The sequence below is a fragment of the Cryobacterium sp. PH31-AA6 genome (assembly GCF_030063195.1).
Lineage (GTDB): Bacteria > Actinomycetota > Actinomycetes > Actinomycetales > Microbacteriaceae > Cryobacterium.
The window spans coordinates 1-56,749 of sequence record NZ_JASISS010000017.1; the positions used below are offsets into that span (position 1 = coordinate 1).

Annotated in this window: 50 protein-coding genes and 3 tRNA genes (1 of these 53 cut by a window edge); 23 read left to right on the forward strand and 30 right to left on the reverse strand. The window is 68.2% G+C overall.

What is annotated here, in order from left to right:
• Positions 1–220: 220 nt before the first annotated feature.
• From valS to QMG61_RS11890, 4 genes are all read left to right on the forward strand, one after another.
• A complete protein-coding gene (gene valS / locus QMG61_RS11875) occupies positions 221–2,803 on the forward strand; it encodes a valine--tRNA ligase (protein ID WP_283494539.1) in 2,583 nt (860 codons plus the stop codon).
• 9 nt (positions 2,804–2,812) lie between these two features.
• Positions 2,813–3,259, forward strand: a complete 447-nt coding sequence (locus QMG61_RS11880) for a GNAT family N-acetyltransferase (RefSeq protein WP_283494540.1) — start codon at positions 2,813–2,815, stop codon at positions 3,257–3,259.
• Positions 3,260–3,266: 7 nt separating this feature from the next.
• Positions 3,267–3,527 (forward strand): hypothetical protein, encoded by a 261-nt coding sequence (locus QMG61_RS11885; RefSeq protein WP_283494541.1) that lies wholly within the window; start codon positions 3,267–3,269, stop codon positions 3,525–3,527.
• Positions 3,528–3,623: 96 nt separating this feature from the next.
• Entirely contained in the window at positions 3,624–5,051 is a 1,428-nt protein-coding gene (locus tag QMG61_RS11890; protein ID WP_283494542.1) for a protein kinase domain-containing protein, read from the forward strand.
• Positions 5,052–5,071: 20 nt separating this feature from the next.
• On the opposite strand, the gene QMG61_RS11895 is transcribed toward QMG61_RS11890, so the two are convergent.
• Genes QMG61_RS11895 through QMG61_RS11905 form a run of 3 tightly spaced genes read right to left on the reverse strand, consistent with a single transcriptional unit; the run spans position 5,072 to position 8,568 of the window.
• Positions 5,072–6,292 carry a thiolase family protein gene (locus QMG61_RS11895; protein WP_283494543.1) on the reverse strand — a complete coding sequence of 407 codons (1,221 nt, stop codon included), beginning with the start codon at positions 6,290–6,292 and terminating at the stop codon, positions 5,072–5,074.
• A complete protein-coding gene (locus QMG61_RS11900) occupies positions 6,273–7,697 on the reverse strand; it encodes a class I adenylate-forming enzyme family protein (protein ID WP_283494544.1) in 1,425 nt (474 codons plus the stop codon). Before QMG61_RS11900 ends, QMG61_RS11895 begins: the two co-directional genes overlap by 20 nt.
• Positions 7,698–7,734: 37 nt before the next feature.
• Positions 7,735–8,568, reverse strand: coding sequence for a class I SAM-dependent methyltransferase (locus QMG61_RS11905; RefSeq protein WP_283494545.1), 834 nt, complete (start codon positions 8,566–8,568; stop codon positions 7,735–7,737).
• Between the two features lie 65 nt (positions 8,569–8,633).
• Here QMG61_RS11905 and QMG61_RS11910 point away from each other — a divergent pair, with 65 nt between their 5' ends.
• Positions 8,634–10,667 carry a M3 family metallopeptidase gene (locus tag QMG61_RS11910; RefSeq protein WP_283494546.1) on the forward strand — a complete coding sequence of 678 codons (2,034 nt, stop codon included), beginning with the start codon at positions 8,634–8,636 and terminating at the stop codon, positions 10,665–10,667.
• Here the strand turns inward: QMG61_RS11910 and QMG61_RS11915 are convergent.
• The 6 genes from QMG61_RS11915 to QMG61_RS11940 form a co-directional block, all read right to left on the reverse strand.
• Positions 10,664–11,860 carry a benzoate/H(+) symporter BenE family transporter gene (locus QMG61_RS11915; protein WP_349358411.1) on the reverse strand — a complete coding sequence of 399 codons (1,197 nt, stop codon included), beginning with the start codon at positions 11,858–11,860 and terminating at the stop codon, positions 10,664–10,666. The genes QMG61_RS11910 and QMG61_RS11915 overlap by 4 nt on opposite strands.
• 26 nt (positions 11,861–11,886) lie before the next feature.
• Positions 11,887–13,167 (reverse strand): ATP-dependent Clp protease ATP-binding subunit ClpX, encoded by a 1,281-nt coding sequence (gene clpX / locus QMG61_RS11920; protein WP_283494547.1) that lies wholly within the window; start codon positions 13,165–13,167, stop codon positions 11,887–11,889.
• A 207-nt stretch (positions 13,168–13,374) separates the two neighbouring features.
• Positions 13,375–14,046: an ATP-dependent Clp protease proteolytic subunit gene (locus QMG61_RS11925; protein ID WP_283494548.1), complete on the reverse strand. Its 672-nt coding sequence runs from the start codon at positions 14,044–14,046 to the stop codon at positions 13,375–13,377.
• A gap of 16 nt (positions 14,047–14,062) precedes the next feature.
• Positions 14,063–14,662: an ATP-dependent Clp protease proteolytic subunit gene (locus QMG61_RS11930; protein WP_134507475.1), complete on the reverse strand. Its 600-nt coding sequence runs from the start codon at positions 14,660–14,662 to the stop codon at positions 14,063–14,065.
• Between the two features lie 197 nt (positions 14,663–14,859).
• Complete coding sequence (tig, locus tag QMG61_RS11935; protein ID WP_283494549.1) at positions 14,860–16,242, reverse strand: trigger factor; 1,383 nt, start codon at positions 16,240–16,242, stop codon at positions 14,860–14,862.
• 44 nt (positions 16,243–16,286) lie between these two features.
• Positions 16,287–16,360: transfer RNA gene (locus QMG61_RS11940), tRNA-Pro, on the reverse strand.
• Between the two features lie 167 nt (positions 16,361–16,527).
• Between QMG61_RS11940 and QMG61_RS11945 the strand changes: the two genes are divergently transcribed.
• From QMG61_RS11945 to QMG61_RS11955, 3 genes are all read left to right on the forward strand, one after another.
• Positions 16,528–16,598 (forward strand) — tRNA-Gly (locus QMG61_RS11945).
• A 124-nt stretch (positions 16,599–16,722) separates the two neighbouring features.
• A complete protein-coding gene (locus QMG61_RS11950; protein ID WP_283494550.1) occupies positions 16,723–17,022 on the forward strand; it encodes a helix-turn-helix domain-containing protein in 300 nt (99 codons plus the stop codon).
• A gap of 51 nt (positions 17,023–17,073) precedes the next feature.
• Positions 17,074–18,045, forward strand: a complete 972-nt coding sequence (locus tag QMG61_RS11955; RefSeq protein ID WP_283494551.1) for a calcium/sodium antiporter — start codon at positions 17,074–17,076, stop codon at positions 18,043–18,045.
• A gap of 21 nt (positions 18,046–18,066) precedes the next feature.
• Here the strand turns inward: QMG61_RS11955 and QMG61_RS11960 are convergent, their stop codons facing one another.
• The 8 genes from QMG61_RS11960 to QMG61_RS11995 all read right to left on the reverse strand — a co-directional run bounded on the left by QMG61_RS11960 (position 18,067) and on the right by QMG61_RS11995 (position 25,784).
• Entirely contained in the window at positions 18,067–19,044 is a 978-nt protein-coding gene (locus QMG61_RS11960; protein WP_283494552.1) for an L-lactate dehydrogenase, read from the reverse strand.
• A 207-nt stretch (positions 19,045–19,251) separates the two neighbouring features.
• Positions 19,252–19,938 carry a response regulator gene (locus QMG61_RS11965; RefSeq protein WP_283494553.1) on the reverse strand — a complete coding sequence of 229 codons (687 nt, stop codon included), beginning with the start codon at positions 19,936–19,938 and terminating at the stop codon, positions 19,252–19,254.
• Between the two features lie 4 nt (positions 19,939–19,942).
• Positions 19,943–21,364 carry a sensor histidine kinase gene (locus tag QMG61_RS11970; protein ID WP_283494554.1) on the reverse strand — a complete coding sequence of 474 codons (1,422 nt, stop codon included), beginning with the start codon at positions 21,362–21,364 and terminating at the stop codon, positions 19,943–19,945.
• 123 nt (positions 21,365–21,487) lie between these two features.
• The gene (locus QMG61_RS11975; protein WP_283494555.1) at positions 21,488–22,966 is read right to left on the reverse strand and encodes an amidohydrolase; all 1,479 of its coding nucleotides are present in this window, start codon (positions 22,964–22,966) and stop codon (positions 21,488–21,490) included.
• Positions 22,963–23,610 (reverse strand): FMN-binding negative transcriptional regulator, encoded by a 648-nt coding sequence (locus QMG61_RS11980; RefSeq protein WP_283494556.1) that lies wholly within the window; start codon positions 23,608–23,610, stop codon positions 22,963–22,965. Before QMG61_RS11980 ends, QMG61_RS11975 begins: the two co-directional genes overlap by 4 nt.
• A gap of 42 nt (positions 23,611–23,652) precedes the next feature.
• Positions 23,653–24,642 (reverse strand): Fpg/Nei family DNA glycosylase, encoded by a 990-nt coding sequence (locus QMG61_RS11985; RefSeq protein WP_283494557.1) that lies wholly within the window; start codon positions 24,640–24,642, stop codon positions 23,653–23,655.
• Between the two features lies 1 nt (position 24,643).
• Complete coding sequence (locus QMG61_RS11990) at positions 24,644–25,132, reverse strand: ribose-5-phosphate isomerase (RefSeq protein ID WP_283494558.1); 489 nt, start codon at positions 25,130–25,132, stop codon at positions 24,644–24,646.
• Between the two features lie 49 nt (positions 25,133–25,181).
• Positions 25,182–25,784 (reverse strand): mycothiol-dependent nitroreductase Rv2466c family protein, encoded by a 603-nt coding sequence (locus tag QMG61_RS11995; protein ID WP_283494559.1) that lies wholly within the window; start codon positions 25,782–25,784, stop codon positions 25,182–25,184.
• A gap of 240 nt (positions 25,785–26,024) precedes the next feature.
• Here QMG61_RS11995 and QMG61_RS12000 point away from each other — a divergent pair, with 240 nt between their 5' ends.
• Positions 26,025–27,569 (forward strand): MFS transporter, encoded by a 1,545-nt coding sequence (locus QMG61_RS12000; protein WP_283494608.1) that lies wholly within the window; start codon positions 26,025–26,027, stop codon positions 27,567–27,569.
• Positions 27,570–27,995: 426 nt separating this feature from the next.
• Here the strand turns inward: QMG61_RS12000 and QMG61_RS12005 are convergent, their stop codons facing one another.
• Positions 27,996–29,537 (reverse strand): DUF222 domain-containing protein, encoded by a 1,542-nt coding sequence (locus tag QMG61_RS12005; protein ID WP_283494560.1) that lies wholly within the window; start codon positions 29,535–29,537, stop codon positions 27,996–27,998.
• A 200-nt stretch (positions 29,538–29,737) separates the two neighbouring features.
• Here QMG61_RS12005 and QMG61_RS12010 point away from each other — a divergent pair, with 200 nt between their 5' ends.
• The 6 genes from QMG61_RS12010 (at position 29,738) to QMG61_RS12035 (ending at position 38,776) form a co-directional block, all read left to right on the forward strand.
• Positions 29,738–31,246 (forward strand): SDR family NAD(P)-dependent oxidoreductase, encoded by a 1,509-nt coding sequence (locus QMG61_RS12010; protein ID WP_283494561.1) that lies wholly within the window; start codon positions 29,738–29,740, stop codon positions 31,244–31,246.
• Between the two features lie 132 nt (positions 31,247–31,378).
• Positions 31,379–32,620, forward strand: a complete 1,242-nt coding sequence (locus QMG61_RS12015; protein ID WP_283494562.1) for an MFS transporter — start codon at positions 31,379–31,381, stop codon at positions 32,618–32,620.
• Positions 32,621–32,711: 91 nt separating this feature from the next.
• Positions 32,712–35,255, forward strand: coding sequence for an aminopeptidase N (gene pepN, locus QMG61_RS12020; RefSeq protein WP_283494563.1), 2,544 nt, complete (start codon positions 32,712–32,714; stop codon positions 35,253–35,255).
• Between the two features lie 134 nt (positions 35,256–35,389).
• The gene (locus QMG61_RS12025; protein ID WP_283494564.1) at positions 35,390–36,613 is read left to right on the forward strand and encodes a mechanosensitive ion channel family protein; all 1,224 of its coding nucleotides are present in this window, start codon (positions 35,390–35,392) and stop codon (positions 36,611–36,613) included.
• Complete coding sequence (locus tag QMG61_RS12030) at positions 36,603–37,067, forward strand: globin (RefSeq protein WP_283494565.1); 465 nt, start codon at positions 36,603–36,605, stop codon at positions 37,065–37,067. Before QMG61_RS12025 ends, QMG61_RS12030 begins: the two co-directional genes overlap by 11 nt.
• Positions 37,068–37,099: 32 nt before the next feature.
• On the forward strand, positions 37,100–38,776 hold the full coding sequence (locus QMG61_RS12035) for an FAD-binding dehydrogenase (protein ID WP_283494566.1): 1,677 nt from the start codon (positions 37,100–37,102) through the stop codon (positions 38,774–38,776).
• A gap of 146 nt (positions 38,777–38,922) precedes the next feature.
• On the opposite strand, the gene QMG61_RS12040 is transcribed toward QMG61_RS12035, so the two are convergent.
• Genes QMG61_RS12040 through gabT form a run of 4 tightly spaced genes read right to left on the reverse strand, consistent with a single transcriptional unit; the run spans position 38,923 to position 44,515 of the window.
• Complete coding sequence (locus QMG61_RS12040) at positions 38,923–40,284, reverse strand: flavin monoamine oxidase family protein (protein WP_283494567.1); 1,362 nt, start codon at positions 40,282–40,284, stop codon at positions 38,923–38,925.
• A gap of 48 nt (positions 40,285–40,332) precedes the next feature.
• Entirely contained in the window at positions 40,333–41,823 is a 1,491-nt protein-coding gene (locus QMG61_RS12045) for an NAD-dependent succinate-semialdehyde dehydrogenase (protein ID WP_283494568.1), read from the reverse strand.
• A 41-nt stretch (positions 41,824–41,864) separates the two neighbouring features.
• Positions 41,865–43,151 carry a Glu/Leu/Phe/Val family dehydrogenase gene (locus QMG61_RS12050; protein ID WP_283494569.1) on the reverse strand — a complete coding sequence of 429 codons (1,287 nt, stop codon included), beginning with the start codon at positions 43,149–43,151 and terminating at the stop codon, positions 41,865–41,867.
• Positions 43,148–44,515, reverse strand: coding sequence for a 4-aminobutyrate--2-oxoglutarate transaminase (gabT, locus tag QMG61_RS12055; protein WP_283494570.1), 1,368 nt, complete (start codon positions 44,513–44,515; stop codon positions 43,148–43,150). Before gabT ends, QMG61_RS12050 begins: the two co-directional genes overlap by 4 nt.
• A gap of 146 nt (positions 44,516–44,661) precedes the next feature.
• Between gabT and QMG61_RS12060 the strand changes: the two genes are divergently transcribed.
• Positions 44,662–46,236: a PucR family transcriptional regulator gene (locus tag QMG61_RS12060; protein WP_283494571.1), complete on the forward strand. Its 1,575-nt coding sequence runs from the start codon at positions 44,662–44,664 to the stop codon at positions 46,234–46,236.
• A 67-nt stretch (positions 46,237–46,303) separates the two neighbouring features.
• Here the strand turns inward: QMG61_RS12060 and QMG61_RS12065 are convergent, their stop codons facing one another.
• On the reverse strand, positions 46,304–46,981 hold the full coding sequence (locus QMG61_RS12065; protein WP_283494572.1) for a DUF8185 domain-containing protein: 678 nt from the start codon (positions 46,979–46,981) through the stop codon (positions 46,304–46,306).
• A gap of 69 nt (positions 46,982–47,050) precedes the next feature.
• Here QMG61_RS12065 and QMG61_RS12070 point away from each other — a divergent pair, with 69 nt between their 5' ends.
• Together QMG61_RS12070 and QMG61_RS12075 are read left to right on the forward strand one after the other, a co-directional pair.
• Positions 47,051–47,926 (forward strand): acyl-CoA thioesterase, encoded by an 876-nt coding sequence (locus tag QMG61_RS12070; RefSeq protein WP_283494573.1) that lies wholly within the window; start codon positions 47,051–47,053, stop codon positions 47,924–47,926.
• Between the two features lie 82 nt (positions 47,927–48,008).
• Positions 48,009–48,452, forward strand: coding sequence for a QcrA and Rieske domain-containing protein (locus tag QMG61_RS12075; protein WP_283494574.1), 444 nt, complete (start codon positions 48,009–48,011; stop codon positions 48,450–48,452).
• Positions 48,453–48,475: 23 nt separating this feature from the next.
• Here QMG61_RS12075 and QMG61_RS12080 read toward each other — a convergent pair whose 3' ends face one another.
• The 4 genes from QMG61_RS12080 to msrA form a co-directional block, all read right to left on the reverse strand.
• On the reverse strand, positions 48,476–48,970 hold the full coding sequence (locus QMG61_RS12080; protein WP_283494575.1) for an acyl-CoA thioesterase: 495 nt from the start codon (positions 48,968–48,970) through the stop codon (positions 48,476–48,478).
• A gap of 7 nt (positions 48,971–48,977) precedes the next feature.
• Positions 48,978–50,660, reverse strand: coding sequence for an energy-dependent translational throttle protein EttA (gene ettA, locus QMG61_RS12085; RefSeq protein WP_283494576.1), 1,683 nt, complete (start codon positions 50,658–50,660; stop codon positions 48,978–48,980).
• Positions 50,661–50,752: 92 nt separating this feature from the next.
• Complete coding sequence (locus QMG61_RS12090) at positions 50,753–51,199, reverse strand: single-stranded DNA-binding protein (protein WP_283494577.1); 447 nt, start codon at positions 51,197–51,199, stop codon at positions 50,753–50,755.
• A gap of 183 nt (positions 51,200–51,382) precedes the next feature.
• Positions 51,383–51,907 (reverse strand): peptide-methionine (S)-S-oxide reductase MsrA, encoded by a 525-nt coding sequence (msrA, locus tag QMG61_RS12095; protein WP_283494578.1) that lies wholly within the window; start codon positions 51,905–51,907, stop codon positions 51,383–51,385.
• A gap of 17 nt (positions 51,908–51,924) precedes the next feature.
• Between msrA and mgrA the strand changes: the two genes are divergently transcribed.
• The 4 genes from mgrA to QMG61_RS12115 all read left to right on the forward strand — a co-directional run bounded on the left by mgrA (position 51,925) and on the right by QMG61_RS12115 (position 55,138).
• Entirely contained in the window at positions 51,925–52,932 is a 1,008-nt protein-coding gene (gene mgrA / locus QMG61_RS12100) for an L-glyceraldehyde 3-phosphate reductase (protein WP_283494579.1), read from the forward strand.
• 2 nt (positions 52,933–52,934) lie between these two features.
• Positions 52,935–53,897, forward strand: coding sequence for an EamA family transporter (locus QMG61_RS12105; protein WP_283494580.1), 963 nt, complete (start codon positions 52,935–52,937; stop codon positions 53,895–53,897).
• 65 nt (positions 53,898–53,962) lie between these two features.
• Positions 53,963–54,340: a hypothetical protein gene (locus tag QMG61_RS12110; protein WP_283494581.1), complete on the forward strand. Its 378-nt coding sequence runs from the start codon at positions 53,963–53,965 to the stop codon at positions 54,338–54,340.
• Between the two features lie 99 nt (positions 54,341–54,439).
• Positions 54,440–55,138, forward strand: coding sequence for a hypothetical protein (locus QMG61_RS12115; RefSeq protein ID WP_283494582.1), 699 nt, complete (start codon positions 54,440–54,442; stop codon positions 55,136–55,138).
• A 118-nt stretch (positions 55,139–55,256) separates the two neighbouring features.
• On the opposite strand, the gene nadE is transcribed toward QMG61_RS12115, so the two are convergent.
• From nadE to QMG61_RS12130, 3 genes are all read right to left on the reverse strand, one after another.
• Positions 55,257–56,078, reverse strand: coding sequence for an NAD(+) synthase (nadE, locus tag QMG61_RS12120; protein ID WP_283494583.1), 822 nt, complete (start codon positions 56,076–56,078; stop codon positions 55,257–55,259).
• Positions 56,079–56,157: 79 nt separating this feature from the next.
• Positions 56,158–56,233 (reverse strand) — tRNA-Arg (locus tag QMG61_RS12125).
• Between the two features lie 94 nt (positions 56,234–56,327).
• Positions 56,328–56,588 (reverse strand): thioredoxin domain-containing protein, encoded by a 261-nt coding sequence (locus tag QMG61_RS12130; protein WP_283494584.1) that lies wholly within the window; start codon positions 56,586–56,588, stop codon positions 56,328–56,330.
• Between the two features lie 118 nt (positions 56,589–56,706).
• On the opposite strand from QMG61_RS12130, the gene orn reads away from it, so the two are divergent.
• Positions 56,707–56,749, forward strand: the beginning of a protein-coding gene (gene orn / locus QMG61_RS12135; RefSeq protein ID WP_283494585.1) for an oligoribonuclease. The gene runs 578 nt beyond the window's last position; 43 of the gene's 621 nt are visible here — the first part of the coding sequence; its start codon is at positions 56,707–56,709; its stop codon lies off the right edge, out of view.

Genomic DNA, 56,749 nt, shown 5'->3' on the forward strand with positions numbered 1-56,749 from the left:
GGATATCGTTGCTGTGTTCGAGGTCGTGTCGCGGGGTCTCGACGGGCTCGACCACCGGAGGCGGGGTCTCGACGGGCTCGACCACCGGTGGCGGGGTCTCGACGGGCTCGACCACCGGCGCGGAATCGGCGCGGAACAGGGCATCCGGTAGATTGGGTCAGTCCCAAATATTCAGGCACCTCACCAAAGACACGGTGCCGCACATAACAAACGGAGAAACATGACCGCCGCCAGCGTTCCGGACAAACCGGCCCTTGAGGGTCTCGAAGCCAAGTGGGGCGGCAGCTGGGAAGACTCCGGCACGTACCGCTTCGACCGGGGCTCCGCCACCCGCGCGAACATCTTCTCCATTGACACCCCGCCGCCGACCGCATCCGGTTCTCTGCACATCGGGCATGTGTTCTCGTACACCCACACTGACGTGATCGCCCGGTTCCAGCGCATGCGCGGCAAGGACGTCTTCTACCCGATGGGCTGGGACGACAACGGCCTGCCCACCGAGCGCAGGGTGCAGAACTACTACGGCGTGCGCTGCGATCCGTCGCTGCCCTACACCGACGACTTCACCGCGCCCTTCGAGGGCGGCGACGGCAAGAGCAGCAAGGCAGCCGACCAGCTTCCGATCAGCCGCCGCAACTTCATCGAACTGTGCGAACGTCTGACCATCGAGGATGAGAAGCAGTTCGAGGCCCTCTGGCGCAGCCTCGGCCTCAGCGTCGACTGGACCCAGACCTACCGCACGATCGGGCACGACTCGCTGGTCACCTCGCAGCTCGCGTTTCTCGGCAACGTCGAGCGCGGCGAGGCCTACCAGGCCATGGCACCCACCCTGTGGGACGTCACCTTCCGCACCGCGGTCGCCCAGGCCGAGCTTGAGGACAAGGAGATGCCCGCCGCGTACCACCGGGTATCGTTCCGCAAGCCCGACGACAGCACGATCGAGATCGAGACCACCCGCCCCGAACTGCTCCCCGCCTGCGTGGCCCTCGTCGCGCACCCCGACGACGAACGCTACAAGGCGCTCTTCGGCACCACCGTGCGCACTCCCCTGTTCGACGTGGAAGTGCCGATCCTCGCGCACCACCTCGCCCAGAAGGACAAGGGCAGTGGAATCGCGATGATCTGCACGTTCGGCGACGTGACCGACGTGGTCTGGTGGCGCGAACTCGACCTGCCCAACCGCGCGATCATGGGCTTCGACGGCCGGATCATCGCCGAGGCACCCGAGGTCATCGAGAGCGAGGCCGGCCTCGCCGCCTACGCCCAGCTGGCCGGAAAGACCGTCTTCTCCGCCAAGCAGGCCGTCGTGGAGCTGCTCCGCGCGAGCGGCGACATGATCGGCGAGCCCAAGCCGATCGTGCACCCGGTCAAGTTCTTCGAAAAGGGCGACAAGCCGCTCGAGATCGTGTCGACCCGGCAGTGGTACATCCGCAACGGCGCTCGCGACGAGGCCCTGCGCGCGCGACTGATTTCGCACGGCACCGATCTGCAGTGGCACCCGGAGTTCATGCGGGTGCGCTATGAGAACTGGGTGAACGGCCTCACCGGTGACTGGCTCGTCTCGCGCCAGCGCTTCTTCGGTGTGCCGCTGCCCGTCTGGTACCCGCTGGATGCCGACGCCAACCCGGTCTTCGACCAGCCCATCGTGGCCACCCGCGACCTGCTCCCGGTCGACCCCTCCTCCGACACCGCCCCCGGCTACAGCGCCGACCAGCGCGGAACGGCGAACGGTTTCGTCGGCGAGGTCGACGTGATGGACACCTGGGCGACCTCCTCGCTCACCCCGCAGCTCGCCGGAGGCTGGGAGCGCGACCCCGAACTCTTCGACCTCGTCTACCCGTACTCGCTCCGCCCGCAGGGGCAGGACATCATCCGCACCTGGCTGTTCTCCACCCTGCTCCGCGCCGAACTCGAACACGGCGTCTCGCCGTGGCAGCACGCGGCCCTGTCGGGCTTCATCGTCGACCCGGACCGCAAGAAGATGTCCAAGTCCAAGGGCAACGTCGTCACCCCGGCCGACATGCTGGAGCTGCACGGTTCCGACGCGGTGCGCTACTGGGCAGCGTCGTCCCGGCTCGGCACGGACGCCGCGTTCGACCCGAAGAACCCGACCCAGATCAAGATCGGTCGTCGCCTCGCGATCAAGATCCTGAACGCGTCCAAGTTCATCCTCAGCTTCGACGGGGCCGCGGACGCTCCGGTCAGCGAACCGATCGACCAGAGTATGCTCGCCCGCCTCACCGTCGTCGTCGGTCAGGCCACGTCCGCATTCGAGAGCTACGACCACGCCAGGGCACTCGAACTCACCGAGAGCTTCTTCTGGACCTTCTGTGACGACTACCTCGAGCTGGTCAAGGAACGCGCATACGGAGTGAGCGGCGGCGGCCAGGCCTCGGCCGTTGCCGCGCTCCGCACCGCGCTTTCCACCCTGCTGCGCCTGTTCGCTCCGTTCGTACCGTTCGCCACCGAGGAGGCCTGGTCCTGGTCGAACGACGAGTCGGTTCACCTGGCGCCGTGGCCCGGCCAGCCGGAGCTCGCGGCCGGCTCCGCCGGCAACGTCGCACTGCTCGATCTGGCCAGCCGCGCGCTCACCGGCATCCGCCGCGCCAAGACCGATGCGAAGGCTTCCCAGAAATCTGCCGTCGCATCTGCTGTAATTAGCGGAACGGCCGCTGAGGTTGCCCTGCTCGCGCAGGCATCCGCGGATCTGCGGGCCGTCGGTCGAATCTCGGAATTGGTTTTCGTTGAGGGTAGCGAATTGACTGTGACTGACATCGTGCTCGAAGCAGTACCAGAAGGTTAGGAGAACCGGATGACTACACAGGTACGAACACTGGGCGACAAGGACTTCTTCTCGTGGTTGGGCCTCTTCGAGGGCTACAGCGAGTTTTACAAGAGCGAGCTCACCGACGAGAAGGCGTTGCAGGTCTGGAGCTGGATCATCGACCGGAACCACGTGCTGACCGGAGCCGTCGCCGTCAACGACGAGGGTGACTTCATCGGCTTCGCGCACTACCGCGAGGTGCCCAACACGCTCGGCGCCAGTCGAGGTCTCTACCTCGACGACCTGTTCGTGGTTCCCGACTCCCGGCGGAGCGGGGTGGGACGCGCCCTGATCGAGTTCGCCAAGGACTACGCCAAGGAGAATCGACTCAGCACGATGGCGTGGATCACGGCCTCCGACAACGAGGAAGCCCAGCACCTCTACGACGACGTCGCCACCCGCACTGACTGGGTGACTTACGAGATCGAGCTCTAGAATGCAGATGGGAAGCCGATTCGCGCTCGGAGCCCCGGTTCCCGCCGGACTGCCGCATGTGGTCGAAATCGCGATCCAGGCGGTCGAGGAGGAACTCACGGCGCTCGGTGAGGACAACAGCGGTTGGCGCTGGACGCTGACCTGGCTCGAGGGACGGCCGGTGCTCGAACTCGACGACGGCACCATCATCCGTTACAACCCGGGCGAAGACAGCGCCACCATCACCCAGCCCGCCGTGGCGGTCGAGGACGACGAGGACTGGATCTAAGAATCACCGGCGTGACATATCGACATCGAGCTGCGTCTAATAAGTGGACTCGCCGGACCGCCTGTGGTGGCGGCGGCACGACACGAAGGCTCTCTTATGGATGTCATCACCACGGCCGGGCGCTCGCCTGAGGTCGCCGAGGCGGGAGCACCGCGCCTGCGCGGACGATACCGGTTGCAGGAACTGATCGGCCGGGGCGGCAAAGGCTCGGTCTTTCGCGCCACGGACGAATCGCTGGGTCGCGACGTCGCTGTCAAGGTCTTCGACGCGTCGGCAACGAGCGAGAAGGACATCCGTGTGCAGGAAGACGAGGTGAACCTCCTCGCGAGCCTCAATCACCACAGCCTCGTCACCCTGCTCGACGCGGGTGTCGACCGCACGGATGCTGCCCGGCCACGCGTCTACTTCGTCATGGAGCTCGTAGCGGGCGCCGATCTCAAGGTCAAGCTCGAGCGCGGTCCGCTCACTCCTCGCCAGATAGCGCACATCGGCTTCGACCTTGCCGAGGGCCTGCAGTACATTCATCATCGGGGCGTCGTGCATCGAGACGTGAAGCCGGCGAATATCCTGCTGGTGGACTACAACCAGGGCAGCGCACGGTACCGTGCGAAGCTGACCGACTTCGGCATCGCCCTGGTCGGCGCCCCGGGCGGTGACACGGACACCGTCACGACGGGCACGGCCGCCTACCTCAGCCCCGAACAGGCGCGGGGTCAGAACCTGGGGTCTGCCAGCGACATCTACTCGCTGGGTCTCGTGCTCCTCGAGTGCTTCACCAGCACCGTCGCCTTTCCCGGCGACCCGATCCAGTCAGCGCTGGCCCGGCTGCGAAACGATCCGCCCATTCCGCACGGCCTCGCCCCGGAATGGCGGGCCCTCCTGGCGGCCATGACCGCCTGCAACCCGAAAGACCGCCCGTCCATTCACGATCTGGTCCCGGCGTTGCGCCAGCTGGTGGCGTCCGAGACCGGCCGGCACAGGGGCGTCGGCACCGCTCCCGAGCCGTCGACCGAGGAGGCCCGGATGCTCGCGGTAGCGCGCTACCGGCTGCCTGAGGCACCGGCCGACGGGGCCTTCGACCGGATCACGGCGATTGCCGCCCGGGTATTCTCGGTTCCAGTCGCTCTCGTCACCATCGTCGATCACGATCGGATCTGGTTCACGTCCCACCACGGACTCGAGATAGACAATATCGACAGGCACCCCGGGCTCTGTGCCTCGGCCATCATGCATGACCTGCCCTGGGTCGTGGAAGATGCCCGGTTCGACCCACGGACACTCGCGAACCCCCTTGTTGCCGACGATTTCGGCCTGCAGTTCTACGCCGGAGTGCCCCTGCGCACTCGCGATGGACATAGCCTCGGCACGCTGTGCGTGCTCGACTTCGAACCGCGGGTGGCCACGGAACTAGAGCTCGCCACCCTCGGGGACCTCGCGGCCATCGTCATGAGCGAGATGGAACTGCGCTTGGAGACCCGACGATCGATGAAGGCCGGAGCGACCGCAATTCCGACCCCAGGCTGAACCGCGGCTCGTCTCGCCGGCTACCGGTCTCGCCGCGCGGCGCCACCCGTGCCGTCCCAGCGCCAGAGCGCGGCGGCGCCGAGTCCCCCGGCGATGCTCACGGCGGTGAGGCCGAGGGCCCCCGGCGCTGCAGCTTCCCGGCACTGTTGCAACAGACTGAGCACCAGCAGCGCCCCGCTCGCACCGAACGGATGGCCGACCGCCAGCGCCCCGCCCTGCAGATTGGCGCGTTCCTCGGCGATGCCGAGGAGGTCGAGCGACGCGAGCACCTGGGCAGCGAAGGCCTCGTTGTACTCGATCAGGGACAGGTCGGCGCCGGCCAGCCCGTGCCGCTCAAGCAGGAGGCTCGCCGCTTCGCCGCCGGCGACGCCGAGAAGGTTCGGGTTTGTGCCGGTCACCGCGGCATCCACGAACGCCAGACCACGAAGCCCGAGCGCGTCCGCGGTCCGGCGGCTCGTCACCAGCACGACCACGGCCCCGTCCGCGTCCGCGCAGGAGTTGCCGGCGGTGACGGTGCCGCCGTCCCGGAACGCCCCGGTGAACCGGCCGAGCAGGCCGGCCGTGAGGCTCCTGCGGGGCCCCTCGTCGGCGACGACCGGGCCGGCCCCCATGTCTAACGGAACGATATCCGCGGCCAGCCGGCCGGACTCGATGGCGTGGATGGCCAACCGGTGGCTCCGGAGCGCGAACGCGTCCTGCCGTTCCCGATTGATGCCGAACCGGTCGGCGACGTTCTCTGCGGCCTCGCCCATCTCCGGGTCGCCCACCTCGTCTGGGGAGAACCGCACCCGATCGTAGAAGTCCGGGTGCCCCGGCGTCGACGACAGCCGGTGGGCCCGCAACGGCGCGGTGCTGCAGCTCTCCACGCCCCCGGCGAGGTAGAGATCGCCTGCACCGGCGGCGACGAGCCGGCAGGCCAGGACGATGGCCTCAAGCCCGGAACCGCACTGGCGGTCGACGGTCAGGCCGGGCACCGAGACGGGCAGTCCGGCGCGGAGCAGGGCCAGGCGGGCAACATTGCCGCCGCCGCCGACTGCGTTGCCGATGATCACGTCGTCAACCGCCGACGGGTCGACGCCGGCATCGGTCAGGGCGGCGGCCAGCACGGGCGCCAGCAACCGGTCCGCGGTCAGCTGCGCGAGTCCCCCGTTCAGGCGCCCGAAGGCGGTGCGGCGGCCGAGGACGATCACGGGCTCCCGGTCGGCGGCAGCCGGGCCGGCGCTAGTCGAGTGCGGTGACACGGGCGTCTCCCTCTGTGATCCAGGCGGCCAGCAGGCGCCGACTGATTTTACCCGTCGGGGCGAGCGGCAGCGCGGTCAGCCGGTAGTAGGCCCGCGGTCGCTTCGCCTCGCTGAGCGCCGCGGCAGCGGCGCGGCGGAACAGGCCGGCGTCCGCGCCGGACGAAGCCGGGTCGCCGAGGACCGCGACCACCACTCGGCTGCCACGCCTGGCATCCGGCACTCCGACGGCGATCACGGATGCGACGCCCGGCAGGGACCGCAGGGCCGCCTCCACCTCCTGCGGGTAGACGTTCTGCCCTGCCGTGACGATCATGTCCGCCCGCCGGTTGAGGAAGTGCAGCACGTCGTCCCCATCGAGGAAGCCGACGTCGCCGACGGTGCACCAGTCGCCGTCCCGGCGGAACGCCTCCCCGTCGTCGCCCCAGGCGTAGCCGTTGCTGACCAGGCGGCTGCGCACGAAGATGAGGCCGGGCTCGCCGGCGGGCAGGTCATGCCCTGCCTCGTCGCGGATGGCCAGGGAGACACCGGGGAATGCGCGGCCGACGGCCGTCGGGTCAGCGCTGGTCGGGTCAGCGCTCGTCACCTCCCCCGGGCGCAGCGAAGACGCGGCGACGAAACTCAGCTCGGCCGCCCCGTAGTATTCGTGGATCGTTGCGTTGGGCGCGAACCGGCGCGCGGCTGAGCGCGTCTCCGGGTCGAGCCGTGCCCCCGCGGTGACGATTCTCGTGAGCGAGAGCCCGTTCACCCCGCCGGCCAGGCCACGTTCGGAGAGCATCCGGAGCACCGTCGGCACGACGACGAGTCGGGTGATCCCCCGGTCGGCCACGCAGGCGAGCGCGGCGGCCAGGTCGAACTCGGGCAGGGTGACGAAGGCCGCCCCGGTGTGCAGGGATTCGGCGAGGGCGTAGAGGGTGAGGCTGGACGACAACGGGCCCGGCGCGAGCGTGCGGTCGTGGCGGTCGAGCCCGAAGTAGTCCACGCCGACCTCGAAGGAGCGTTGCCACGATCGCCGGGTGCGGGTGAAAGCCTTGGGCAGGGCGGTGGTCCCGGAGGTGAAGCCGTAGAGGAAGACCGAGTCGGGGTCTCCGTCGACAAGAGCCGCGACGCCCGGCCGCCCTGCAGGGCCCGCGGCGGCCAGCCGTTCCCTGACCAGGTCCTGCTTGGCCGCCGGCCAGCCCGGATCGAGCACGGCGACGGCGCGATCCCCGGCGATACCGGCGGCGAAAGCGACCACGAACTCGATGCTGTTGGGGAGGCTGAGGATGCCGATACCGTCTCCGTCGGACAGCGCGTCGCCCGCCCGGGCCGCGAGCCCGGCGTAGCTGAGCCGCTCCGCGCCGACCTCGATGGCCGGGGCGCCCGGCTGCTGCCGAGCCCAGTGATTCAGCTGATCCAGGAAGGGCATCCTTGATGTTACGCCGGTGCTGCGACTTCGGACGTCGTCACTTGCGAGCGATGATCTCGCCGTGCGGCATTCCGAACCAGCCGTCCGGGTCGGCCACCCACTGCCGCCAGGCGGCCGCGATCTGCTGCAGATCAGCAAGGTCGGCCGCACCCACCTCGATCGCGTGCGCCGCGAAGGCCGACTCGGTGGCGCGCACGGCCCACGATTCTCCCCACCACTCCCTTTCGGCATCCGAGGCGAAGCACCAGATCGACGCGCTGCCGGCGACGTCTCCGAACCCTGCCTGCCGCGCCCAGGCCTTCAACGCCCGCCCGGCGTCAGGGTCGCCGCCGTTCCAGTAGTGCACGTCGCGGTAGGCGGTCATCCAGAGCAGAAGACCGGGCAGCTTGGGATGCACCATCACCCCGCCGTAGTCGACGTCCCTCGCTGCGAAAACACCGCCGGGTTTGAGCACCCGCCGGATCTCCTTCATCGCCGCCACCGGGTTGGCGACGTGCTGCAGCACCTGGTGGGCGTGCACGATGTCGAAGCTCTCGTCGGGGAAATCGAGGGCGTAGACGTCGCCGACCTGAAAGGCCACATTGCGCACCCCCTCGTCGAAGGCCAGCCCGGCCGCGCGCTCGATGATCTCCGCCGCGGCATCGATCCCGGTGACCCGGCCCGGCGCCAGCCGTCTCGCCAGGTCGACCGTGATGGTGCCCGGCCCGCAACCCACGTCGAGCAGGTTCAGTCCGGGGGCGAGGTGCGGCAGGAGGTAGGCCGCGGAGTTCGCCACGGTACGCCAGGTGTGCGAACGCAGCACGCTCTCATGATGACCGTGCGTGTACCGGTCGCGGGGCGCGGTCTCTGGTCGTTCCGGCTGGTCCGTCATGCCTCGAGCCTAAGCCGGAAGCCCGATCGGTGGCGGGAGAACTAGGTTGGTTTCATGGTGAATCGATGAATCCCTTCGCGCGTCAGAGCACGCTGCCGTTTCAGCTTCCCCCGTTTGCGGAGATCACCGAGGAACACTTCCGTCCGGCATTCGTCGCCGGAATGACGGAGCAGCTCGCCGAGGTGGCCGCGATCGGGTCCGATCCGGAGGCGCCTTCCGTCGAGAACACCCTCCTGCCGCTCGAACGCAGCGGGCAGGCCTTCGACCGGGTGGCCGCGGTGTTCTTCACCCTGAGTTCGTCCGATTCGAGTGGGTTCACGAACGCGCTCGAGGAAGAGCTTGCGCCCCTGCTCGCCGCGCACGCGGACGCAATCCGCCTCGACCCGACCCTGTTCACCCGGATCGCGGCCGTGCACGATCAGCGGGATGCCCTGGGCCTCGACCCGGAGTCTCGGTACCTGGTCGAACGGTATTTCACTGAGTTCAGCCTGGCCGGGGCCGGGCTCTCCGACGCGGACAAGACCGTCCTGCGCGAGTTGAACGCGCGTCTCGGAGTCGCCACCACCCGGTTCGAGAAGAACCTGCTCGCCGACACCAACGACCTCGCCCTCGTGCTCGACGACGTCGCCGAGCTCGACGGTCTCACGGACGGGCAGATCTCGGCCGCGGCCGAGGCCGCCGCATCCCGAGGCCTGCCCGGGCAATATGTGATCACGCTCGTGCTCCCCACCAGTCACCCGTACCTGGCGCAGCTCACCGACCGGGGCGTGCGGGAGCGGCTGCTGGCCGCCTCACGCGCGCGCGGCATCCGCGGCGGGGCACACGACAACCGCGCCCTGGTGATCGAGATCACCGCCCTCCAGGCCGCCAGGGCCCGGCTCCTCGGCTTCGACAACCACGCGGCGGCGGTCACCGCCGACCAGACTGCGAAAACGCCGGGCGCGGTCGCCGACCTGCTCGGCCGGCTCGCGCCGGCGGCGGCCCGCAACGCACTCGCCGAGCAGGCCGAACTGCAACGGGTCATCGACGCCGAGAGCGGCGGGTTCGCCCTCGCCGCGTGGGACTGGGCTTTTTACACCGAGAAGGTGCGCCGGGCCAGGTACAACGTGGACAGTCAGGCCATGCGGCCATACTTCGAGCTCGAACGGGTGCTCCACGACGGCGTCTTCTACGCCGCGACGAGGCTCTACGGGGTGACGTTCACCGAACGATCCGACCTGGTCGCCTGGCACCCGGAGGCCCGTATCTTCGAGGTGGCCGAAGCCGACGGCTCCCCCGTCGGCCTGTATATCCTCGACATCTACACCCGCGATTCCAAGCGTGGCGGCGCCTGGATGAATTCCCTGGTCTCCCAGTCCGCACTGTTGGGCACCCCCACGGTGGTCTGCAACAACCTCAACGTGCCCAGGCCGGCAGCCGGTGAGCCCACCCTGCTCAGCTACGACGAGGCCACCACCCTGTTCCACGAGTTCGGGCATGCCCTGCACGGGCTGTTCGCCCGGGTCACCTACCCGAAGTTCGCCGGAACCAACGTGTACCGCGACTTCGTCGAGTTCCCGAGCCAGGTCAACGAGATGTGGTTGCTGTGGCCGGAGGTGCTGGCGAACTTCGCGAAGCACACGGAGACCGGGGCGCTCATGCCCCAGGACCTCGTCGACCGAATCCGGGAATCCTCGGCCTTCAACGAGGGCTTCCTCACCAGCGAGTACCTGGCCGCGGCCCTGCTGGACCAGGCCTGGCACCTGATCGACGCGGACACCGTGGTGACGGATGTGGCGCAGTTCGAGGCAGCCGCCCTTGCCGCGGCCGGACTGTCCAATCCGGTGGTGCCCACCCGCTACGCGAGCACGTATTTCGCGCATGCCTTCGCCGGCGGCTACGACGCGGGCTACTACTCGTACATCTGGAGCGAGGTGCTCGACGCCGACACCGTCGAATGGTTCACCGAGAACGGCGGGCTCAACCGGGAAAACGGCGACCGGTTCCGCCGGCTCCTGCTCGGAGTCGGCGGCAGCACCGACCAGCTCGCAGCCTACCGGGACTTCCGCGGCCGGGACGCCCGGATCCAGCCGCTGCTCGATCGGCGCGGATTGAACTAGACCCGGCCCGCACCCGTGCTCGCCCGGCCGAGCCAAAGCATGACCGCGCCACCGACCAGCAGCCCCCAGAATGCCGAACCGATCCCGAGCACCGAGATACCGGAGGCAGTCACGAGGAAGGTCGCGACGGCGGTGATGCGGTGCCGCGCGTCGTCCAGGGCCGTCGTGAGGCTCGTCACGAGCGCGCCAAGGAGGGCGAGGCCGGCCACCACGGTGATCAGGATCGGCGGGGAGGCCGAGACCAGGGCCGCCGCGTATCCGGCGCCGAGCCCGAGCACCAGGTAGGCGGCGCCCGACGTGGCCGTGGCGACCCAGCGCTTGGACCGGTCCGGGTGGGCGTCGGGCCCGGCCATCAGCGCGGCCGTGATGGCGGCCAGGTTGATCCCATGCCCGCCGAACAGGGAAGCCGCCAGGCTTGCCAGCCCGGAGCCCGCGAGGATGGCGCGCGGCGGGGGCCGGTAGCCGAAGGTCGACAGCACGACGAAGCCGGGCACGCTCTGGCCGGCCATGGTCACGATGAACAGGGGAATGCCCAGGCTCACGATCACGACCGGGTCGAGCACCGGCGACACGAAGACGAGGGCGGGCGCGGAGGAGGAGGCGGTCATCCATCCGGTTCCCGCGGTGAGGGCGATGCCGATCGCTGCGACGAGCATGGCCGCCGGCACGGCCAAGGAGCGAGCGAGCCGGTAGAGCACTAGCCAGACCACGACGACGGGAACGAAGAGCAGCGGCTGCTGCACCGACGCGGTCACGGGGGCCAGGCAGATCGGGAAAAGGATCCCGGCGAGCATGGCACCGGCGATCGGTTTTGGAATGCTCGTGATCGTGCGCCCGAGCCACGGCCAGAGTCCACTCAACACGATCAGGATTCCGCAGACAAGGAACGCGCCGATCGCGGCGGCGAAGTCAGTGGTGGTCTGCCCGGCGGCCACGAGTAGGGCTGCCCCCGGCGTGGACCAGGCGAACGAGATCGGCATCCGGAAGTACCAGGGCACGGCGATACAGGTGACGCCGACGGCAAGGCACAACGCGAATAGTCCGGATGCGGCCTGGGCATCGGAAGCACCCACGGCCTGCAGCCCGGCGACCACGAGCACGAAGGAACTGGCGAAGCCAGTGAGCGCCGCCACGATCCCCGCAAAGACCGGCTGGTACAGGAGACGGCTCCTCTGGAGTCGAATGGGCTCAATCGGTCAGGGGCGGATCGCCCCCAGGGTCAGGCGGACTTCTCCACCCGCCGGGCCTTGTGCAGCACGATGGTCGGCTCGGCGTTCTCGAGCACGGCGGCCCGGGTCACGACGACCCTGGCTACCTCGGAACTCGACGGCACCTCGAACATGATCGGTCCGAGCACCTCCTCCATGATGGCGCGGAGGCCTCGAGCACCGGTCTTGCGAAGGACGGCCAGGTCGGCGATGGCCTCGAGCGCCGGCTGCTCGAATTCGAGTTCGACCCCGTCGAGTTCGAACATGCGCTGGTACTGGCGCACGAGGGCATTTCGCGGCACGGTGAGGATCTGCATCAGGGCCACCTGGTCGAGCTGGGTGACCGTGGTCACCACGGGGAGGCGCCCGATGAACTCGGGGATCAACCCGAACTTGTGCAGGTCCTCGGGGAGGACCTCGCTGAACAGGTTGACGTCGTCGCCCTTGCTGTGCAGGGGGGCGCCGAAGCCGATGCCCTTCTTCCCTGCGCGGGTGGAGATGATGTCGTCCAGGCCGGCGAACGCCCCGGCCACGATGAACAGCACGTTCGTCGTGTCGATCTGGATGAATTCCTGGTGCGGATGCTTGCGGCCGCCCTGCGGCGGGACCGACGCGACCGTGCCCTCGAGGATCTTCAGCAGTGCCTGCTGGACACCCTCGCCGGAGACGTCGCGGGTGATCGACGGGTTCTCGGCCTTGCGGGCGATCTTGTCGATCTCGTCGATGTAGATGATGCCGGTCTCGGCGCGTTTGACGTCGTAGTCGGCCGCCTGGATCAGCTTGAGCAGAATGTTCTCGACGTCTTCGCCGACGTAGCCGGCCTCGGTGAGCGCCGTCGCATCCGCCACAGCGAAGGGCACGTTCAGGCGCTTCGCGAGGGTCTGGGCGAGGTAGGTCTTGCCGCAACCGGTCGGGCCGATCAGGAGGATGTTGGACTTGGCGATTTCCACGTCATCGTGGATCGCGTCGGCCGCGGTGAGGGTGGCACGGGCACGCACACGCTTGTAGTGGTTGTAGACGGCAACGGCGAGGGCGCGCTTGGCGGCTTCCTGCCCGATGACGTATTCCTCGAGGAATCCGAAGATCTCCTTGGGCTTGGGCAGATCGAACTCGCCGCTGCCTTCCTCGGCGCCGGCCTCGGCCAGGCGTTCCTCGATGATCTCGTTGCACAGTTCGACGCATTCGTCGCAGATGTACACGCCGGGACCCGCAATGAGCTGTTGGACCTGCTTCTGACTCTTCCCACAGAAGGAACACTTCAGCAGGTCGGCACTCTCGCCTATTCGGGCCATCCGTCAGCCTCCTCCATCGGTATTGCTGGTAACGCTGAACTGAGCCTAGCCTGTGCCTGTGACTGTGGTGTGCAAGCCGTGCGGGCCGGTCGAAATGCGGTAACGGCGTCGACCTGGGAAACCGCTGTTGGCCATGAAAAACGGCGGATGCCCGGCTGCTCTGCAGTCGGGCATCCGCCGTTTTTGTGCTGCGATTGTTGCGAAGCGCTACTTGACGAGCGTGGGCACATTCTTGCGGCTGGTCAGGATCTGATCGATCAGGCCGTATTCGAGGGCCTCGGGGGCGCCGAGGATCTTGTCACGGTCGATGTCCTTGTGAACCTGCTCCGCCGTGCGGTTGGAGTGGTGGGCGATGGTGAATTCCAGCCACTCACGCATCCGTTGGATCTCGGCGGCCTGGATTTCGATGTCGGACGCCTGCCCGCCACCCTGGCCGCCGGCCGACGGCTGGTGGATCAGGATGCGCGCGTTCGGAAGCGCGAGACGCTTTCCGGGCGTTCCACCGGCGAGCAGCACGGCAGCGGCGGAGGCCGCCTGGCCGAGGCAGACCGTCTGAATGTGCGGTCGGATGTACTGCATCGTGTCGTAGATCGCCGTCATCGCGGTGAAGGAACCACCGGGTGAGTTGATGTACATCACGATGTCGCGATCGGGGTCCTGGCTCTCCAGAACGAGGAGCTGCGCCATGACATCGTCTGCCGACGCGTCGTCGACCTGAACGCCGAGGAAGATGATGCGATCCTCGAAGAGCTTCGCGTACGGGTCCTGACGCTTGTACCCGTAGGCGGTGCGTTCTTCAAAGGTGGGGAGGATGTAACGGGCCTCGGGCGACTGCGGGGCGCGGCCCCCGGCCTGGTGACCAAAATTCGTGAATTCCATGTCGTTTCTGCCCGTCCTACTTCTTGTTCACTGAGTCGTCGGTGCCGCCGCCGCCGACCACATCCGACGCGAATTCGCGCAGGTGGTCGACGAAGCCGTATGCCACGGCCTCCTGGGCGGTGAACCAGTTGTCACGGTCGTTGTCGATGAGGACCTGCTCGACCGACTTGCCGGTCTGCTCTGCAGTCAGTTCCGCCATCCGCTTCTTCATGTCCAGGATCACCTTGGCCTGGGTCTGGATGTCGGCGGCTGTGCCGCCGAATCCGCCGGACGGCTGGTGCAGCAGGACGCGTGCGTTCGGGGTGATGTAGCGCTTGCCCTTGGTGCCCGAGGACAGCAGGAACTGGCCCATCGACGCGGCAAGTCCGATACCGACGGTGACGATGTCGTTCGGCACGAACTTCATCGTGTCGTAGATCGCCATGCCGGCCGTGATCGAGCCGCCGGGCGAGTTGATGTACAGGAAGATATCCCGCTCAGAGTCCTCCGCCGCCAGCAGCAGGATCTTGGCACAGATCTCGTTGGCGTTCTCGTCCCGAACCTCTGAACCGAGCCAGATGATGCGGTCTTTGAGCAGTCGGTCAAAAACGCCGGGTGTAGGTGCCATATCGGCCATGTCGCGCTCCGTTTCGCTTGTCGCTTCAGAATGAATCTATAGGGTGAAATGCGCCGGGACGGCCGTGTTCGCCCTCGGCAGATTGCCCACCGCATCGCGCGGCCCTCCCCCGGGGATGCACGCGGGAGACGACCGGGCCGCCGAATGCAAAAACGGGGCCGGATGTCTGTGACATCCGGCCCCGTTCTCGTGGCGTGCTACTTCTTTGCTGCGGCCTTCTTCTTCGGCGCGGCCGGAGCCGCGTCGGCCTCGGGTGCCTCGTCGGCATCCTCGGCTTCGTCGTTCTCGGCGACCTCGTCGCTCGCGGCGACGGCGGCGAACTCGGACAGGTCGACCGGCGCCCCGTTGGAGTCGACGACCTCGGCCTTGCCGAGTGCGATCGCGAGGGCCTTGTTACGGGCAACCTCGGCGACCATCGACGGGATCTGGCCGTTGCCGCTCAGGGCCTGGACGAACTCGCTCGGGTCCATGCCGTACTGGCTGGCGCCCTGGATCAGGTACTGGGTGAGCTCGTCCTGGCTGACCTGGACCTTCTCGATCTCGGCGATGGTGTCCAGCACGATCTGCTGACGGAAGGTCTTCTCGCTGGACTCGGTGACCTCGGCGCGGTGCTCGTCGTCTTCGAGGCGGTTCTCGCCCTCGAGGTGGCGACGAACCTCGTCCTCGATGATCGACGTCGGGATCGGGACCTCGACGGAGGCGAGGAGCTGCTCGATGAGCTTCTCCCTGGCCTGGCTGCCCTGGCCGAAGGCCTTGGAGCGCGTGACCTGCGCCTTGAGGCTTTCGGTGAGTTCGGCCATGGTGTCGAACTCGCTGGCGATCTGCGCGAAGTCGTCGTCGGCGGTCGGGAGTTCGCGCTCCTTGACGGCGATGACCTTGACGATGATCTCGGCGGTCTCACCCTCGTGGTCGCCGCCCATCAGGGCGGAGTTGAAGGTGGTGGTCTCGCCGGCGGTCAGAGAGTCGAGCGCCTCGTCGATGCCGTCGATGAGGTCGCCGGAGCCGACCTCGTAGGAGATTCCGGTCGCGTTGTCGACCTCGACGCCGTTGATGCTGGCAATCAGGTCGATCTGGGCGAAGTCGCCGGTGGTGGCGGGGCGGTCGACCGTGACGAGGGTGCCGAACCGGCTGCGCAGCTGGTCGAGCTCCTCGGCGACGTCCTCATCGGACACCTCGACGGCGTCAACGGTGAGCTTGAGGCCCGCATAGGCGGGAAGGTCGATCTCGGGGCGCACGTCAACCTCGATGGCCAGGAGCAGGTCTCCGGAGAAGTCCTTGTCGCTGGGCCATTCGACGATGTCGGCCTCGGGCCGGCCGAGGGGGCGCAGCTTGTGCTCTTCGACGGCCGAGCGGTAGAAGCCGTCGAGGCTCTCATTGACCGCGTGCTCCAGCACGGCGGACTTGCCGACGCGCTGGTCGATGATGGGCGGCGGAACCTTGCCCTTGCGGAAGCCGGGGATGTTGATGTCCTCGGCAATGTGCCCGTAGGCGTGGGTGATGCTGGGCTTCAGCTCCTCGGGGGTCACCGAAATGGTGACCTTGGCGCGCGTGGGACTCAGCTTTTCGACCGTGGACTTCACGTGGGTATCTCCTGTGTTCGAACGATGTTCTGGGGGGATGATTGTCGGGGCGACAGGATTCGAACCTGCGACCTCTCGGCCCCAAACCGAGCGCTCTACCAAGCTGAGCTACGCCCCGGATATTTTCTCAACCCGTTGGAGTCATCCTCCGGAACGCAAAGCTCACGCGCCAGCGGAATGACCTCGGTAAGTCTACTGCACGGTCAGGACGGGAAAGCGACCCGTCGTGCAACCGACACCCTGGAACGTGTACTAAAGTAATCGAGTGCGTGGGAGACCACGCTTGGGGATGTAGCTCAATGGTAGAGCCTCAGTTTTCCAAACTGATGGCGCGGGTTCGATTCCCGTCATCCCCTCCGAATAGGTCAACGGCACCCGCTGAGGCGCACTGATTGACGTCCAGGCCTCGGCGCCGTCCCGCTGATCGGCCACCTGATCGTGCCCTTGTGCAGGTTGCGCATGCGCACCTACACTCGGCGCATGACCACAACCCGATGGTGGAAATACGTTCTCGTCGTATCCGACGGGGCACCAGGCGCCGAAGTCGCGCGCAGGGCAGAGTTCGACCCGTCGGCAATCAGCAGGTGGAGACGCGGCGATCGACCGGATGTGGCATCCGCCCTCAAATTCGCACGCGCATACGGCCGGAACGTCCTTGAGGCCCTCGTGGAAGCCGAAGTGATCACCGAAACGGAAGCGGCACTTCACGACGTACAAGTGGGGGTCGACGACCTCACCATTATCGAGCTGCTCGAAGCAGCCCTCAACCGGGTGCGTTAGAGCAGAGTCGCCCGCCGAATCGACGCACGCGTTCGTGAGTAGGCTCGGAAGATGGAGTTCGGCGAGTTGCTCATCGGCTTACTCGCCGTGATCGGCGGCGCCGAGCTGGTCGTGCGTGGCGGCAGCCGCGTCGCCGCACGGTTCGGGATCTCTCCGATGGTCATCGGCGTCACGATCGTCGCCATCGGGACGAGCGCGCCGGAACTGGCCATCGGCATCGACGCCGCCGCTCGCGGCAGCGGTTCGCTCGCCATCGGCAACATCGCCGGAACGAACGCACTCAACGTGCTCTTCATCCTCGGGCTTGTCGCGCTCCTGCGTCCGGTTCGGCTGCACTCACAAACGCTGAAGCTCGACCTGCCGGTGATCGTCGTGGCGTCCATCCTGATGCTTCTCCTGACCATGGATGGGACGCTCTCCCGGCCCGACGGGGCAATCCTGCTCAGCCTCGGCGCGGCGTACACCGTGCTCATCGTGCGTGCCGCCCGCCGGGAGGCCGCCGGCGTCCGCCGCGAGTTCGCCCGTGAGTACGGCGCCACGAAACGTGAGGTCGCGTCCACTGCAGACCTGGTGCGCAACGTGGTCTGGCTCGTCGCCGGCCTTGCGGTCATCGTGGTCGGCGCGGACTGGCTCGTGGACGGCGCGGTCAAGATCGCACGTGGCTTCGGGGTCTCCGAGACCGTCATCGGGCTCACCATCGTGGCAATCGGCACCTCGGCCCCGGAGCTCGTCACCGCGATCGTGGCCACGCTCCGCAAGGAGCGCGACATCGCCATTGGAAATCTGCTCGGCAGCACCATCTACAACATCGTGTTCGTCCTCGGCACTACGGCGTTGATTCCCTCGGGCGGCATCCCGGTCGATGCTCCCCTGATCGCGATCGACATCCCGTTCATGGTCGCCGCGTCGATCGCCTGCGTTCCCGTGTTCCTCTCCGGCCACCGCATTCGCCGGCTCGAAGGGGCGGCCTTCGTCACGGCGTATCTGATTTACCTCACCTATCTTCTCGTCGCGCGGACCTGACGGGCCAGGTGTCGGGTCGGCTCAGGCCAGGCCGAGTTTGTTCAGGGTCGCCCGCAGTGTGTCTGCCGAGTGTTCGAACAGGGCCTGCTCTGAGTCGGAGAATGGCACCTCGATCACCCGGGACACGCCATCGGCGTTGACCACGGTCGGCACCGACAGCGCCACGTTGCTCACGCCTCGGTACCCGGTGAGGACCGAACTGACCGGAAGCACGGCACCCTCGTCACGCAGCACGGCCTCCACGATCCGCGCCCCGGACAGCCCGATCGCATAGTTGGTGGCGCCCTTGCCGGCGATGACTCGGTATGCCGCGGTCTTCACATCCTCGGTTATGGCCTCGAATTCGGACTCGGAGAACTTCGCGCGGCCATTGGTGACGGGAGAGATGTCATCCGCGACCCACTGGTCGAGCGAGACCGGGCCGACCCTGGCCTGCGACCAGAGCGGGAACTCGGAGTCGCCGTGCTCTCCGACGATCACGGCGTGTACGTTCGCGATCGCGACGTCGACCCGGTGGGCGAGCAACCAGCGCAAACGGGAGGAGTCGAGCACGGTCCCGGAGCCGAAGACGCGCGCCGACGGGAGCCCGCTGTAGTGCAGGGCCGCGTAGGTGAGGATGTCGCACGGGTTGGTGACGATCATGTAGACGGCGTCGGGGGCGCGCTCGACGAGCTTCGGCATCAGGTCGCGGAGTATTCCCACGTTGACCCCCGCCATGTCGAGGCGAGACTGGCCGGGATGCTGCCGGGCGCCGGCGGTGATCACGACCATGTTCGCTCCGGAGATCAGGTCGAGGTCCGCGCCGCCCGACACACAGGACGCCCCGGTGAACTGGGTGCCGTGCGCAAGGTCGAGCACCTCGGCCTCGACCTTGGGCTCGTTGATGTCGTAGAGCACAACCTCTCGGGCGGACTGGCGAATCAGGGAGGCGTAGGCGAGGGAGGTGCCGACGGCGCCCGCGCCGATGATGGCCAGCTTGGAATTCTCGATTGCGCTCATGATCCCAGTGTCCTCCCTCCGCGGGGTGTCTGCGTGCCGGGCGGGGGTCTTGCGGGGGTCGTTCGCCTCGAGGGGCTCGATGGTCTCGACGAGCTCGACCACCGGCGTTCGGCTCGACCACCGGCGTTCGGCTCGACCACCGGCGTTCGGCTCGACCACCGGCGTTCGGCTCGACCACCGGCGTTCGGCTCGACCGCCGCGGGACGGCTAGTGCCGCAGGAAGGCGAGCACCGCCAGCACGCGACGGTGATCCGAACCCGAGTCGTCCAGGCCCAGCTTCTGGAAGATGGCGGTGACGTTCTTCTCGACCGCGCCGACCCCGATCACGAGCGCGGAGGCGATCCCCGCATTGGTGCGCCCCTCGGCCATCAGGCCAAGCACGTCCCTTTCGCGCGGGGTGAGTGCCGCGAGCGGGTCGGTGCGCCGGTTGATCAGTTCGCGCACCACCTGTGGGTCGAGCACCGTGCCGCCGGCGCTGATCCGGGTGACCGCGTCGGTGAGATCGTCCAGCGACGCCACCCTGTCCTTGAGCAGGTAGCCCATCCCGCCCTCGCCCGCGGCGAGGAGCTCGTGCGCGTAGGTCCCCTCGACGTACTGGCTGAGCAGCAGGATGCCCACCGACGGCAGCCTGCGGCGCAGTTCCAGGGCGGCTCGCACACCCTCGTCCCGGAAGGTCGGCGGCATCCGCACATCGAGCACGGCGATGTCCGGTCTCAGCCGGTCGGCCTCGGCAAGCAGGGACTCGCCGTCACCGTAGGAGGCGACGGTCACGAAGCCGGCCTCGTCGAACAACCGGATCAGTCCCTCGCGCAGCAGAAGCGAGTCTTCGGCCAGCACCAGACGCAACGGTCGGTGTGCGGGGGCGGCATCCGTCACGAGCTCTGGCTGGGTCACCTGTTCAGGATAGAACGATCGAGCCGGGCACCGTTTGAGTCAGCGGGATGTGCGCCCCAACGGCGGTCGGCCCGCCGGCGGGGCTGGTGATCGACAGCACCCCGCGCAGGCCGCGCAGACGCTCGTCCAGGCCGCGCAGGCCGTGCGAGTCGGTCGGAACGGCGCCGCCGACGCCGTTGTCGATCACCCAGAGGTCCAGCCAGGTGGTGTCTGAGTCCGGCACCCGCCGAAGCGCCAGGTGCAACCGGATGCCGCTGGCCCCGGAGTGCTTGGCGGCGTTGGTGAGCAGCTCGGACGCAGCGAAGTAGGCGCTGCGTTCGATCTCCGACGGGAAACGCATCGCGGGGTCGACGGTCAGTTCCAGCCGCACGGGGATGGTGCTGCGGGCGGCGAGCGACTCGAGACCGGCGATCAGGCCGCGATCCTGGAGGATCGGCGGCACCAGGCCACGGGACAACGCCCGCAACTCCTCGAGGGTGTCGTGGGCCTGCGCCCGGGCCTCGACGAGCAGTCCGCGGGCGGCCGCGGGGTCGGTGTCGAGCTTGCGTTCGGCGCTCGCGAGATCCATCTGCAGGCGCACGAGCCGCTGCTGCGGTCCGTCGTGGATGTCACGTTCGAGCCGGCGCAGGGACTGGTCCTCCGCGGAGACGGCCGCGCCCCGGGACGCACTCAGGTCGGCGACCTCACGCTGGAGGGCCTCGGAACGCCAGGCTCCGAGCATGCCCCAGGCGATGAACCGGTGCAGGGCAGTGAAACCCCGGGTGATCAGGGGCAGGGTGGCGAGGAAGACCACGCCGAGCATGAGCTGCAGCAGGCTCTCGCCGAGGAACGGCTCGATGGCGAGGGTGCTGCCCGGCAGCATCCAGTCGGTCAGGGTTTGGTAGAGCCAGACGGTGCCGGTGTCGTCGGTGGGCAGGAACCGGCCCCAGAACCAGTAGCTGATGCCGCCGAGGCCGATCGACAACCAGACCACGGTGACAGTCCAGCTGATCACGCCGACAATGAAGTTGACGATCATTCCGTGCAGCAGGTAGAGCCAGTAGTGCCCGTTGACGAGCGGGCCGAGCACCGTGCGGAGCGGCGTTGCCGGTTCGCCGACCGGGTCCCAGCGCGGCCGGGTGACCGGGGCCTGGCCGGCCCAACGCAGCCTGGTCAGTTCGAACAGTCCGAAGCCGCGGGCGATGTAGAGGGCGAGCACGACGATGAACAGGCCGACGAAGATCGCGATCATGCCGGTGCCGGTGAAGAACACGGTGCTCAGCACGGACAGTCCGACGACGACGATCGGCAGGGTGGGCAGCAGGAAGCCGAGCTCCCGTGGCACCCGGCGCCAGAGCGCCCCGTAGCCGCCGGAGCGGGAGACAGGCTGCTGCGTGCTGCTCTCCATCAGGTCGTCCCTCGTCGTGGATGTTGCGGTCTCGCTCATTGTTCTCCTTCAGCCAGTGTGCCTGCATCGAGCATTCCGGGAGGGAGGGACCGCCGAAATCCGGCAGGCAACCGGATGCGCACGGGGGGAAACCCCCGGCAGGCCCGGCTCAGGCGTGCCGGTTCAGGGCCGGAGCGTGTCGTGCGTGAACCGGCCGGCGAGGAGCGTGGCGGCAACGGGCATCCGCCTGAGGTCGGCGACGGAGGCGACGAACGGGTCGATCTCGCAGACCGCCAGGTCGGCCGGCTCGCCGACCGCGATCGTGTGCCGTCCCCGGGCGGATGCGGCGAGCGCCGCCTGTCGGGAAATCGCCTGCCCCGGTTCCCACGGCTCACGGTCTCCGCGCGTGCGGCCGACCGCAGCGGCCATGGTGACCCACGGGTCCAGCGGCGCGACCGGGGCGTCGCTGCCGAGGGCCAGGCTCGCGCCCGCGTCGAGCAGGGCCTTGAGCACGAACGCCCGCCCGGTGCGACCGGCCCAGTAACGGTCGGCGACGTCCCGGTCGTCCAGGGCGTGCTCGGGTTGCACGCTGGCCACAACCCCGAGGGCCGAGAACCTGGCCACGTCACCCTCTCGGAGCAGCTGGGCGTGTTCGATGCTCCCCGTGCAGCCGACCTCGGCGAAGGCGTCGAGCGCGAGGCTGTTCGCCCGGTCGCCGATGGCGTGCACGGCCGGTCGGATGCCGCTGGCAGCCGCCAGGCGCATCAGAGTGACGAGCCGGTCAGCCGGCACCGTGAGCAGCCCGTGCGCGCCGGGCTTTCCCTCGAGCCCCGGGTACTCGTCGAAGCAGTAGGCCGTGCGGGTATTGAGCGACCCGTCGGTGATGACCTTGAACGGGCCCATCCGGGCCAGCCCTCCGGTGCCGTCGAGCGCGGCCCCTGTGCGCAGCCCGAGTGCGATCGCCTGATCGAGGTGCTGGCTATAGACGCTCGTCTCGACCCGGAGCGCATTGATCCCCGCGGCGATCCGGCGCTGCCAGTCCCCGGGGTTCCAGGCCATCTCCATCTCCACGATGCCCACCACACCGCGGGCGGCCGCGGCGCGCGCCGCCGTGTCGACCCAGCCGTCCATGATGTCCTCCGGCACCGTGCCGAGAGCCTTGACCACGGCGAAGGCGTCATCCTCACGCAGGAGACCGGTGGGGTGATCGGGGAAGCCGTGCGCGGCGAGCGCCGCCGAGTTCAGCCAGCAGCTGTGCAGGTCACCGCTGACGAGCACCACTGGCACGCGCGCTGATGCGGCGTCGAGCACGCCTCGACCAGGGGCATCCGGCCACAGTCCGTCGCGGAACCCGAAGCCCACCAGTGTCTCGCCCGGCGCAACCGCGGGGACACGGCCACTCACCAGCGTGGCGACCTCGGCCGCACTCGTCGTGCCGGACAGATCGAGGCGGCGTGCGGTCTGCGCCCACTGGCTGAAGTGCACGTGGTTGTCCCACAGCCCGGGGACCAGCCAACGCTCGCCGAGGTCGATGCTCTCCCCCGGCGCCGAGCGGTCCTCAAAGCCGATCCGTCGGATCACCCCGTCCTGGATGCTGACATCAACTCGTTCGTCGCTGCCGGGGAGGCGGGCATTCCGCAGCGTGAGCGTGTTCCCGGTCATGAGAGGTCACTCCCCTCGGCCGCGCCGTGCACCCGGCGCATCTCGGCCGCCAGTGCAGGGCTGGCGTACGGCCCCGAGCCCTCCAGCTCGGTCATGATGCGGGTGATGGTCTCCAGCGGCTTGTTCTGGCTGAGCTTGCTCTTGGCGACGACCCGGGTCACCCGCAGCCTGAAGCCCACCGTCCCGGCGGAGATGCGGGCGGCGTAGGCGGCGTTCTCGCTCGTGGCGTTCAGCCGCCGCGGCACCGGCATCCGATCTTCGAAGTGGTCGACGAGCCGGTCGAGCACCTGGAGATTCTCGGTGTCACTGAGCAACTCTGGAACGCCGTAGAGGTGCGCGGTGATGAAGTTCCAGGTGGGAACGGCCGGTGAGGCGTCGTACCACCCGGGTGAGATGTAGCCGTGCGGGCCCTGGATGACCACCAGCAGCTCGTGCCGGCCGAGCTCGTGCAACTGCTCGTCCGGACGGCCAACGTGGCTCAGGAGCACTATCTCGTCGCTGTCCTCGTCGAGAACGACCGGGTAGTGCGAGGCGACCAGTTCCCCGTCGGAGGTGTGACTGATCATGGTCGCCCAGGGATTGTCCCGCACCAGGCGCCTGATCTCGGCCGGGTCGTCCAGCACGAAGGAGGGAGTGTGTCTCATCTGGAGGGTTCCTGTCTCTTGGAGCGGGTACGGCCGGGCAGGTCAGGCCTGGCAGCGCGGGCAGAAATAGAGTTTTCGGGCTCCCATTTCGGCGAGGGTGATGTGTGTACCGCACACCCGGCAGGGCAGGCCTTCACGCTTGTAGACCCAGTGCCGGTCGGCACGGTTCTTCATCGCCGCCCGCCACTCGTCACCGGCGAGGTCGTCCATGGTCATCATCTGTCCCGTTTCAACCCCGATGCGCAGCAGGTGGGCCCAGTCCTTCCAGAGCCCGCGCACGGTGTCGTCGCCGAGCGACTTCCCCGGGGCGTAGGGGTTCACCCTGGCTCTGAACAACAGTTCGGCACGGTAGACGTTGCCGATGCCGCTGACGACGGACTGGTCCATCAGCAGGATTCCGATCGGGGTGGGCTTGCGACGCACCACCGCGGTGAATCTGTCCTCGGCCACGGGGCCGTCGTCGAGCAGCGGGTCCGGCCCGGCCTTGTCCATCACGGCCTGCACCTGCGCCGGGTCGAGCACCTCGCAGGCCGTCGGCCCGCGCAGGTCCGCCGACACGGTGTCGGTGAGCAGGCGCACCCGCACCTGCCCGACCGGTTCGGGCGGGAACGTCTCCAGCCGGTCGATCTCCTTCTCCTGCTCGGCCATCCTCACCCGGGTGCGACGCGGGGCTCCGATGCTGTGCATCGAGTTCTCCCCGGCCGAGTCGAGCACGACCGGGTCGAGGTCGGTACCGCGCTGGTTGGTCTGGCCCATCCGTCCGTTGGCCGAGGCGATCGTCGCATCCATCAGGATGTCCCCGGCGAAGTCCCAGGCGCCGTACATCCCCAGGTGCACGCGCAGCCAGAGCCCGTTGTCGAACTCGAGGAACATCTGCTTGCCCACGGCCCGGGCATCCGTCATCACGTGGCCGTTGAGGAGTGCTGCACCCTGGACGAAGCGGCCCTGCGGCGACGACAGATTCACCGTCCGGCCGACGAAGTTGCGGGCGAACTGGCGGGCGATGCGATGTACGGAGTGGCCCTCTGGCACGCTAGCGCACGATGTTTTTGCCGGCGATGTCGCGGGTCGTCTCGTACTCCCCGAGCTGGCGGATGCGGCGCACGTGCCGCTCGTCGGCGGAGAAGGGCTCGGCGATGAACGCATCGATGAACGAGATCGTTTCTTCGATGGTGTGCTGCCTGGCCCCGATCGAGATGACATTGGCGTCGTTGTGCTCCCGGGCGAGCGTGGCGGTGTTCAGGCTCCAGACCAGGGCGGCCCGGGCTCCGACGACCTTGTTCGCCGCCATCTGCTCGCCATTGCCTGACCCGCCGAAGACCACGCCGAGCGCCTCGGTTCCCGCGGTCTGGTCGTTGACGACCGCCTGGGCCGCGTTGATGCAGAATGCGGGGTAGTCATCCAGCGCGTCGTAGCTCTGCGGTCCGTGGTCGACCACATCGTGGCCGGCCTCGGTGAGGTGCTCGATGAGGTGCCGGCTGAAATCGAGTCCGGCGTGGTCGGTGGCGATATGAATGCGCATAACAGGAGTCTATTTGTCGGGCCACGCCTCATCGGGCGCCGTCGCGCGCTCAGTCGAAGATGGGGTCGACCGTGCGCGTGCGCTTCATCTCGAAGAAGCCGTCGTAACCGGCCACGGCGACGACGCCGTCCCAGAGCGCGAGCGCCTGCTCGCCCTGGGGGGCCGGGGACACCACCGGGCCGAAGAAGGCCACGCCGTTGACCGCGATCACCGGGGTGCCAACGTCCTGGCCGACCCGGTTGATCCCGTCGAAGTGGCTGGCCCGCATCTGCTCGTCGTACTCGGTGCTGTCGGCCCAGTCGGCGAAGGAGGCGGGAAGACCGACCTCCGCCAGCGCGGCGGGGATGACCTCGTCGGGCTGGGTGCTGCCGCCGGGATGAATGCGGGTGCCGAGGGCGTCGTAGAGCGCCTTCACGGTCTTCTGGCCGTGCAGCTCCTGCGCGGCCTGCACCAGGCGCGTGTACTTCAGGGCCCTCGGGAAGAAGGCGCGGTACTCGTCGCTGACCTCGTTGCCCTCGTTCAGCACGGCCAGGCTCATCACACACCAGGTCACCTCGAAACCGCGCGTTTCGGCAACCTCGGCGACCCAACGGGACGTCATCCAGGCCCAGGGGCAGGACGGGTCGAACCAGAACTTCACGGAGTCAGTCATAGACCCCAGCCTAAGTGTCGGATCCAGCGCAAAGCCTCCGCCTGGGACCAGACGTCGGGCCGATGCAAAGGCCTGTCCAGAGCCCCTATCCCCGACATAAATTCTGTTTGACGGCGCTTTTGCGCTAAAATTGGTCTTTATGCCCGAAACCGGGCCCTATTTCTTCGTTAGCTAGTCATCTCCACGAGAGAAGCCAAATTGCCCAGATCCACCAGCCCCACCGCTCCGAAAAAGGATGCCATAAGCTCCCCGGGAAAGCTCAAGAAACCCCTCCTGCCGCGCCGCTTAAAGGTCTCCCACGTGAACGTGGTCGACCAGTCTCGCCTCAAGAAGGCGCTCGGCGGAACCATCGTCGGTAACACCATGGAGTGGTACGACGTCGGTGTGTTCGGTTACCTGATCACGACCATGGGCCCCGTTTTCCTTCCTGAGGCCGACAAGACGGTCCAGACACTGTTCCTGCTCGGCACCTTCGCCGCGACCTTCATCGCCCGCCCGCTCGGCGGGGTCTTCTTCGGCTGGCTCGGCGACAAGATCGGCCGCCAGAGGGTGCTGTCGATGACGCTGATGCTGATGGCTGCGTCCACCTTCGCGGTCGGTCTGCTCCCGAGCTACGCCATGGTCGGCATGCTCGCCGCGGCGCTCCTCGTGTTCACGAAGCTCGTCCAGGGCTTCTCGACCGGTGGTGAGTACGCCGGCGCCACGACGTTCGTCAGCGAGCACTCCCCAGACAAGCACCGCGGATTCTTCGCCAGCCTGCTCGACATGGGCAGCTACCTCGGCTTTGCGATCGGTGCCGCGCTCGTCTCGATTCTCCAGGTCACCCTGGGTCAACCCGTCATGGAGGAATGGGGCTGGCGTCTGCCGTTCCTCATCGCCGGACCGCTCGGCCTGATTGCCATCTGGTTCCGTCTGAAGATCGAGGAATCCCCGACCTTCCAGGCCACCCTCGACGCCAAGGAAATGGCAGCTTCCGATCCGTCGTTCAGCGACGAGTCCACTGCGTCCAACGGCCCGCTCAACACGTTCAAGGCCCACTGGCGCGGCATCATCGTTGCGATGATCCTCGTCGCTGCGGCGAACTCCCTCGGCTACGCCCTGACCTCGTACATGCCGACGTACCTGACGGCGACCAAGGGCTACGACGAGTTGCACGGCACGTTGCTGACCATCCCCATCCTCGTGATCATGTCGCTGTGCATCCCGCTGGCGGGGCGCCTGTCCGACAAGATCGGCCGCCGACCGGTCCTCTGGATGGGCTCGGCCAGCGCCGTGGTGCTGTCCATCCCGGCATTCATGCTGATCGGTGTCGGCGAGATCTGGTCCACGCTGCTCGGCCTGGCCTTGATCGCCCTGCCGGTCACGTTCTACGTCGCAAACCTTGCCTCCGCTCTGCCGGCGCTGTTCCCGACCGAGAGCCGCTACGGGGCCATGGGCATCGCGTACAACTTCTCGGTTGCCATCTTCGGTGGCACGACGCCGTTCATCATCGCGGCACTGATCGCGGGCACCGGCGACGACATGATGCCGGCCTACTATCTGATGGGCACATCCGTCATCGGCGGGATCGCAATCTTCTTCCTGCGTGAGTCTGCCGGACGGCCGCTTCTCGGCTCGATGCCGAGCGTGGACTCGGTCTTTGAAGCCCGCGAGCTGGTCGCTACCCAGGACGGCAACCCTGACCTCGACACCGACGAAATGCCGTTCGATCACACCTATGAGCCGCCGACGTCCTCGATCGAGCTTCCGGTGCTGGACGATGAGCCCGAGCCGCTCAAGGTCTAATCGCACCACCGAACCACCCAGCTGAAAGTATCGGGCCCGATCACTGATGTGGTCGGGCCCGACCCCTTTATCGCCCGGCTCATCCCCTCATCGATCCCGCCCGCTGGTCGAGCCCCGGTCGTCGAGCCCCGGTGGTCGAGCCTGTCGAGACCCGGTGACCCGGTCGTCGAGCCCCGGTGGTCGAGCCTGTCGAGACCCGGTGACCCGGTCGTCGAGCCCCCGGTCGTCGAGCCCCCCGGTCGTCGAGCCCCCCGGTCGTCGAGCCCCCCGGTCGTCGAGCCTGTCGAGACCCGGTGACCCCGGTGGTCGAGCCTGTCGAGACCCCAGGCCAGGGTGGTCGACCCTCCGGTGTTCGAGCCCCCGGTGGTCGAGCCTGTCGAGACCCGGTGACCCGGTGGTCGAGCCTGTCGAGACCCCAGGTCAGCGTCACCCTGCGCGTTCGGCCTTGCTCTTCAGCGGGATGAGGGTTTGGTTCGGGTCAACCGTGATTGGCGGTTTCAGCCAGTACGCATTGCCCTCTCGGATGATTTTCCAGCCCTGGTTGTGCAGTAGCAGGTGGTGGGGGTGGCAGAGGCAGGTTCCGTCGGCGGTGTCGGTGGTTCCGTCGAGTGACCAGTCGTTGAGGTGGTGGGCTTCGGTCCAGGAGGGTGGTCGGTCGCAGTCGGGCCAGACGCAGCCGCCGTCACGGACCGCGATGGCTGTGCGTTGTTGTTCGGTAAAGAGTCGTTGTTCCCGGCCGACGTCTAAGGCTTGGCCGGTGTCGTCGAAGAGGATGCCACGCACCCCGGTGTCGCAGATCTGCCGTTCGACGGTGGCGAGGGAGATCGGGACGGGGCTGCCTTCGAGGTAGCCGTGCCCGGTCGGGGCGATCGGGGCGGTCGGGGCGGCCGGGGCGACCAATATGTCTGCGGGGCGAATTCCCTGTCGGGCGAGGTCGGTCTGGGTGACGATGACGCGGACGGCGGGGCGGCGGCCGCCGAGCATCCGGCCGGGGTCGACTTCGCTGCCGAGCTTGAGCAACTGGAGGAAGGCGTCTGCGGCGATCTGTTCGGTGCTGCGGGGGTCGTCCTGGATTCGTTTGGCCCAGGCGGCACGTTTCTTGTCGACGAAGCGCACCCCGCCGCGCCGGGGGCTGGTGAGGGCGTCGTAGGTGGAGAGGACGAATTCGCCGTCTTCGGGGGCGAACAGTCCGTGCAGACGTATTTTGCCGTCGCGGAGGCGGTAGACGCGCAGGTACCGGTCGTCGTGAGCCTGCTTTTCGCGGGCGGCGATGCCGGCCGTATCGAGGTCGTCGCGCAGCCGCCTCGCCCGGCGGAAGCACTGGTCCGCGTTCAACCCCGCCGACTCCGCGAGCAGGACGGTCAGGGCGGCCGTGAGGCGCTCGGCTGTCACGGCGGTGTCGATATCGCCCAGGCCCTGACGGATGGACTCGGCGGCGTCGACGGAGAGGGTGCCGGCGGCGACCGCGCGGGCGATCGGCGCCTGCCACGGCGCGGGCGTGTCCGTGGCGGCTGGTGATCCCGTGGGGCCGGTCGGACTCGCGGGGGGTCTGAGTAGGCCCTCAGGGCCGGGCGAGCCCGGATCTGTGTCCACGGTGGTATCGCCGGGTGTGAGCGTCTGCTCGGCCTGCCGGTCTGCGGCTTCGGTGCGGGCGAGCATCGTGCCCACGGCGACGAGCTTGAACGCCTCATTCTTGCTCGAGCCGGTGAACTTCTGGATCATCGCCTCCGGGGAGAGGAAACCCTGCTGCGCGGCCAGGCCCGAGTGGCCCAGCTCCGGGCGGGAACGACGGGCGATGCTGCCGGCCATCCACGCGGCGCAGGTTTCCAGGAGACGGCGGGCGGTCGCGATGTCACGCTGCCCGGCCAGGGCGGCGGCATCCGAGAGGGCCTCGTAGTCGGTGCTGGAACAGCCCAGACGGGCGACGGCGTCTGCCGCTTGTCTGAGTTGTTCTGCCGGGGTGGTCATAACATGATTTTAGCAAGAATGGAACACAGATGTGAGAGCTTGTCACGTCTTGTGGATAAGTTTTCGAAGGTTTATCCAGTGGTCTCGACAGGCTCGACCACCGTGGCGGCTCGACCACCGGGGCGGCTCGACCACCGAGCGGCTCGACCACCGGGTAACGGTCCGACGATCCCCACCAGCGGGCGACGTAGAATTGACGGATGAGCAACGCGCCTTCGACCGAGCCCGCACCCTCGACGCAGGCAGCACCCACCATCGACCCACACGACCTCGAGGTTGCCCTCCGCGTGCTCGCGTCGCTGAGCACGATCGACCCGGACGACCCCGATTTTGTCACCGTGCGCCAGGCCACCGCGAAGATGTTCAAGTCGGTCAAGATCGTGCGGCGCGGCGAAAAGCGTCAGGCGATCGCGGATGCCGACCGTGAGGTCATTGCGGCGACCGCCACGGGCGCGCCCACCCGGATCGACGACGAGACGATCGGCGCCCAGCTGCGGCTCGGCACGACCAAGGCCTCGGCCGGCGAACTCCTCGTGGCCCGCCCCTGCTACATCTGCAAGGAGCGTTACACGCTCGTCGACGCGTTCTACCACCAGCTCTGCCCGAGTTGCGCGGCGATGAGCCACGCCAAACGGGATGCCCGCACCGACCTCACCGGCAAGCGAGCGCTGCTCACCGGTGGCCGCGCCAAGATCGGTATGTACATCGCGCTCCGACTGCTTCGTGACGGCGCCCACACCACGATCACCACCCGGTTCCCGCGCGACGCCGTCCGCCGATTCAGCGCCATGCCCGACTCGGCCGACTGGCTGCACCGGCTGCGCATCGTCGGGATCGACCTGCGCGACCCGGCCCAGGTGATCGGCCTGGCCGACTCCGTCGCCGAGGCCGGCCCGCTCGACATCCTGATCAACAACGCGGCCCAGACCGTGCGGCGCTCCCCCGGCTCTTACTCCATGCTGGTGGATGCCGAATCCTCGCCGCTGCCCGACGGCAGCATCCCCGAGATCGTCAGCTTCGGCCACACCAACGACGCGCACCCGACCGCTCTGGCCGCATCCGTGACCAGCCACCCGATCCTGGCCGCCGCGGCCACCGGCTCGGCCTCCTCCGTGCTGACCGCCGACGACCTCACCGCGCTTGCCCTCGCCCCTGGCTCCTCCTCGCTCGAACGCCTCGCCGCAGGCACCGCCATCGACGCCGGTGGGCTCGTGCCCGACCTGCACGAGGCCAACAGCTGGACCGCAAACGTCGAAGACGTCGACCCCCTCGAAATGCTCGAGGTGCAGCTCTGCAACACCACGGCACCGTTCTTGCTGGTCAGCCGCCTGCGGGCCTCGCTCGCGGCATCCGAAGCACGGCGCACCTACATCGTCAACGTGTCGGCGATGGAGGGCGTCTTCGGCCGCGGCTACAAGGGCCCCGGTCACCCGCACACCAACATGGCCAAGGCCGCGTTGAATATGCTCACCCGCACCAGCGCCAAGGAGATGCTCTCCGACCGCATCCTGATGACGAGCGTCGACACCGGCTGGATCACCGACGAACGCCCCCACCCGACCAAGGTGCGGCTTGCCGAGGAGGGTTTCCACGCCCCGCTCGACCTGGTTGACGGCGCGGCCCGCGTCTACGACCCGATCGTGCGCGGCGAAGCGGGCGAGGACCTGTGCGGCGTCTTCCTCAAGGATTACAAGCCCGCCGCCTGGTAGCACCAACGACTGCGGCGTCCAATCGGCTATGGTGGCCGGATGCTCCCCCTGTGTGATTAGCGACCGGCTCGTCTCTTCGATCACCCGGTTCCGTCAGTCGCGCCCGGCGCGCACAATCTTCGGAGTACTTCCATGCCCTCACCCTCGGCGTCCCGTCCGCCCTCAGGCCCTCCCCTCGCCAACCGTTCGGGCTACGCCGCCGTGCTCACCACTCCGGGCGTGCCATTCCTCTTCGCCAGCGCCCTCACCGGTCGCTTCGCCTACGCGCTCGTCGGCCTGCCGATGCTCCTCTCGGTCCATGCCTCAACCGGGTCATACGCGGTCGCCGGCGCGGCGATGGGCGCTTACGGAGCCACCGCCGGATTCCTGGCGCCGCTGCGGGCCCGGCTGATCGACCGGTTCGGGCGCCGACGGATGCTCCTCTCGCTGGCCATCGCCTTCGCCACCGCCCTCGGGCTGCTCTCGCTCGCGACCGGAGCCGGCGATTCCGCGTGGCTGAGCATTTCACTGGCCGGCCTCGTCGGCGCCGTCGCTCCTCCGCTCGGTCCGATCATGCGGGTGCTCTGGGCGGCGCTGGTACCCGCACCCGGGCTCCTCCGGAAGGCCCTCAGCCTCGATGCCGTACTCGAGGAGGTGCTCTACCTGGCCGGACCCGTGCTCGCCGGCACGATCCTGCTCTGGACCGCCCCCGGAACGGCCCTGTTCGTGCCCGCCGCCCTGATCCTGGTCGGGACGGTGCTCATGGTCACGTCTCCGGGCATGCGCCCCGGCCCAGATACCCCAGCGGCCGGTGACCGGCTCCGTGGCGGTGCGCTCCTCACCGACCCGCGGTTCGTGGCCCTGCTGTTGCCCGTGCTCGCGGCCGGGGTTCTCGTCGGCACGGTCTATGTCGCCGTGCCCGCCCTGGTGAGCGGGCCGGACGCTGCCGGCTCACCGGCCGGCGCCGGGATCATTCTCGCGCTCTTCGCCGCCGGAAGTGCCGTCGGCGGCCTGGTCTACGGCGCCGTGCGCACAAGCTGGTCGGCTCGGCGCCAACTCCTCCTGCTGACGGGGATGTTCCTGGCCGGTATTGCCGCAGCGGGCCTGGCCACGTCCCCCGTGGCGCTGGGCATCCTGATCGCCCTGGCCGGGCTCTGCCTGTCCCCGATCATGATCGTGGCCTACCTCGCCGCCAGCGACTTCGGCCGCGGCGGCCGAGCGACCGAGGCGACAACCTGGGTCAACACGGCCCACAACGTCGGGGCCGCAGCCGGCAGTGCACTGGCCGGGGTTCTGATCGAGACCCAGGGCGCCGGCTCCGCGTTCTTCGGGGCCGCCGTCATCGGCGGCGCCATACTCGTTCCGGCCCTGCTCATCCGACGGCCTCGATCGTGAGTTTTCCGCGCCTCGCTCCCAATAGTGGCTAGGCTTGATCGTCGTGCGACCGGAGCCAGAAGCCCCGGTCGAAACTGAGATGGAGAATACGTTGCCTGGAGAAAACCTCACCCGGATCGAAGCCCAGGAGCGCGCGGCGCTCATTGCCGTTCGGAGCTACCTGGTGGCTCTCGACCTCACCACCGGTGCGGAAACGTTCGGCAGCACGACCACCGTGGAGTTCACGGCCACGCCGGGCTCATCCACGTTCATCGACGCGATCACCAGCACGGTGCACTCGGTGACCCTCAACGGCGTCGCCCTCGACCCGTCCGCCGTCAGCGACGGCATCCGGATTCAGCTCGACGGCCTGGCCGCCGAGAACACCCTGACCGTCGTCTCCGATGCCAGCTACACGAACACCGGCGAAGGCCTGCACCGTTTCGTTGACCCGGTCGACAACGAGGTCTACCTCTACAGCCAGTTCGAGGTACCCGACTCCCGCCGCGTCTTCGCGGTGTTCGAGCAGCCCGACCTCAAGGCCACCTTCACCTTCACGGTCACCGCTCCTGGGGCCTGGGAGGTCATCTCAAACTCGGTCACGCCGGAGCCGACGGATGCCGGAAACGGCGCCAAGACCTGGGCCTTCCCGCCCACCCACACCATCTCCAGCTACATCACGGCCCTTGTCGCCGGCCCGTACTCCGTCGTGCGCAGCTCCCTCACCTCCAGCGACGGGCGCACGATCCCCCTCGGCCTGTTCAGCCGCAAGAGCCTGTTCCAGTACCTCGACTCCGACTACCTCTTCGAGAAGACCCGCCAGGGCTTCGCCTACTTCGAGGAGAAGTTCAACTACCCGTACCCGTTCGACAAGTACGACCAGATGTTCGTGCCGGAGTTCAACGCCGGCGCGATGGAGAACGCCGGCGCGGTCACCTTCACCGAGACCTACGTCTTCCGTTCCAAGGTCACCGACGCCATCAAGGAGCGTCGCGTTGTCACCGTGCTGCACGAGCTGGCGCACATGTGGTTCGGCGACCTGGTCACCATGAAGTGGTGGAACGACCTCTGGCTCAACGAATCGTTCGCCGAATGGGCGTCGACCATGGCCACCGCCGAGGCGACGGAGTGGACAGAGGCCTGGACCACCTTCGCCGTGATGGAGAAGAGCTGGGCCTACAAGCAGGACCAGCTCCCCTCGACGCATCCCATCACCGCCACGATCAACGACCTCGAAGACGTGCAGGTCAACTTCGACGGCATCACCTACGCCAAGGGCGGATCGGTGCTCAAGCAGCTCGTGGCCTGGGTCGGCCGGGACGAGTTCTTCGCCGGGGTTGCCTCGTACTTCGCCAAGCACGAGTGGGGCAACACCGAGCTGAACGACCTGATGGTCGAGCTCGAGGCCTCCAGTGGCCGCGACCTGACCGAATGGACCAGGCTCTGGCTCGAGACGGCCGGCGTGAACACGCTCCGCCCCGAGATCACGGCCGATGAGACGGGCATCATCACCGGCTTCACCGTGCTGCAGACCGCCGCCGCCGACTACCCGACGATCCGCCCGCACCGCCTCGCGATCGGCTTCTACGACCTGGCCGAGGGCACCCTCGTGCGCACCCACCGGGTTGAGATCGACGTCGACGGCCCGCGCACGGATGTCGCCGAGCTCGTCGGCCTGGCCCGCCCGGCCCTCGTTCTGCTCAACGACGACGACCTGGCCTACGCGAAGATCCGCCTTGACGACGCGTCGCAGGACGTCGCCCTGGAGAACCTCTCCTCAATCGAAAGCCCGCTCGCCCGGGCGATCGTCTGGGGCGCCATCTGGGACGCCACCCGTGACGCCGAGACCGCGCCGCGCGATTTCATCAGCCTCGTGCTGGGCAACGTCGCGACAGAAACCGAGTCGACCACGCTCCGCACCGTGCTCGGCCAGGTCGTGCTGGCCGCGACCTACTATGTCGCCGAGGAGCACCGCGCGAACACGGTCATCGAGGTCGGGGACGCGCTCTGGTCCCTCGCCCGGCACGCCGAGGCGGGCACCGACGCGCAGTTCCAGTTCGTCAAGTTCTTCGCCTCGGTCGCCTCCACCGCCAGCCACCTGGCGACTGTCGCCGCGCTGCTGGACGGCTCCGCGCCGCTGGACGGCCTGACGATCGACACCGACCTTGCCTGGGAACTGCTCATCGCGCTCGTCGCCGGCGGCCAGGCCGGCAGCGCCGAGATCGACGCGGCACTGGCCAATGACAACACCGCGACGGGCGCCCAGTCGGCCGCCCAGGCGCGTGCCGCCATCCCCACCATCGAGGGCAAGCAGGCGGCGTGGGCATCGCTGATCGACGTGGACACCGCGCCGAACACCATCGTGCGTGTGACGGCGGCCGGGTTCCTCCGGGCGAACGACAGCACGCTGCTCGAACCGTTCGTCGACCAGTACTTCGCCATGCTGCAGTCCGTCTGGGAGTCGCGCAGCTTCTCCATCGCGGAGAAGCTCGTGCTGGGCCTGTACCCGTCGCCGCTGGCCAACCAGGCCCTGGCCGACGCGACCCGGGCCTGGCTCGACGCCAACCCGGAGCCGCTCGCGCTGCGCCGCCTGCTGATCGAGAACCTGGCCGGGGTCGAGCGCGCACTCGCCGCGCAAGTCAGGGACGCCGGCTAACCACGAGGAATCCCGCTCGCAACATCCGCACCCCCCGCCACCGCCCACTCGGGCGGGGCGGGGGTGTCTGCGTCTGCCCGCCGGGCCGGGGGGCACAGCTTCGACCCGACGGCCGTCGATAGACTGGGTCGAATATGGACTTCGACGCAATCTGGCTTGAACTCGCCCAATTTTTCACCGTAACCGTGTGGCTCAAGGCCATCAACATCACCGCGATCGTCATCGCGGCCCTCATCCTCCGCTGGGTGCTGCACTTCGTCATCGACCGGGTCGTCGGGCAGATCGTCTCCGGCGTGAAGAAGACCCAGAACGTGATGGACACCCAGGCGCTGAGCGTCTCCCCGGTGGCCGCCGTTCGGGTCGTGCAGCGCAGCCGCACGCTCGGCTCCGTGCTCTCCAACATCATCAACGTCACTCTGCTCATCGTCTCGGTGCTGCTGATCGTGAATGTCGTCAACACCGACATCCTCGGCTCCTTCGCGCTGCTCACTGCCGCGCTCGGCGCCGGGCTCGGCTTCGGCGCCCAGAACATCGTCAAGGACATCCTGAACGGGCTGTTCATGGTCGTCGAGGACCAGCTCGGCGTCGGCGACATCGTCGACGTGGGCTTCGCCTCCGGCGTGGTCGAGACCGTCGGCATCCGGGTCACCCAGGTGCGTGACATCGACGGCACCCTCTGGTTCGTGCGCAACGGCGAGATCCTCCGCGTCGGCAACATGTCCCAGGGCTGGGCCAGGGTCATCATCGACCTCGCGATCCCGTACGCCTCCGACGTTGAGGCCGTGCAGGCCGAACTGCTCCGGGTGGCCAAGGCGCTCGCCTCCAGCCGCAAGTGGCGTCCCGTCATCCTGGAGAAGCCGGAGGCCTGGGGGCTCGAGTCGATCTCCGCCGAGGCCCTGGTCGTGCGCATCGTGGTGAAGACGCGCGTCTCGGCCAAGTGGGACTTCGCCCGCGACCTCCGCCTGCACCTGAAGAAGGCACTCGACGGGCTGGGCACCGGCCTGACCCCGCTGAACAGCGTCGTGATGGCCGGATCGGATGGCTCGGTGAACGCCGGCGCGATCCCCGGCACCGACGAGCCTTCAGACGCGGCGGCCGAGGCGGCAGCCGCAGAGGCCGACGTGTCCACGGCCCCGTTCACCGCCCCGGTGCCGGTGCGCAAGAAGCCCCGGCTTCCCCGGGGCCAGCGCAAGGGCAACCCGCCGCACGGCGAGGACCAGGAGTCCGGAGGCAAGCCGGCCGAGAAATCAGCCGCCGAGAAGCCGGCCTCGAAGTCCTCCGCCGAGGAGGACGCCGCGAACCCCACCCCGAGTTCACCGAAGTCGACACCAGATCCGGAGATCCGCGATGACGCCTGAGTCCACCCTCCCCTCGGATAGCACTCCCACCCCGTCCCCCGTGCACCTGCGCGACGGCGAGAACGGTCCCGCGATCGGGGCATCCTTCTACGACCAGGTCGGCGGACGGCCCTTCTTCGCGAAGCTCGTCGCCGAGTTCTACCGGGGTGTCGCCACCGACCCGGTGCTGAAGCCGATGTACCCGGAGGCCGACCTCGGCCCGGCCGAGGAACGCCTCACCATGTTCCTTGAGCAGTACTGGGGCGGCCCGGGCACCTACAGCGAGCAACGCGGCCACCCCCGACTGCGCCAACGGCACCAGCCGTTCAAGGTGAACCCGGATGCGCGCGACCGCTGGCTGTTGCACATGCGCGAGGCCGTCGACGGCTGCGATCTGCCGCCGCTGCAGCGGGAGACCCTGTGGGACTATCTGGAGCGGGCCGCTCACGCCATGCTCAACACGTTCGACGAGTAACCCTCTCCCCTTGGCCTGACGATGGAGTCACGATGAGCCCGGTTTCCCCGCACACCGCCAGCACCGAGGCCGATGTCATCGTCGTCGGGGCGGGCCTGGCCGGCCTCGTCGCCACGGCGGAGCTGGTCGCCGCGGGTAAGCGGGTGATCCTGGTCGAGCAGGAACCGGCATCCTCTCTCGGCGGCCAGGCCTGGTGGTCGTTCGGCGGGCTATTTCTGGTCGACTCCCCCGAGCAGCGCCGGCTCGGCGTGCACGACTCCGCCGACCTGGCCCGGCAGGACTGGTTCGGCAGCGCCGGCTTCGACCGCGACGAGGACTACTGGCCGAAGCGCTGGGCGGAGGCCTACCTTGACTTCGCGGCCGGGGAGAAGCGTGCCTGGCTGCACGAGCGAGGCATCCGGTTCTTCCCGGTCGTCGGTTGGGCCGAGCACGGCGGCTACACCGCCCTCGAGCACGGCAACTCCGTGCCGCGGTTCCACATCGTCTGGGGCACCGGGCCGGCCCTGTTGGCCCCGTTCATCGCCCAGGTGCGGGCGGGAGTGGCATCCGGACTGGTCACCGTCTTGCACCGGCACCGGGTCGACGAGCTCATCGTCTCCGGCGGGGCCGTCGTCGGGGTGCGCGGCGGCGTGCTCGCCCGCACCAACGCCGCCCGCGGTGAGGCCAGTTCCCGCGACCGGGTGGGCGAGTTCGAGCTGGCGGCCTCGGCCGTGATCGTGACCAGCGGCGGCATCGGCGGCAACCACGACCTCGTGCGAGCGCAGTGGCCGGCCAGGTTGGGCGCCGCGCCCGAGCACCTGCTCTCCGGTGTTCCGGCGCACGTCGACGGACGGATGCTCGGCATCAGCGAACGAGCGGGTGCGCGGCTGATCAACGGCGACCGGATGTGGCACTACACCGAGGGAATCGAGAACTGGGATCCGGTCTGGGCGGCCCACGGCATCCGGATCCTGCCCGGTCCGTCCTCGCTCTGGCTCGACGCGACCGGCAAACGCCTGCCCGCACCGCTCTTCCCCGGCTTCGACACCCTCGGCACGCTCGAGCACATCCTCGGCACCGGCAACGACCACAGCTGGTTCGTGCTCACCCAGAAGATCATCGAGAAGGAGTTCGCCCTCTCCGGCAGCGAACAGAACCCCGACCTCACCGGAAAGGACCTCTCCCTGCTCGCGAAGCGCATCGCACCGGGGGCGCCGGGACCGGTCGAGGCCTTCAAGGAGAAGGGCGCCGATTTCGTCGTGGCCGACACGCTGCACGAGCTCCTTGCGGGGATGCAGCGCCGCTCACCGGAGGTACGACTCGACTTCGCCCGGATCGAGCAGGAGATCAGGGCTCGCGACCGGGAGCTGGACAACGATTTCACGAAGGATGCCCAGATCACCGCGATCAGGCAGGCCAGGCACTACCGCGGCGACCGCCTCATCCGCGTGGCCGCCCCGCACAAGCTGCTCGACCCGAAGAACGGACCACTGATCGCCGTCAAGCTGCACATCCTCACCCGGAAGAGCCTCGGCGGCATCGAAACCGACCTGTTCGCCCGCGCGCTCGGCCGCGACGGCCAGCCCGTGCCCGGCCTGTACGCGGCCGGAGAGGCCGGCGGCTTCGGCGGCGGCGGCATGCACGGCTACCGCTCGCTCGAGGGAACGTTCCTCGGCGGCTGCCTGTTCTCGGGCCGCACCGCGGGTCGCGCGGTCGCTGCAGCCCTCTAGCTCGCCCACCTCCCCACCTCGCGCACCTCGGGGCGCGCGTTCGAGAATCGGGCGCACGTTCTACCGCGCGCCCACTTCCCTAGCGCGTGCCGCGAGCGGCTCGGCCAGGCGAACCCGGCCAGGCGAACCCGGCCAGGCGAGCGCGGCTAGGCGTGCTCTACCGACGCGACGATCGCCGCCGCGGTCTCCCGACCCATCCGGATGGCGCCGTCCACGTGCTGGTAGCCCTTGCCGGCCAGGTCACTGCAGGAGAACGAGATCGGCCCGACGGGGGTGCGCAGGTCGGCGCCGTACCGGGCCAGGCCGCCCAGGTCGAAGCTGGCCGCATAGGCACCGCGGGTCCATTCCTCGGTGCCCCAGTCGCTCTCGTAGTAGACGACCGGCGACAGCGCCTTCTCGCCGAAGTAGTGCGAGAGCGAGGTGAGGATGCGGGTCTTCCGTTCCTCCGGCGTGAGCGTGAACACCTCGTCGGCGGCCTCGTCGGACACGAAGCCGACGAACGTGCCGCGGGAGTCGCCGAAGTTCGTGTTGTCGTAGGCCTCGTGCACGAGCTCGTAGGGGCTGAAGGCGGTTCCGGAGAGGCCGTCCTCACGCCAGAACGGGGTCTCGTAGACCGCGTGCACCTTGATCACGAAACCCATCGAGAGGTGCTGGTGCAGCTGCTGCTGGCGACGCGGCAGCGCTGGTTCGAAGGAGATCCGGCTGTAGAGAACGGGAGGCACGGCCACGATCACCCGGCGGGCGTGCACTTCGAGGTCGTCGGTGACGGCGACGACCCCTCGCTCGCTCCAGCGCAGGGTGCGCACGGCCTGACCCAGGTGAACGTCGTCTCCGAGTCGTTCGGCGAGGAGGATCGGTACCTGCTGGAGGCCGCCGATGACCCGCTCGTCGAGAATGAAGTCCGCGTCCACAAGGTTGCTGAAGCTGCCGGCGCTGGCCGCCATCAGCAGCGCCTGCAGCGTCGAGAACGCGTAAGCCGGCTTGGTCAGCATGGCGCCGGCAATGTACATGCCGATGTTGTCGCGGGCCTCCTGATCGTCGGTCTCGCCCTCCAGCCAGGCCCCGAATGAGATCTCATCGAGCTCCTTGGCGCGCGGGTGGGTCCACGGGCGGTCGGGGTCCGTCTGAGCCACAAGACCGTCGAGGAGCGTGATCAGGCGGAGAATCTCCCCCTCCGTCTCGGTCGACACCGGGAAGATCTCGCCCTCGAACAGGGTGCGTTCGCCCTGGCCATTGATGTACACGTTCTCGCCCGTGCGGTATCTGGCGAAGGTCTCGAGGCCCAGTTCGGCGATCGTTTCCTTGAGCGCGTCCTGGTCGGGCGAGACCCACTGGCCGCCGATTTCGAGCATGGCGCCCTCGACGTCGTCGGTCCAGAGTCGGCCGCCGACCCGGTCCCTGGCCTCGAGCACGGCGACGGTGAGGCCCGCCTTGCGCAGCTCCGTCGCCGCGGTGAGGCCGGATACTCCGGCACCGATGATGACAATGTCCCGTTCAATCGTGGTCATTTTGTGCTCCCGTGCAGTGTTCGTTGGTCAATCGAGGCTCGATCGGGGTCAGGAGACCGGGATGAGGGTGTACTTCGTCGAGAGGTACTCGTGGATTCCCTCGAGACCACCCTCGCGGCCGAGGCCGGACTGCTTGACGCCGCCGAACGGCGCGGCGGCGTTGGAGACCAGCCCCGTGTTGAGACCCATCATTCCGGTCTCCAGTCTGCCGATCATCCGGTGCCCCCTGGCGAGGTCCCTGGTGAAAACGTAGCCGATCAGTCCGTACTCGGTGGAGTTGGCCAGGCGCACGGCCTCGTCCTCGTCGGCGAACGTGACGATGCCGACGACCGGGCCGAAGATCTCCTCGTGCAGGATCGCGCTGCCCGGCGCGACCCCGGTGAGCACTGTCGGCTCGTAGAACGAACCGGGCCCGTCCGGTCGCACGCCGCCGGCGAGCAGCGTCGCTCCCCGGGTCACGGCATCCCGCACGAGCGCGTCGGTGCTCGCCACTGCGGCCTCGTTGACGAGCGGCCCGATCGTGACGCCCGAGTCTGTGCCGCGCCCGATCTTGAGGGCGGCGACCCGAATGGTCAGCCGGCGGGCGAACTCGGCCGCGATGGACTCGTGCACGATGAACCGGTTCGCCGCGGTGCAGGCCTGGCCGATGTTGCGGAACTTGGCGAGCATCGCCCCGTCGACGGCCTTGTCCAGGTCCGCGTCCTCGAAGACGACGAACGGGGCGTTGCCGCCGAGTTCCATCGAGGTGCGCAGCACGCCCTGGGCGGCCTGCTGGATCAGCTTCCGGCCGACCGGCGTCGACCCGGTGAAGCTGAGTTTGCGGAGGCGCGGGTCGGCGATGATCGGGCCGGCCACCGCGGAGGACTCGCTGGTCGTGATCACGTTGACCACCCCGGCCGGGACCCCGGCGTCCTCGAGCAGCTGCGCGAAGTAGAGCGTGGTCAGCGGGGTGAGTTCGGCCGGCTTGATCACGACAGTGCAGCCGGCGGCGAGGGCCGGGGCGATTTTGCGAGTGGCCATGGCCAGCGGGAAGTTCCACGGCGTGATCAGCAGGCACGGGCCGACTGGGTGCTGCGAGACGACGGTTGTTCCCGTGCCCTCCGGGTTGAGCCCGTAGCGGCCGCTGATCCGCACTGCCTCCTCGCTGAACCAGCGCAGGAACTCGCCACCGTAGCTGACCTCGCCGTTCGCCTCGGCGAGCGGCTTGCCCATCTCCATCGTCATGAGCAGGGCGAAGTCGTCGCGGCGCTCCTGCAGCAGGTCGAAGGCGCGACGCAGAATCTCGGCGCGCACGCGTGGGGCGGTCGCCGCCCAGCTCGCGCTCGCGTCGACCGCGGCGTCGAGGGCGCGGATGCCGTCGGCGGCATCCGCATTGGCGATCCGTTTCAGCACCAGCCCGGTCGCCGGGTCGGTGACCTCGATCGGGTCGCCGCCGCCTGACTGCCAGACCCCGTTGATGTAGAGCCCGTCGGGGACGCGGGCGAGCAGGTCGGTTTCACGGTTGGACACGATGGTCTCTTTCACTGGGTTCTCGCTCATGGGTTTCTGTCGATCGATCGGAGAAGGCGGCTCGATGCCGGTTAGGGGTACAGGCCGCGAAGGAGGTGGGCCTCCGCGACCCGCTCGACCGCGAGCACGGTCGCGGCGGCGCGCAGGGAGAGGTCCCTGGCCGCGGCATACTCCACAACCTGCTGCCAGGCGCCGAGCATCCGCTCTTCCAGCTTGTGCTCGACCTCGTCGGCGTTCCACCAATAGGCCTGGTTGCCCTGCACCCATTCGAAATAGGAGACCAGCACCCCTCCGGCGTTGGCGAGGATGTCGGGAACGACCAACTGACCGTTCTCGGAAAAGATCCGGTCGGCCGCGGGCGAGGTCGGGCCGTTCGCGCCCTCGACGATGATCCGGGCGCTGACCCTGGCGGCGTTACCCTCGTGCAGCACGCCTTCGACGGCGGCCGGCACGAGCAGGTCCACGGGAAGCTCGAGCAGGGCGTCGCCGTCCAACGGCTCCGCCCCGTCATAGCCGACGACCCGCCCGGTGGCGGCGACGTATGCGCTGAGCCGGGTGAAGTCCAGGCCGTTCCGGTTGTAGACGGCGCCGTACTGATCGCTGACGGCGACGACGCGCACCCCGGCGTCGGTGAGGAACACCGCGGCGTCGTGGCCGACCTTGCCGAAGCCCTGCACCGCCGCGGTGGCGCCGTGCTGGCTGATGCCGCGGTGCCGGAGCGCCGCGAGGGCGATGTGGGTGACCCCGCGGGAGGTGGCGCTGGCGCGGCCATGCGACCCGCCCAGGCTGATCGGTTTGCCGGTCACGATGCCGGGAACGGTGTAGCCGACGTTGACGGAGTAGGTGTCCATGATCCAGGCCATGGTGCGTTCGTCCGTCCCCATGTCCGGGGCGGGGATGTCCTTCTCCGGCCCGATGATCGGCAGGATCTCGCTCGTGTAGCGCCGGGTGACGCGCTCGAGCTCCGCCTGGGAGAACTGGCGGGGGTCGATGGTGACCCCGCCCTTCGCTCCACCGAACGGCACGTCGATCAGGGCGCACTTCCAGGTCATCCACATCGCGAGGGCGCGCACCTCGTCGAGGGTCACGCCGGGGCTGTAACGCAGGCCGCCCTTGGCCGGGCCGCGGGAGAGGTTGTGCTGCACCCGGTAACCGGTGAACAGGCTGGTGCTGCCGTCGTCCCGGCGGAGCGGCACGGCCACGGTCATCTCGCGGCGCGGCGTGGACAGCAGGGACTGCAGACCACTCCCGTAGCCGAGCACGTCGATCGCGCTGGCCAGCTGGGAGCGGGCATCGTCCAGCGGAGTCGCGATCGGGGTTGCGATGGCCCGCATCGGCGCGGCCTCGAGGAGGGTCATGCCAAGGCCAGCGCGTCCTGGAGAACCTGCACGCCCTCGATCAGCAGCGCGTCGGGGATGCTCAGCGGAGGCAGGAAACGGATCACATTGCCATAGGTACCGCAGGTGAGCAGGATGACGCCCTGCGCGTGGGCGGCGGCGACGACGCGGCCGGTGAGAGCGGCATCCGGTTCGCCGGTCACGGCGTCGACGACTTCGATCGCGATCATGGCTCCGCGACCGCGCACGTCACCGACCCGCTTGTCCTCGGCCTGGATGGCGTTCAGCCGGCCGGTCAGGATCGCGCCGATCTCCCTGGCCCGACCGACCAGGTTCTCGGACTCGTACGCGGCCATGGTCGCGAGGGCCGCGGCGCAGGCGAGCGGGTTGCCGCCGTAGGTGCCGCCGATGCCCCCGACCTGCGGGGAGTCCATGATTTCGGCGCGACCGGTGACCGCGGAGAGCGGCAGGCCGCCGGCGATCCCCTTGGCCATGACCATCAGGTCTGGCACGATGCCCTCGTGGTTGCTCGCGAACATGTCGCCGGTGCGGGCGAAGCCGGTCTGCACCTCGTCGGCGATGAAGACGACCTTGTTGGCGCTGCACCACGCGACGAGGGTGGGCAGGAAGCCCTCGGCGGGCACGATGAAGCCGCCCTCACCCTGGATCGGTTCGATGATCACCGCGGCGAGGTTGTCGGCGCCGATCTGCTTCTCGATCTGGGAGATGGCACGCTGGGCCGCGGCCACGCCGTCAACGCCGCCGTCGCGGTAGGGGTAGGACATCGGCGCGCGGTAGAGCTCGGCGGCGAACGGGCCGAACCCGTTCTTGTACGGCTGGTTCTTGGCGGTCAGCCCCATGGTCAGCGTGGTGCGGCCGTGATAGGCGTGGTCGAAGGCGACGACGGCCTGCTTGCCGGTGTAGTGCCTGGCGATCTTGACGGCGTTCTCGACCGCCTCGGCCCCGGAGTTGAACAGGGCGCTTCGCTTGGCGTGATCGCCGGGGGTGAGTCGGTTCAGGGTCTCGGCGACCTCGATGTAGGAGTCGTAGGGGGCAACGGTGAAGCAGGTGTGGGTGAACTGGGCCAGCTGTGCGGCGACGGCCTCGACCACCTGGGGCGCACTGTTGCCGACACCGGTGACGGCGATGCCGCTGCCGAGGTCGATCAGCGAGTTCCCGTCGACGTCGACGAGCACGCCGCCGCCGGCCGCGACGATGTAGACGGGGAGGGTGACGCCGACGCCGGCGGAGACGGCCTGCGCCTTGCGCGCCTGCAGGGCCTGTGATTTCGGGCCGGGGATGTTCGTCACCAGGCGGCGCTCCTGCGGAAGGCTCGGTCCGCCGAGCGGCACGGTGGACAGGGTGGGGGTTTCGACGACGGTCATGGCGGCTCCAGTTCTGCGACACAGGTGCATCGACGCGGTTCCGGCGACGATGCCAATTGCGCAATGCTATGCAGCCCGACCCCACGCCGAGACTGCCACCTTGTACAACACCATGCCAATCTTTCGCCACGCTGTACACTCGTCGCATGTCTCCATCCGTGGCCCCGCCGTTGCTGCCTCCCCTGCGCCGTCTCCTCGCCCAGACCGACCTGAACCTGCGCCTGCTGACCCAGGAGGCCGACCTCCCCGCCGGGGCGCTTGATCAACCCGTCGACTGGGTGCACAGCTCCGATCTGCCGGACCCGACCCCGTTCCTCTCGGCCAGCCAGATGCTACTCACCACGGGCCGCCAGTTCACCACGGACGCGACGATGGATGCCTTCTACACCGGCTATGTCGACCGGCTGGCCGACCTCGGCATCGCCTGCCTCGGCTTCGGCACCGAGGTCATCCGCGACGGCACGCCCGACGGCCTCGTCGCCGCCTGCCTGGCCAGGGGCATCCCGCTGGTCGAGGTTCCGTACGGCACTCCGTTCATCGCCGTCGCGCGCACTGCCGGCGATCTGGTCGCCGACCTGCGCTTCGCCAGGGACACCTGGACGCTGGGCGCCCAGCGGGCCATCTCGCTCGCGGCGCTCCGCCCCGACGGACTCAGCGCCACCCTGAGCGAGTTGTCCCGCCAGCTCGGCCACTGGGTGGCCCTTTTTGACCAGAGCGGGGCACTCAACCGGGTCTTCCCGCGGGATGCGTTCACCGCCGCATCCGCCCCCCGGGGTTCCCTTGACCGGGCGCGGCACGAGGCCGAGCGGATGCTGCGCCGCGGCCAGCGCGCGAGCCTCACGGTCGACGACGGCGACGAGACGCTCAACCTGCAGACGCTCGGCCGGCGGGACCAGCTCCGCGGCGTGCTCGCGCTCGGCGGCCGCACGCCGCTCGACCAGGCCGGCCAGGAGGTGGTGACGAGCGTCATCGCCCTCGCCGGGCTCTCCCTCGAGCAGAACACCGCGCTCGGCCGGGCCCGCGGCCACCTTCGGTCGGGGCTGCTGCAGGCGCTCCTCGGCGGGCAGGTCGAGCTGGCGCGCACGATCTCCACCGAACTCTGGGGCGCCTTCCCCGACGAACCGGCGCGGATCGCGGTGACCGACCCGCCGCCCGAACGTCTGGACGCCGTCACCGAGTTCCTCGAGCTGCGGGTCGAGGAACACGCGGGGCACGTGTTCTTCGCCCGGGTCGGCGGCACCGTCGTCGTCTGCCTCGACTCCACCGCCGGCCCTCTGCTCGGCGACCTCGTCGGTTTCGGCCTGCACGTGGGAGTCTCCGACCCGGCCGAGTATCGCTCGCTCCCCCGGGCACTCAGCCAGGCCCGCCAGGCCCTGGAGCGTGCGCACGAGGGCGAACCGGGAATCGTGGCCTTCGATCTGATCTCCCGGCAGGGCGTGCTGGCCTTCCTGGCCAGGACGGATGCCTCAGAGGTCGGCCGCGCGGCCCTCCAGCCCCTGAGCAGCCACGATGCGGCTCACGGGACGGCGCTGCTGAATACGCTGCGGGTCTGGCTCGAGCAGAACGGCCAGTTCGGGCCGGCCGCCGACGTGCTCGGGGTTCACCGACACACCGTTCGCGCGCGAATCGACCAGGCGGAGCAGCTCCTCTCCCGCGACCTGAGCACGTTTCATGCCCGCGCGGATGTCTGGGCCGCCCTCTTGTCGACGACTTCCGCTTGAGTCGCGGAGAAAGCACCTCCCGACGGATCGGGAGGGTGCTTTCTCCGAAACTCAGCCTCCGGCCGACCTAGGCGCGGAGCGACCAGGGCTTGCGGCGCACGAGAATGTGTCCGCGGCTGGTGCTCAGCCGGGTCCACGGGCCCGTCTCGAAGAGGCGCACGGGCTCGTCCTGCGGCAGAAAGCCGAGACTGACCGCGGCGAAGGCGGCGCCGCTCGGCACGATCTCCAGGCCGGGGATCGGCCGACCCCAGACCTCGGAACGCACCCGCTGCACGATCTGGCCGCCCGTTCCGGTCGGGATGACCGCGGCGACCTCCTCGATGCCGGCGTCCGCCGACGTCTGCAGCAGGGCGGCATCCGTTTCGCCCAGGGCGGTCCAGCCGCCCTTGGGTGGGGAGATCCCGGCCCAGGTCACGGTGGTCACCTCGAGCGGCACGGTCACGGTGACCGGAGCTGCCGGGTCGGTCACGGCCGCGACGAGCCGGGCCAGCCGGTCGAGCAGCGATCGCACCGGCACGACCGCGTCCAGCTCAACCGGAGCGGTCAGCGCGAAGGTGCGCAGTCCGAGCACGGTCGGGCTGGCGTCGAGGAGGCCGCGCGGATACAGGATCGCCGTGTACACGGCGAGCACGCCGGCCGCCGAAATCAGGCGCACCGAACCGTCCTCCACCCGACTGGCGCGCGAGAGGTATACCTGAAGGTCGCTGAGGGAAAGGGAATCTGTGAGAGAAAATGACTTGGCCATCTGCTTCTAAACTACCAAGGTACGCCGGGGCTCACACCGACCCCCCTTTCCGCGCCTGAGGAGGCCAACATGGACGAGCCAATGGACGGTCTCCTGACCGCTCTCGACCTCACCGATACGGGCGCCCGCACGAGCGAGGACATCTTCACCGGGCCGTCGCAGTGGATGCCGCTCGGCCGCGTCTTCGGCGGCCAGGTTCTCGCCCAGTCGCTCGTCGCCGCGATGCGCACGGTGCCGGACGACCGGCACGTGCACTCGATGCACGGCTACTTCCTGCGCCCCGGCGATGTCGGCCAGCCGATCACGTTCTCCGTCGAACGGATCCACGACGGGCGTTCATTCGCCACCCGCCGCACCCAGGCCTACCAGGATGGCCGGCCGATCCTGTCGATGATCGCCTCGTTCCAGGACGAGGACGAGGGACTCGAACACCACATCGAGATGCCCACCGACCTGCCCGACCCGGAGTCACTGCCGACGGCTGCGCAGTCGCTCGAAACGGTCGACCACTCGATCGCACGCTACTGGGCGAGCGAGCGCCCATTTGACATGCGACATGTTCCGTCGCCGATCTACCTCACGGTGGACGGCGAGCACACGTCCCGCCAGGCCGTGTGGATGAAGACACTCGGCCCCCTGCCGGACGACCCGGACCTGCACCGCGCGGCATTGGCCTACGCCAGCGATTACTCGATCATGGAACCGATCATGCGCCGCCACGGAATTGCCTGGGCCACTCCCGGTCTCAAGGTAGCGAGCCTCGACCACGCCATGTGGTTCCACCGCTTCGGGCGCGCCGACGAGTGGATGCTGTACGTGCAGGATTCCCCGTCGGCACAGGGCGGCCGAGGGCTGTCGACGGCCAGCATCTTCAGCCGGTCCGGCCTGCTCCTGGCCACGGTCGCCCAGGAGGGCATGCTGCGCGTGCCGACGAACGCCGAGTAGCAGTTCGCTGCCGGGACCCAGCCGAAGTGCGTAGCATCGCCCTGGCAAACCCATTCAGTCGCCGACTCGCTCGAGGAGAACCATGACCACCTCCACCCCGATCTCAGGCGAAAACGCCACGGGCCTGTCCCGCCGCGCCGCCCTCCTGATCGGCGGCGCCGGCACCGCCGTCGCGCTGGTCGGCTGCAGCACCGGCCCCGCCGCCGGTGACGGGGCGAAGAACGGCCAGAGCGCCCCGACCGAGGTCGCCAAGCTCGCCGACATCCCGGTCGGCGGCTCGGTCGAGGCGTCACTCAACGGCACGGCGATCCTGGTCAGCCAGCCCAGCGCCGGCACGCTCGTCGCGTTCAACGCGGCATGCACCCACAAGGGCTGCCGGGTCAAGCCCGTCGGCAAGGAATTCGATTGCCCGTGCCACGGCTCGAAGTTCGACGCCATGACCGGGGCGGTGCTCGCCGGCCCCGCACCGAGCCCGCTGGTATCGGTTCCGGTATCGATCGACGGCGACGCGGTCATCGCCGGTTAGGGTTCGCCCGCGCGAACGCCGGGTCAGGCCTCCGGAACGGATGCCCGCCGGGTGAACCTGATCGGCTCGTCCAGGTAGGGGGTCCAGGCGTCGCGCTCGGCCGCATTGATCTTCCGTGGCCGCTCGGTGGCCGCATCGACGAGCACCATCGTGGTACTCGCCTGCGCGTACAGCACCGCGGGCACAACCCCGTCCGGGCCCCAGACCTCGTAGCAGATCTCAAGGCTCGCGCCACCGATCTTGCCGAGCCAGAGCCGTACGACGACCGGCTGGCGAAGGTAGGGAATCGGGGCGAGGTACTCCGCCTCGAGACGGCCGATCAGGGTCAACGTCGCCGCACCGGGGCGCCCGTCGAGAACCGCGGTGCCCGCGCCGAGGGCCGTTTCGGTCGCGTCATCGTCAAGCCAGAACGCCTGGATGCGCGCCTCCTCGAGGAGGCGCAGCAACTCGGCGTTGTTGACATGACCGTAGGCGTCCAGATCGGACCAACGCAGCCGGATCGGCACATGCAGCTTCATCGAAGTCCTAGTCGCGGGTGAGCTTGCGGTAGGCGGAACGGTGCGGCTTCGCGGCATCCGGGCCGAGGCGTTCGATCTTGTTCTGCTCGTAGGACTCGAAGTTCCCCTCGAACCAATACCAGTTCGCCGGGTTCTCGTCGGTGCCCTCGTAGGAGAGGATGTGGGTCGCGATCCGGTCGAGGAACCACCGGTCGTGAGTGATCACCACCGCGCAGCCGGGGAATTCGAGCAGCGCGTTCTCGAGCGACCCCAGGGTTTCAACGTCCAGGTCGTTGGTGGGCTCGTCGAGCAGAAGCAGGTTGCCGCCCTGCTTGAGGGTGAGGGCCAGGTTAAGGCGGTTGCGCTCTCCACCGGAGAGTACGCCGGCCTTCTTCTGCTGGTCCGGTCCCTTGAACCCGAAGGTGGAGACGTAGGCGCGAGACGGGATCTCGGTCTTGCCGACCTGGATGTAGTCCTGGCCGTCGGAGACGACCTCCCACAGCGTCTTGTTCGGGTCGATGCCGGTGCGGTCCTGGTCGACGTAGGAGATCGCGACCGTCTCACCGATCTTGAGCTCGCCGCCGTCGAGCGGTTCCTTGCCGACGATGGTCTTGAACAGTGTCGTCTTACCGACACCGTTCGGGCCGATGATGCCGACGATGCCGTTGCGCGGGAGAGTGAAGGACAGGCCGTCGATGAGGACGCGATCGCCGAAGCCCTTCTGAAGCTTCTTCGCGTCGATGACCTGGGCGCCGAGGCGCGGGCCGACCGGGATCTGAATTTCTTCGAAGTCGAGCTTGCGGGTGCTCTCCGCCGCCGCGGCCATTTCCTCGTACCGGGCGAGACGCGCCTTGGACTTGGCCTGGCGTCCCTTGGCGTTCGACCGCACCCATTCGAGCTCGTCCGCGAGGCGCTTGGCCATCTTCGCGTCCTTCTTGCCCGCGATCAGCAGTCGTTCCTGCTTCTTCTCGAGGTAGGTCGAGTAGTTGCCCTCGTAGGGGTACAGGTGGCCGCGGTCGACTTCGGCGATCCACTCGGCCACGTGGTCGAGGAAGTACCGGTCGTGAGTGACGGCGAGCACGGCGCCCGGGTACTGGGCGAGGTGCTGTTCGAGCCAGAGCACGCTCTCGGCGTCGAGGTGGTTAGTGGGTTCGTCGAGGAGGAGCAGGTCGGGCTTCTGCAGCAAAAGCTTGGTCAGCGCCACCCGGCGCTTCTCACCGCCGGAGAGCTCGGCGACCGCGGAGTCGCCTGGCGGGGTGCGGAGGGCGTCCATGGCCTGTTCGAGCTGGGAATCAAGGTCCCAGGCGTCCGCGGCGTCAATGGCTTCCTGCAACGTGCCCATCTCGGCCAGGAGGGCGTCGAAGTCGGCGTCCGGCTCCGCGAGGGCGAGGCTGATCTCGTTGAACCGGTCGACCTTGGCCTTGATCGGTCCAACGCCTTCCTGCACGTTCTCGAGCACCGTCTTGGTTTCGTCCAGCTCCGGCTCCTGCATCAGGATGCCGACGCTGTACCCGGGCGAGAGCTTCGCTTCACCGTTGCTCGGAGTGTCGAGGCCGGCCATGATCTTGAGGATCGTGGACTTTCCGGCTCCGTTCGGCCCGACCACGCCAATTTTGGCGCCGGGGAAAAAGGACATTGTCACATCGTCGAGGATGAGCTTGTCGCCAACCGCCTTGCGTGCGCGGACCATCGAGTAAATAAATTCGGCCATAGTGCTTACCAGTCTATTTGCCGTGTGGCCCCGACCCAACACCGGGGAGCCGCTGCACGGCGCCCGTCGGGTGGCCGCAGGCGCGAGCAACCCTAGGAGTCCAGGGTCGCCAGGTCGGCTTCCTCCCCCGCGGAAGTCCCCACCGGAGGCTCCACGGTCTCGTCGGGAATGCGGCCGGGCGAGGGCGTCATCCGTTGGTATGTCGTGGTGCACCAGGTCAGGTCGTGGCCAACGCTGTCCGCTTCGATTTCGATGGCGGTGCCGTTCTTGTCGGCGTTGTGCCAATCGCGCACACGCAGCCGACCGGCCACGAGGACGTGTTCGCCCCGCCGAATCGACCGCACCACGTTGTGGGCCAACTGGCGGAAGGTCGAGACCGTGTACCAATTCGTCTCCGCGTCCACCCAGGTCTGCTTGGTCCGGTCGAACCTGCGCTGGCCTGAGGCCAGCCGGAACGACGAGATGGCGAGCCCGGAACTGGTCACGAGGTGGCGTGGTGTTGTCGCCACGATCCCGGTCACGGTGATGATGTCGCTCACGGTGCTCTCCTTGCGCGCTCGGACGCCGGGCAACCGCCCGGCGCACGCGACCCGGGAGTAACCGCTCGTGCCTGTCTCGGTCACTCCCGGTCCACGTGCTCCGAGTGTGCGATCACTGGGCACCGGGGCGAGATGGTTCCTCGTTTCGGTGCGCGCACAGGCGCTGGTGCCGCCTGTGGAGGGTTAGGGAAGGAGGTACTGGGCGTACGACTTGCGGATCTTGTTCACCTTGGGAAGAGCAACGGCCATGCAGTACCCCTGGCCGGGGTTCTTGGCGAAAAAGTCCTGGTGGTAGTCCTCGGCCACGAAGTACTCACCGAGCGGCTCAATCGTCGTGACGATGCCCTCTCCCCACCATTCGGCGGCCCGGGTGCGCGCCGTTTCGAAGAGCTGCCTCTGGTCTTCGTCGACGTAGAACATGGCGGACCGGTACTGCGTCCCCACGTCGGCGCCCTGACGGTTCAGCTGAGTCGGGTCGTGCAGGGTGAAGAAAACATCGAGGATGACGCCGGCCGGAATGATCTCGGGGTCGAAGGTCACCGCGATGGCCTCGGCGTGACCGGTTCGTCCGGTACACACCGACTCATAGTCGGGATCGGGCGTTGCTCCCCCCGTATAACCCGACACGACGTCGGTAACCCCGCGAAGCACCCGATACACGGCATCGAGACACCAGAAACATCCACCTGCGACCACAAAAGTTTGCACGGACCTAGAGTAACCACATGACCTTCGTTGCCGCTGAGAACCGCTATTCCGAGATGACCTATCGCCGCACCGGACGGAGCGGGCTCAAGCTTCCGGCCCTGTCCCTCGGACTGTGGCACAATTTCGGCCACGAACGTTCGATCGACACCCAGCGGGCCATCCTGCGCCGGGCTTTCGACCTCGGAGTGACCCACTTCGACCTGGCCAACAACTACGGCCCGCCCCCCGGCTCCGCCGAAACCAACTTCGGCCGGATCTTCGCGGAGGATTTCCGTGCGTACCGCGATGAAATGATCATTTCCAGCAAGGCCGGTTACGACATGTGGCCGGGACCGTATGGCGATTTCGGTTCACGCAAGTACCTTCTCTCGTCGCTCGATGCCAGTTTGGGCCGGCTCGGGCTCGACTATGTGGACATCTTCTACTCCCACCGCCCCGACCCGGAGACACCGATCGAGGAGACGATGGGTGCCCTGGCCTCGGCCGTGCAACAGGGCAAGGCCCTCTACGTGGGGATTTCCAGCTATACGCCTGAGCAGACCAGGGCCGCTGCCGCCGCGCTGGCCGAGCACAACGTTCCGCTGCTGATCCACCAGCCGCGCTATTCGATGTTCGACCGTCACATCGAAGACGGGCTGTTCCCGGTGCTCGACGAACTCGGCGTGGGCAGCATCTGCTTCTCCCCCCTGGCCCAGGGGCTCCTGACCGACCGGTACCTCTCCGGAAGCGTCCCCGCCGACTCGCGGGTCGCGACGAGCCGGTTCCTCTCCGAGGACGTGCTCACCGACAGCTACCTCGACCGTGTCCGCGGCCTGAACGCGATCGCGGTCGAACGCGGCCAGACCCTGGCCCAGCTTGCCGTGACCTGGATCCTGCGCCAGCAGTCGGTGACCAGTGTGCTCGTCGGCGCGAGTAGCGTCGGGCAGCTGGAGCAGACCGTCGCCGCCCTCGACGCGCCGGCGTTGACCGACGAGGAGATCGCCGCCATCGAACCGTTCGCCGTGCACGGCACCGGGCTCAGCTAAACGTGGGCTACCTCTACGCTCTCCTCGCGTCGCTGCTCTTCGGCCTGAACGGCAGCACCACCAAGGTGATCGTGGAGGCCGGGCTCTCCCCCGCCCAGCTGACGTTCTACCGGGTGACCATCATCGCGGTGCTCGCGGGGATCCTGCTGCTCCTCACCAACCGCCGGGGCTTTCGGATCAGTCGACGGCAGGTGGCCGTGATGGCGTTACTCGGCGTGGCCGGGGTCGCCCTCATCCAATGGTTCTACGCCGTGGCGATCAGCCTGTTGCCGGTCGGCATCGCGCTGATGCTCGAGTACTCCGGGGTGCTGCTGGTGGCCCTGGTCGCCCGGTTCGTCTTCAAGGATCGGGTGAAACCGAGGATCTGGGTGGCGATCGGCTGCGTGCTCGTCGGTATGGCCGTGGTCGCGCAGATCTGGGCGAGTACCCTCGCGCCGCTCGGGGTGCTTGCCGGAATCGCCGCCGCAATCTGCCTGGCCGTGTATTTCCTGGTCGGGGAGCGACAGGTCACCTCCACCTCTCCCCTGGTCGTGTCGTTCTGGTCGATGCTCTTCGCGAGCCTCTTCTGGCTTGTCTTCAGCGCGTGGTGGCAGGTTGAACCGCAAACGCTGGCGCAGCAGGTTCCCCTGCACGGCAACCTCGAGGCACTCGCGTTGCCGCTGTGGGCGCTTGTGCTCTGGAACGGCGTCGTGGGGTCGTTCGCGCCGTACCTGCTCTCCTACATGGCGCTGGGCCGGCTTTCGGCGACGGCCGCGGGCATCGTCTCCGCGTCCGAGGTGCTCTTCGCGTTCGGTTTCGCGTTCCTGTGGCTCGGCGAGTCGCTCGACCTCGTTCAGTCGGCCGGGGTGCTGCTCGTGCTGGGCGGGATTGTGGTGGCCCAGACGGCCAGGGTGAACAAAGCCGTCGACCTGGATCTGGCCACTCAGGACCTGTCCCTGGGAACGGAGCCGGCCACAGCGGGGTGAATGTCGGCGGTAGGTCGTAGCGTGAGGGCATCATCAACCGCGGCCGGCCGATTTCGGAGGATTTCATGTCCATAAGCCTTTCCCTGCCCGGCCGAACCATGCCGAACCTCGCCCGGTCCAATCGCGCCATGCCCGACCGGTCCCTGCCGCCAGCGCCGACCGCGACCCTGCGCGATCTCACCCTGCGCGATCTCACCCTGCGCGATCTCACCCTGCGCGATCTCACCCTGCGCGATCTCACCCTGCGCGATCTCACCCTGCTGCACGTCGGTGACGGGCTCTGGCGGGTGGTCAACCGCACCGGGGCCGTACTCGGCCACATTGAGCGCAGCACCGACGGCGTCGACGAACGCTTCGCGGCGCGGCGCCTCCTCGCCGCGACGCGCACGATGGTTGTCGGCACGTTCTGGAACATCGACGACGCTGCCGCCTGCTTCCGATGACCCTTCTCGCGCCCTCGCCTGACCAACTCCGACACGACCTTTCGGGCACGCCGGGCTCGCTCCCCACGAACCGGCATGGGTCCCGGTAAAGTGCCGCTCATGCAGTGGTGGAATAGTTTCGTGTCCTGGCTCACGGCAGCCAGCAATCAGTCCGTGGTCTTCAGCGCAGTGGTGCTCGTCGTCGCGATCATCGTGGCCAGCGTGCTGGCCGCGTGGATCTCCCGTGGAGCCATCCGGCATCTGCTGACCCAGCACGACCGGGAGCTCAAGACGGCGGTGATCGGCGCGCTTGTCGACGCAGCGACCGAGGCATCCGTCTGGAACTCCCTGAGCCCCCAGGAGCAGGTGATGGCGGACCGCGCCGTCGGCCAGGCTGACATTCAGCTGCGGCTGCTGCCGATCAAGGGATCGGCCGTGGCCGCGAATTGGGCGGCCCACCAGCTGGCCGAGCTCAAGCGAACCTCCGCGACCTTCGGCTACCAGCTTGAACCGGCCCTGCTCGAGTTCCGTGATCGCCTGATCGAATGGCAGCACAAGCCGGCACGGGCGCGCAAGGTTTTCCTCAGCGACCTCGACCGCTGGAAGGCGGCGAGCACCACGTCCGAGAAGAATCTTCTCGCCGAACAGGATGCGTGGGCCGCTCAGCAGCACCACGACCAGCACACCCCGCAGCCTGACCCGGTGCCCGCGCCAGTCAACTACGCCGCAGCTCCCGCCGCACCGTCGACGGAGACCCAGCGTCTCCTCGACGACGTGCAGGCGCTCGAGGTTCGCCCCGCCCCGTACACGGTTTCCTAGCGCTCGGCCGCCCGACCCACTACCGTTCCGGTTCGCGCAGGTTCTCAGGCATCGTCGGGTTTTAGAACCGGGCGGTGCCTGTGTCTTGCGCCCAGCGGTCCCGGGCCGAGCCAGGTGGCTAGCGCCACCACTCGTCGAACATCGACGCGGGCACTCGACGCTTGTGCTCGGTAGCGAGGTACCTCTTCTCGATGGCGTCCCCGGCCTCGTCGTCGACAGGGAGTCCCTCAAGGAAGTCGTCGATCTGTTCGTAACGCAGACCGAGGTTGGCCTCGTCGGTCTGGCCGGGGTTGTGGTCGAGCAGGTCCGCGGTCGGCGGCTTCAGGTAGAGACGTTCCGGGGCACCGAGTTCGACCAGCAGGGCACGACCCTGCCGTTTGCTGAGCCCGGTGAGCGGAAGGATGTCGGTTCCACCGTCACCGTATTTCGTGAAGAATCCGGTGACCGCCTCCGCGGCGTGGTCGGTACCGACCACGAGGAGTCCCTGCGAACCGGCGAGGGCATACTGGGCGACCATCCGGGCGCGGGCCTTGACGTTGCCCTTGTCGAAGTCGGGCAGTTCCCGGCCCGTGCTGTCGAAATACTCCGTGTCGATTCCATCCACGGCCCGCGCGATGTTGAACGTGGTGACGGACTGGGGTTGGATGAATCCGAGGGCCAACTGGGCGTCATCCTCGTCGCGCTGAACGGCGTAGGGCAGGCGCACGGCCAGGAAGGTGACCTGGTGGCCCTCCGCACCGAGTTGTTCCACGGCCAGCTGGCACAACCGTCCGGCCAGGCTCGAATCCTGGCCTCCGCTTATCCCGAGCACGAGGCCCTTGGCCCCGGTACGCAACAGGTAGTCGACGAGGAACTGAGTGCGGCGGCGCACCTCATGCGCGGGGTCGATGGTTGGGGACACGTTCAGCTCCGCGATGATTCTCGCCTGTAGTTCTCGCATACACCGAATCTATCAACCCTCACCGGGGTCAGCCCCTATCCCTCGTCGGCGGCCGGGACCGGTTCTCGCTCGGGAAGAGTGGTGCCCCCGGTAGGAATCGAACCTACGACAAGCGGATTAGAAGGCCGCTGCTCTATCCACTGAGCTACGGGGGCGGAAAGTGCGTTTCAAGGCTACCCCACGTGCGGTGGGCCCGACTTCCCTTAATTTCCGGGGAGTGCCGAGGCGTTTTCGCAGGGTTCGGATTGCTCACAGGGCTTTTGCGATCGCCACGAGCACCTGGGCGAGGGTGGGCACGCCGGACGCCCGGAATACCTCCGCGCCGGCCGCATCATGCACGATGACCGTCGGGGTGATCCGGATGTCGTTCGCCTCGGCCTCGGCCGGGTCCCTGACCACATCGACCTCGCGCACCCTCGCCTGGGGCACCAGGCGTTCCACCTCCGCCAGCACTGCCCTGGTCTGGCGGCACGGCTCGCAGAATGCGGTGGAGAAGTAGGTGAGTTCCATCGAGGTTCCTTCGAGACTGGGGTGACATCGCGGACGCCGACGAGGTCGGACACCAGTCTACGACCGGTGTCGGATCGACCCCGAGGGGCCGGTCGGCGGCCGCCGCTAGACTCGCCTCATGACAAAAAGTAGTGACCGGTTGGTGTGGATCGACTGTGAAA

Excerpts from the sequence above, each read along its gene's own strand:
- QMG61_RS11910 (WP_283494546.1), top strand. The coding sequence starts at position 8,634 with ATGAATCCCTTCGCGCGTCAGAGCACGCTGCCGTTTCAGCTTCCCCCG.
- QMG61_RS12130 (WP_283494584.1), bottom strand. The coding sequence starts at position 56,588 with ATGGAACTCACCTACTTCTCCACCGCATTCTGCGAGCCGTGCCGCCAG.
- QMG61_RS12015 (WP_283494562.1), top strand. The coding sequence starts at position 31,379 with ATGCCCTCACCCTCGGCGTCCCGTCCGCCCTCAGGCCCTCCCCTCGCC.
- QMG61_RS12060 (WP_283494571.1), top strand. The coding sequence starts at position 44,662 with ATGTCTCCATCCGTGGCCCCGCCGTTGCTGCCTCCCCTGCGCCGTCTC.
- QMG61_RS11980 (WP_283494556.1), bottom strand. The coding sequence starts at position 23,610 with ATGAGACACACTCCCTCCTTCGTGCTGGACGACCCGGCCGAGATCAGG.
- QMG61_RS11900 (WP_283494544.1), bottom strand. The coding sequence starts at position 7,697 with ATGCCCTTCCTGGATCAGCTGAATCACTGGGCTCGGCAGCAGCCGGGC.
- QMG61_RS12035 (WP_283494566.1), top strand. The coding sequence starts at position 37,100 with ATGAGCCCGGTTTCCCCGCACACCGCCAGCACCGAGGCCGATGTCATC.
- QMG61_RS12030 (WP_283494565.1), top strand. The coding sequence starts at position 36,603 with ATGACGCCTGAGTCCACCCTCCCCTCGGATAGCACTCCCACCCCGTCC.
- QMG61_RS11950 (WP_283494550.1), top strand. The coding sequence starts at position 16,723 with ATGACCACAACCCGATGGTGGAAATACGTTCTCGTCGTATCCGACGGG.
- QMG61_RS12070 (WP_283494573.1), top strand. The coding sequence starts at position 47,051 with ATGGACGAGCCAATGGACGGTCTCCTGACCGCTCTCGACCTCACCGAT.
- QMG61_RS11960 (WP_283494552.1), bottom strand. The coding sequence starts at position 19,044 with ATGAGCGCAATCGAGAATTCCAAGCTGGCCATCATCGGCGCGGGCGCC.
- QMG61_RS11890 (WP_283494542.1), top strand. The coding sequence starts at position 3,624 with ATGGATGTCATCACCACGGCCGGGCGCTCGCCTGAGGTCGCCGAGGCG.
- QMG61_RS12045 (WP_283494568.1), bottom strand. The coding sequence starts at position 41,823 with ATGAGCGAGAACCCAGTGAAAGAGACCATCGTGTCCAACCGTGAAACC.
- QMG61_RS12040 (WP_283494567.1), bottom strand. The coding sequence starts at position 40,284 with ATGACCACGATTGAACGGGACATTGTCATCATCGGTGCCGGAGTATCC.
- QMG61_RS11930 (WP_134507475.1), bottom strand. The coding sequence starts at position 14,662 with ATGGCCGATATGGCACCTACACCCGGCGTTTTTGACCGACTGCTCAAA.
- QMG61_RS11885 (WP_283494541.1), top strand. The coding sequence starts at position 3,267 with ATGGGAAGCCGATTCGCGCTCGGAGCCCCGGTTCCCGCCGGACTGCCG.
- QMG61_RS12005 (WP_283494560.1), bottom strand. The coding sequence starts at position 29,537 with ATGACCACCCCGGCAGAACAACTCAGACAAGCGGCAGACGCCGTCGCC.
- QMG61_RS12025 (WP_283494564.1), top strand. The coding sequence starts at position 35,390 with ATGGACTTCGACGCAATCTGGCTTGAACTCGCCCAATTTTTCACCGTA.
- QMG61_RS12065 (WP_283494572.1), bottom strand. The coding sequence starts at position 46,981 with ATGGCCAAGTCATTTTCTCTCACAGATTCCCTTTCCCTCAGCGACCTT.
- QMG61_RS11955 (WP_283494551.1), top strand. The coding sequence starts at position 17,074 with ATGGAGTTCGGCGAGTTGCTCATCGGCTTACTCGCCGTGATCGGCGGC.
- QMG61_RS11880 (WP_283494540.1), top strand. The coding sequence starts at position 2,813 with ATGACTACACAGGTACGAACACTGGGCGACAAGGACTTCTTCTCGTGG.
- QMG61_RS11975 (WP_283494555.1), bottom strand. The coding sequence starts at position 22,966 with ATGACCGGGAACACGCTCACGCTGCGGAATGCCCGCCTCCCCGGCAGC.
- nadE (WP_283494583.1), bottom strand. The coding sequence starts at position 56,078 with ATGCGAGAACTACAGGCGAGAATCATCGCGGAGCTGAACGTGTCCCCA.
- gabT (WP_283494570.1), bottom strand. The coding sequence starts at position 44,515 with ATGACCGTCGTCGAAACCCCCACCCTGTCCACCGTGCCGCTCGGCGGA.
- valS (WP_283494539.1), top strand. The coding sequence starts at position 221 with ATGACCGCCGCCAGCGTTCCGGACAAACCGGCCCTTGAGGGTCTCGAA.
- QMG61_RS12110 (WP_283494581.1), top strand. The coding sequence starts at position 53,963 with ATGTCCATAAGCCTTTCCCTGCCCGGCCGAACCATGCCGAACCTCGCC.
- clpX (WP_283494547.1), bottom strand. The coding sequence starts at position 13,167 with ATGGCCCGAATAGGCGAGAGTGCCGACCTGCTGAAGTGTTCCTTCTGT.
- QMG61_RS11905 (WP_283494545.1), bottom strand. The coding sequence starts at position 8,568 with ATGACGGACCAGCCGGAACGACCAGAGACCGCGCCCCGCGACCGGTAC.
- QMG61_RS11990 (WP_283494558.1), bottom strand. The coding sequence starts at position 25,132 with ATGCGCATTCATATCGCCACCGACCACGCCGGACTCGATTTCAGCCGG.
- QMG61_RS12080 (WP_283494575.1), bottom strand. The coding sequence starts at position 48,970 with ATGAAGCTGCATGTGCCGATCCGGCTGCGTTGGTCCGATCTGGACGCC.
- QMG61_RS12050 (WP_283494569.1), bottom strand. The coding sequence starts at position 43,151 with ATGACCCTCCTCGAGGCCGCGCCGATGCGGGCCATCGCAACCCCGATC.
- QMG61_RS12075 (WP_283494574.1), top strand. The coding sequence starts at position 48,009 with ATGACCACCTCCACCCCGATCTCAGGCGAAAACGCCACGGGCCTGTCC.
- mgrA (WP_283494579.1), top strand. The coding sequence starts at position 51,925 with ATGACCTTCGTTGCCGCTGAGAACCGCTATTCCGAGATGACCTATCGC.
- QMG61_RS12115 (WP_283494582.1), top strand. The coding sequence starts at position 54,440 with ATGCAGTGGTGGAATAGTTTCGTGTCCTGGCTCACGGCAGCCAGCAAT.
- QMG61_RS12010 (WP_283494561.1), top strand. The coding sequence starts at position 29,738 with ATGAGCAACGCGCCTTCGACCGAGCCCGCACCCTCGACGCAGGCAGCA.
- QMG61_RS11925 (WP_283494548.1), bottom strand. The coding sequence starts at position 14,046 with ATGGAATTCACGAATTTTGGTCACCAGGCCGGGGGCCGCGCCCCGCAG.
- ettA (WP_283494576.1), bottom strand. The coding sequence starts at position 50,660 with ATGGCCGAATTTATTTACTCGATGGTCCGCGCACGCAAGGCGGTTGGC.
- QMG61_RS11995 (WP_283494559.1), bottom strand. The coding sequence starts at position 25,784 with ATGACTGACTCCGTGAAGTTCTGGTTCGACCCGTCCTGCCCCTGGGCC.
- QMG61_RS11970 (WP_283494554.1), bottom strand. The coding sequence starts at position 21,364 with ATGAGCGAGACCGCAACATCCACGACGAGGGACGACCTGATGGAGAGC.